The sequence below is a fragment of the Nonomuraea sp. NPDC050783 genome, assembly GCF_040802095.1.
Taxonomy (GTDB): Bacteria; Actinomycetota; Actinomycetes; order Streptosporangiales; family Streptosporangiaceae; genus Nonomuraea.
Genome location: NZ_JBFAHK010000001.1, coordinates 504,818 through 559,350, shown reverse-complemented (window position 1 = coordinate 559,350; position 54,533 = coordinate 504,818). Strand labels below are relative to the sequence as shown.

Sequence of the window (54,533 nt, the reverse complement as noted above, 5' to 3'; positions counted from 1 at the left end):
GCGGGTGGACGAAGAACGCCCTGGCCTCGCTGTCGGCCACGATGTAGGCGATCTCCGGGCCGGTGAGGTGCCAGTTGACGGGGGTGTAGTACCAGCCGGCCTGCAACGCGGCCAGGTAGAGCACCAGGCCGTCCGCGCCGTTCGGAGCCAGGCCGCAGACGCCGTCGCCGGCCCGCAGCCCGAGGTCGTCGCGCAGGCCGTGGACGAGGCGGTTGGCCCGGGCCAGGAGATCGCCCGCGCGGTGTTCGGTGCCGTCGGGGTCCACCGCCGCGATCCACCCGGGATCCGCCTGCGCGAGCCTCCAGAAGCCGAGCGTGCCCATGTGCGCTCCCTGTGTCTGATCTGCCGCACTTCGTGCGGCGGCTCGGTCGCCCGATGCCGTCGCCTTCCCCCGCTCTGGTCGCTTCGCTCCCGCCTCTCCTCCAGGCGGCGGCGCTCCCTCGCGCCGGCGAAAAAAACAGGAACCTGTTCTCGTTTGCTGCTCGGAGCGTATCCTGGGGCCCATCGCGTAGCAAGCGCTTGATCTAGACTTCGGAGGCGTACGTGGAGCTCCTGCCGATCAGCACCCCCCACTGCCGGATCGAACGCGACGGCCACGTCCTCATCGTCACCATGAACCGGCCGGAGGCCCGCAACGCGCTCTCCTCCGACATGCTGATCGGCCTGGCCTCGGCCTGGGCGTACACGTCGGCGGAGCCCGGGATCCGGGTGGCGATCCTGACCGGCGCGGAGGGCACGTTCTGCGCCGGCGCCGACCTCAAGGCCATGGGCCTGCCCTCGACCGACCCGGAGGTCCAGGCCAGGGCCGCCCAGATCCCCAACTTCCACTGGAAGGGCCTGCTGCGCGAGGACCTGCCGACCAAACCGGTCATCTGCGCGGTGGAGGGCTACGCGGTGGCCGGCGGCACCGAGCTGCTGGTGGGCACGGACCTGCGGGTGGTGGCCGAGTCGGCCACGCTGGGCCTGTTCGAGGCCAAGCGCGCGCTGTTCCCGATGGGCGGCAGCGCCGTCCGGCTGCCGCGCCAGATCCCGTACTGCCACGCGATGGACCTGCTGCTGACCGGCCGCGCCGTCACGGCCGCCGAGGCCCTGGCGATGGGCCTGGTCAACCGGGTGGTCCCGGACAGCCAGGCACTCGCCGCCGCCCGCGAGCTGGCCGACGACGTGGCCGCCTCCGGCCCGCTCGCCGTCCAGGCCATCCTGCGTACCTACCGCGACACGCTGGGCCTGCCCGAACCCGAGGCGTTGAAGGTCTCCGACGACCTGGGCTGGCCGGTGATCGGCTCCGAGGACGCCAAGGAGGGCACCCGCGCCTTCCGCGACAAACGCCCCGCCTACTACCAGGGCCACTGACCGCGGCGTCAGAGGACTACCTCGGGTTTCCCGGGCGCACGCCGTAAACTCGACAACATGACGGCACCGCAGGAAGAGTACGAAGATCTTCACCGCCTGGTCGACCGGCTCCGCCCCGACCAGGTGCACGAAGAGCGTGCGCGACTCCTTCGGCTCGTCCGCTCACACCCCGAGGAGCCCGAGCTCGGCCCCGACGGCGTGCCCGCCCTCTTCGGCGCCTACCAGGCCGGCCGGAACGACGCCTCAGAACAGGTAGAGGAATTCCTTGAGGAGGGCTACGGTCACGAAGCGTGATCGTGGTCGACACCGGCCCGATCGTGGCCGCGACCTTCCGGGACGACAAGAACCACGAGCGTTGCGTACAGGAGTTCATGCGCCTCCGCAACGCCGACCGGCAACTACTCGTCCCCAGCTTCGTCGCCGGTGAGAGCTGCTACATGATCGGCAGGCTCGGCGGCGCGAAGGCGGAGTCCGCGTTCCTGCGGCTGCTCGAATCCGGCTGGTTCCGGCTCGTCGATCTCACGGAGTCGGATCTTTCGCGAATCGCGGTCCTCGTCGAGCGGTATCACGACCTTCCCCTGGGCGCCGCCGACGCCTCGGTCGTAGTGGTGGCGGAGCGGATGCGGGTCACCGAAGTGATGACGATCGACGTCCGCGACTTCTCCGTGGTCCGTCCGGCCCATGTCCCCGCCCTCACGTTGTTCCCCAGGTAGGCCATCCCGCCTCGGGGGCCGCTGGTTCACGGGCTGAGGCGGCGCAGGGGCGCGAAATGCTCGGCGACCCAGCGGAGGGGGCCTCTGAGCTCGCCGTTCAGCAACTCGATGACGGGATCCCCGCGCAGCGGGTCCTCCTCGCCGGTGTCCAGCCACACCCGGCCCCGGCCGTCCGTCCAGACGAGGATGACGGGACCGGTCATACGCCCGGCTCCGGACCGGCCCACGACCGCTCCCACCTCCAGACCGTCACCTGGTTACGTACGGCCACCCGGATCAGGTCCTGGGGCGTCCCGGCCCGCACCTCCTGGGCGCAGCCGTAGCCGATGGCGGACGCGGACAGGGTCTCTCGGAGGCGGGCGTGGTAGCCCTGCTCGTCCTGCCACGTGTCGTACAACGGCAGGCGGGGAGCCGGTGGCGGCTCGGTGGGCAGCTCGGCCCAGATACGGCAGGCGCCCTTGCCCGCGTCGGCCCCGAACCTCGTCGTAAGGGCGGAGATCGCGGCCCACTCCCGACAGCCCGGGCCGAGACGGCGGAAGCACACCTCGACCCGTAGCGCCGTTCTCGATGGCGTGGCGATCACGGTGATCAGCTCCCCAGGACGGGCAAGGCGGATCGAAGCACTCACGAGGTGGCGGACGAGGCATTCGGCTCGGTCGCCGAGCTGCGGAAAAGCGGCTTCGGCGATGGCGTGGATCCAGGCTCCCGCACTCCCGATCGAGCCCGGTACGGCGAAAAGGCACTGTTCGTACATGAGCTTCCAGGCGCCCTAGCCTTGAACACAGGTCACCTGCTTAGGACAAAGCTGGTGGCTTATGAACACAGCCTGTCAAGCTGTTCGCCGTGACTCAGGACCGGCCGCTCTGGCAGGTGATCGCCACAGAACTCCGCGAGAAGATCGCCAGCGGCGAGCTCCCGCCCGGTGCGAGGTTGCCGTCGCGTCCGGAGATCAAACGCCGGTACAACGTCTCCGACGGCGTGGCCAACCGGGTCGCGCAGGCGCTTATCCACGAGGGCCTGGCCGAGGCACGCTCCGGGTCCGGCACATACGTGCGCGGACACCGCGAACCGCAGCAGATGATGCGAGCGTGGTACCGGTCAACGCCTTTCAGCGTCCCGGCGGAGCCCAAGCGGCATGAGACCTCGTGGGAGTACAGCTCGCACACCCTCCAGGCTCCGGACGACGTCCGCCGGCGCCTGCTGATGCCGGAGCCGCACGGCGACGAGGAGGATGCGGTCCGCACCGAGTACGTCATCAAGGCGGACGGCGTACCGGTCGAGCTGCGCACCTCCTACGAGCCGCTGTGCCTGACATGCGGCACCCCGATCGTCCTGCCCGAGGACGGCCTGCTCGCCGGGCGCGGCCTGGCGGAGCGGATGTTGTCCATCGGGATCGTGATCGACAACTGGACCGAGAAGGTCAGCGCCCGCATCGGAACCACCGAGGAGTGCCAGGCACTTCAGCAGCCTCCCGGTTCGGTCATGATGACGATCCGCCGCACCCACTACGCGCAGGAACGGCCGGTCGAGACGTCCGACATCGTGTTGCCGGCGGAACGGTTCCTTCTGGTGTACGGCGGCAGGATGCCCTCGCCTGACGGTGACGAGCATCATGGGGATCACTGAGCGGAAGGAGCAGAGCAAGTGGTACGAGCCCTGAGCTCAATCAGGTTTCCTGAGATGCGGAACGAGGTAGTGGGCGCGGTGCGCGCTCTCGGGGATGCGGGCCACCAGGAAGCCGTCTGGGTGAGGCGGGAGTTACCGCACCCTGGATACCATGACGACTTCAGCCTGAACGCTCACATCCTCGTATCTTCAGTCACCTCGTTGGCGCGCGGTGGTCGAGGCGGCGGCCATCGCGTATCGGGTTCTGACCGCCGATCCGCCGGATGAACCCGGCGCTTGACGCCGCGCGAGGACCAAGACTGTTGCGTTTGCCGCTCTGCTGGAGAAGCTGGAGGTCGTGGTAACCGTCGCGCCTGTGCCTCCGGGATCACCAACTACCGGCAAATCGGCTGGGTGACCTTCCCCCCATAAGGGACACCGAGATTTAGAATCGATAGCACGGTGGGTTACGAGAGGCTACGGTAGGTGCGTGTTGAAGGTCATCACTCAGCGTGAGCTTGGAAACAACTCAGCCGCCGTCATGAATGAGGTCGAGGCGGGCGAAATCTTTCGCATCACCCGCGACGGGATCGAGGTCGCGGAGCTCCGACGGCTGCCGCGCAAACGCCGCCTGAGCGCTGAGGAGTTGGTCGCCAAGCATCGGCGCCTTCCGCGCGTCGATTACGCGGCGATGCGTCGCGAGGGGGACGAGGTGTTCGGCGAGGACCACATTGACGACGGGCCGTGGCTGCGGCATGGCTGATCGCCCTAACTCAGGGGTCATCGACACGTGCGTCTACATCGATCTCGCCGAGATCTCACCCGTCGAGCTACCCGCCGTTCCTGAACTCACCGCCATCACCCTTGCCGAACTTCAGCAAGGCGTGGCCTTGGCCAAGGACCCGGCTACCCGAGCCGTTCGGATGGAGAAGTTGGGGGTCGCCGTTGCCGACTTCGAGCCACTCCCCTTCGACGCGGAGGCAGCAGCTCGTTATGGCAGTTTGGTCACCCTGACGCTCGCCGCCAAGCGCGATCCTCGACCCAGGCGCCTGGATCTCATGATCGCCGCGATCGCTTCAAGTCGGGGACTTCCGCTCTACACCCGCAATACCGACGATTTTGTGGGGCTTGAAAGCCTGATCGCTGTCGTACCTGTGTGACGGCGATGACCAGTCCTCGCTGCGGCCGGTCGAGAGTCCGGCATCGTGTTGCCGGCGGAACGGTTCCTTCTGGTATACGGCGGCAGGATGCCCTCGCCTGACGGTGACGAGCGCCATAGGGATCGCTGACGGTCGAGGGGATTGAGGGTTTTCCCTAGTCCCGGCCCGGACGCGGGGGTGGGGGGTGGTCTTCTAGCCTGCGTTCTGAGTGGCGGGTTGAGGAGGGGACATGGATGCCGAGGTCGTGACGCGCAAGAGTCTTATGCCGACGCGCAAGTGGTGGGCGATGCTGGTGGTGGCTCTGGGGGCCATCGCGGTGAGCTGGGTCAGCGCGGGGCAGCTCACGAAGGAGACCGCCATCGCGCTCATCGGTGTGGTGGTGCAGGCCGTGGCCACCTACCTGGTGCCGAACGACGACACGCCGGGGGGCGTGCCGGCCCGGCACTGACGGGCGACGGCCCCGGGCGGGCCGGGTGCGCCGGCCGGCTCGGGGATCGCGGTCGCCGTCGTGCCCGGTGACGACGCCTGCGGTCAGTCGTCGGTGATGCTGGTGAGGCGGTCCAGGGCTTCGGCGTACTCCTCCATCAGGCTGAAGATGACGTCCTTGGTGGAGCGGACCTGGTTGGTGATGCCGATGATCTGGCCGGCCGGGAAGGTGGCCAGTTCGGTGGCGTCGCTGCGGCCGATGCGGCGCAAAGCGTCCGAGACCAGCATGAACTGCAGCGGCATCGGCAGGGTGCCCGGCGACTCGGTGGACTCCCACGCCTCGGTCCACTCGTTCCTGAGCAGGCGGGCCGGCTTGCCGGTCCAGCTCCGGGAGCGGACGGTGTCGCGGGAGGTGGCCTCCAGGATGCGGCGCTTGGCGACCTCCGGGGTGTCGGCCTCCTCGACGGTGAGCCACAGGGAGCCGGTCCAGACGCCCTCCGCGCCCAGCGCCATGCCGGCGGCCATCTGGCGGCCGTTGCCGATGCCGCCCGCGGCCAGCACCGGGACGTCCACGGCGTCCACCACCTGCGGGATGAGGACCATCGTGGAGATCTCGCCGGTGTGCCCGCCGGCCTCGGTGCCCTGGGCGACGACCACGTCCACGCCGACCTCGACCTGCTTGAGCGCGTGCCGGGGCGTGGAGGCGAGGGCGGCGACCTTGACGCCGTGGGAGTGGGCCAGCTCGACGACGTCGGCCGGGGGCGGGCCGAGGGCGTTGGCGAGCAGCGCGATCGGGTGGCGGAGGGCGACCTCGACCTGCGGGCGGGCGGTGGCGTCGGTCCAGCCGAGCAGGACGCGGCCGGCGTCGGCGTCCGCGGACAGCGGCGGCACCCCGTGCCGGGCCAGCAGGTTCTCCACGAACGCGCGATGCCCCTCGGGGATCATCGCCTGGAGGCGGCCGACCAGCTCGTCGGGGGCGAAGTCGGCCCCCTCGTACGAGGCCGGCATGACGACGTCCACCCCGTACGGCTTGCCGCCCACGTGGTCGTCGATCCATTTGAGCTCCAGTTCGAGCTCCTCGGGGGTGAAGTAGAGCGCTCCGAGCACGCCCATGCCGCCCGCGCGGCTGACGGCGGCGACCACGTCCCTGCAGTGGCTGAACGCGAAGATCGGGAGCTCGATACCGAACATGTCCGTGACACGTGTCCGCATGGCCCGACAATACGTCCGGCACAACGCGAACTGCAACGTGTTCTACACTAGAACCTTTCGTCGGTACCGGCGAGTAACCTTAAGCCGATAACCGGTTCTACCGGAAGCTCCACATAAACGAAAAAAGGCCCGCCTCGCGGCGGGCCGTGAAATGTCGCTCTATTTCACTGGGTCGTCCGGCGCCGGCCGAGCACCACGCCGGCCAGCACGAGCACCACGCCCACGACGAGCAGCACCAGCGGGATGACGGTCCGCAGCAGGTTGATCTGGCTCTTGCCGTTCTCGGCGTTCTTGACCAGGTCCGCGACGGTCTGCTCGGTCATCTTGGCGGTGCCGACGAAGGCCGCCGCGCGCTCCACGCCGTCCTGCGTCTTCAGCACCTCGTGCCGCTGCACCTCCTGCTTGACCGGCGAGCCGGTGACCGGCTCGACCCAGAAGGTGGTCTTGCCGTCGTACCAGCGGTCCACCTGCACGTCGCCGGTGGTGCCGGTGATGCCGAGCACGTTGGCGGGGGCGGTGCGGGTCTCGGTCTTGGTCGGCGGGACGGCCTGCTCGAAGACGTAGACCGGCAGCCCGTTGACCTTGTCCTCGCGGACGAAGGTGGCGTCGAAGGACTTGCCCGCCTGGGCGTTGAACACCTTGTACGTCTTCTTCTCCACGTCGAACGGGAACTTGTAGATCTGCCCGTCGAGCTGGACCGGCGTCTTGTCGATGTTGGCGCCGCAGCAGTTGACGCCGACGCCGGTGTAGCGGTTGAAGGCGCTGCGCCGCTCGGACAGGTCGATCTGCGGGCGGCTGTTGGTGACGTCGTTGACGACCGTGGCCTCGTCCCAGACGACCCGGTCGGAGGTGGCCTCCTTCACGTCGCCCCGGGTGGTGACGATGATGTCGAGGTCGCCGGTGAGGACCTTGAGGTCCTGGAGGGAGAAGTACTGCGCCTGCTTGGCCTCCAGCCGGGAGATGCCGAACTGGTTCGCCGGGGCGGAGATGATCTTCTCGGCCGCCCAGAATCTCAGCAACGGGGCCAGTGCGATGAAGAAAGCGCCGAACCCGATGAGGACGAGCGTGGAGATACGACCCATCGAGGCCTCCGCATTTGTAGAACGTGTTGTCATCAGGTGCGATCGTCGAGCAACAAAGTATGACAGGGGGTGATCGTCGTCACCGCCGTGCCTGCCTCCGCAACCAAATCGATAGAAACAAGTTCTATCGTGGTTTGGCCGGTCGATCCACGGAGGCGGGAGCAGGCATGAGGAGCAGGGACGCGGCCCTCGACGGCATCCGCGCGCTCGCCGCGCTCGGCGTGTGGCTGCTGCACGTCGGGAGCAACACGGGCGTGATGTACCGGGAGGGGATGTACGCCTGGCTGATGGCGCGACTGGGCATCGCCGTCCCCATCTTCTTCCTCCTGTCGGGCCTGCTGCTCTACCGCCCGTGGGCGCGCGCGGTGATCGAGGATACGGCACGGCCCCGGCCCGGGATCTACCTGTGGCGCCGGGTGCTGCGCGTCATGCCCGTCTACTGGCTGGTGACCGCGCTGGCGCTGTGGGCCTGGAGCGGCCTCGACTGGACCGGCTGGCTGAAGTGGCTGCTCCTGCTCCAGAACTACTTCCCCGGCGACCCCACCCCCGACGGCCTCTACCAGATGTGGACGCTGCCCATCGAGATGGCCTTCTACGTGGTGCTGCCGCTGCTGGCCTGGGCGCTGGACCGGTGGGCGCGACGCGGCCCCGCGCCGGCGGTGCGGCTGCTGGCCGGCATCGCCCTGCTGCCGCTGGTGTCGGTGGTGAGCGTCGTCGTGGCGCGGCTGAGCGACCGGCCGGAGATCGGGCTCTGGCTGCCGTACCATCTGGTCTTCTTCGCCTGCGGCATGGCGATGGCCGTGCTGTCGGTGTGGATCAGGGAGAGCCGGCTGATCGACGCGCTCGCGCCGCAGCTCCTGGTGCTGGCCTTCCTGCTGTACGCGCTGCTGAGCACCGGCCTGGCCGGGCCGCGCACGCTCACCCTGCCCACCCTCGGCCAGTCGCTGCTCAGGATGAGCCTGGAGGCGGCGGTCGCGGTGCTGCTGGTGGCGCCGTTCGCGCTGGCGCCGCGGGCCGGCTCGCTGCGGCACCGGGTGCTCGGCAACCCGGTCACCGCCTATTTCGGCCGCATCTCCTACAGCTTCTTCCTGTGGCACGCGCCGGTGATCACGCTCCAGCTCAAGCTCACCGGCGCGCAGCCGTTCCAGGGCGACTTCCCGAGCGTCGCCGTGGTGTCGTTCGTCGTGACGCTGCTGCTCAGCGTGGGGAGCTACCATCTCGTCGAGTCCACCGCCCTCAGGCTGAGCGGGCGCCGGCCAGCACCGGCTTTTCCGCCGGCGGCTCAGCGGGCGGCTCCGGCCGGGCGGGCCGGGTGACGTGCTGCCCGAGCAGCGCGCCCACCGCCGCCGATGACAGGAGCTGCGGCACGTGGTCGGTCAGCGCCACCAGGTCGATCCCGCGCTCGCGCAGCATCAGGTACGCCGCCAGCGACACCGCCGCCGCCATGAACAGCCCCGCGGGCAGCCAGTGGGCCGGCAGCCGCCTGGACCGCAGCGCGAGCGCCGCCACCATCGCCGCCAGCACCGCCAGCGCCCCCGGCCAGCTCGCCACCCAGCCGCCGAGCGCCAGCCCCAGCACGACCGCGTACGGCGCCCGCAGCCGCGACAGCCGCGCCGCCGCGGCCGGGGCGGTCTCCCGCACGTGCTCGGGACGCGGCCCGCGCAGCACCAGGGCGGCCAGCGCGAGCAGCGCGATCCCGGCCATCCCGTACGCCAGCGCCAGCCAGTAGGCCCGGTCCGGCACGTACTCCAGCTTCGCGGTGCCCGAGGTGCCCGCGGGCAGCTCCCACGCCTGCTTCCAGCCGTCCACGCGGACCGGCCGCAGCGCCCGGCCGTCGATCGTGGCCCGCCAGCCGGTGTTGAAGTTCTCGTTGACGACGAGGAAGGCGTCCTTGGGCGCGCTGACCCTGACCTCGCGCTCGGCGGGCGTCCACGTCCCGCGCACCGCGGCCCCTTCGACGCCGCGCGGCTCGTCGGGCAGCCGGCCGACCACGAGGTCGTCGACGGCGAAGGGCTCCCACCCGGCCACCCGCACCCGGTTGTCACCGGCCGCGAGCCTGGCCCGCGCGCAGCCGAGGATCTCCACCGGCCGCCCTTCCAGCAGGTCGGCGTGGGTGCCTGCGACCTTGGTGGCCACGAGCTTGCCGTTCACCTCGATGTTCGGGCCGAGGCCGCAGGGCAGCCGCAGCGGGATGTCGGCGGGCCTGGTCACCGGGTCGAGGCCGGGCACGACCAGCTCGGTGAGCTGCAGCCGCTTGCTGAAGGGGGTGAAGCGCAGCTTGAGCGTGGAGGTCCGCAGCGGCCGGAACGACAGGTTGCCCTGCTCGTCCACCCGCCCGGCGCGGGCGATGCCGCGGTCGCCGGTGACGATCACGTCGAGGGGTTGCAGCCGGTCGCTGGACGGGCGGCCGAGCTTGATCCGCGAGATCGTCCTGTCGCCCTTCCAGGCGAGCGTGAGCGTGGGCTCGGTGTCCTCGGCGGCCGGGATCCAGGTGGTGGTCGCGTCGCCGTCGAAGGCCGAGCGGGGCGCGACCACCGGGTCCTTGGTGAGCTGGGACGAGCCGGTCACGGCGGTCAGCGAGCCGCTGACCCGGGTGAAGCGGTCGGCCAGCGCGGCGTCCTTGAGCACCGCCGTGCCGCGCACGTTGGCGCTCCCGGCGGCCGGCGCCGTGAACGTGCGGTCGAACCCGGTCTCCTCGCCGTGCCGGGCCAGCACCGGCTCGTTGCACACCCAGCGCTGCGGGGTACGCACGCAGGCGGGCCGCTCGTCCAGCCCGCGGTCCATGACGTAGGCGTCGCCGGTCGCGGCGGGCAGCCGGATCGTGCGCTCGGCCGTGACGCCGGGGATCGCCAGCTCCACGATGCCGACGCGCTGGCCGTAGCTCCACCGCTCGGAGCGGGTGGCGAGCACCTTCAGCCGCACCCAGCTCGCCGGGCCCGCGGGCACCCGCAGCGACTGGGGATCGGTGGTGTACTGGACGTCCTGGGTCAGGCTGCCGGAGTCGGTCTCGACGGCCACCCGGGCGATCGACTGGCCGAGCAGCAGGTCGGGGGCGAACATGACCTGGATGTTCGGGATCGCCCTGGCCGTGGGCAGGTCCACGCGCAGCCACTGGCCCTCGGGCGGGGTGGTGCCGCTGCTCTGCCAGCCGGTGGCGACGTTGCCGTCCATGGCCGCCCAGGGGCTGCCGGCGGGGTCGCTGCTGCCGGCGATGGCGTCCGGGTCGGCCACCGAGGTGGAGGCCGTGATGCCGGCGATGCCGTGGTACTCGGCGGTGGCGGTGTCGTCCAGCCAGCCGTCCTCCAGCAGGTCCAGCTCGCGGACGCCGCCGAAGTCGGCCTTCCGGTCGGCGGTGAGCGTGGGCGAGCGGTTGGAGCGCAGCTCGCCGAACGAGCGCTCGGTCAGGCGCAGCGCGTCGCTGACGACCGTGGGCAGCTCCAGCTTGCCGGCGTCGCCGTCCACCAGCACCGGGCCGTCGCCGAGCAGCCCGAGGTCGCCCATCGCCAGCAGCGAGTCCGGCCCGCCGCGCACGGCCAGGGCGTCGGCCGCCGACTGCACGGAGACCAGGTCGGCCGCGTCGGACACCTCGTACAGGCCGAGGGCGGGGAAGGCCGGGTCCAGCGAGTGCTGGGCGTCGTCGGTCTGGCGGTCGCCGACCGGCTCGCCGAAGGAGCGTACGTACCTCAGGCCGGGCGTCTCGCGCAGCGCCTCGTAGACCCGCGACGGCCAGGCGCCCTGGAGGTTCTGCCTGATGAGGTCGTTGCGGACGAGCAGGTAACGCACGCCGAGGCGGCGCAGCACGGCCGTCACGCCGGCCGAGCCGTGCCCGGCGGCCAGGCGCTGGTCGATGGCGTCCAGCAGCCGGGTCAGGCCGACCGAGCCCGGGGGCGTGATGCCCCGCGTGGTCCAGCGGGCGGTGGTCAGCGCCTGCAGGGGCTCGTCGATGGGGCGGCCCCAGACGTACTCGCCGAACTTGGCGCCCGGCACCAGCAGCACGCCGTCGTCGCCGGCGTTCTCGTCCAGCCAGGCCGCGGCCTCGCGCCAGTGGGACGGGATCTGCTCGAAGTCGCCGGGCGAGGCCAGGCCCTGGTTGAAGACCGGCAGCACGAGCGCGGCGGCGGCCACGGAGGCCAGCGAGCGCAGCGGCAGCCGCGCCCGTACCAGCAGGTGGGCCAGGCCGAACGCGAGCGCGAGGCGCACCAGCGGGTCAAACTTGCGCAGGTTGCGCAGCGGCGCGAGCGGCCCGTCCAGCAGCCAGCGCACCGGCTCGGCGGTGATCGGCTCCAGCGCGCTGATGTGCCCGGCCACCAGCGCGGCCACGCCCACCACGAACAGCGCCAGCACGAACCCCTTGGCCGGCAGGTCGCGGCGGGCCAGCCCGGCCAGGCCGAGCGCGGCCAGCGCGCCGGTGACCACGACCATCGTGGCCGAGGTGGCGATCGCGAAGCCGGGCGGCTGCTCGAAGACGCCGTTGAGCGGCAGGTAACGCACCCAGTCGGAGGCGCCGCGCAGGACGTTGGTGAGCGAGGTGACCGAGGTGGTGGTCGCGGCGGTCTCGGTGTACGGCAGGAACGAGAACGCGTACCTGCCGACCAGCAGCAGCGGCAGCCACCAGAAGAGGGTGGCCACCCCGACCGCGCCGCCCCACCAGGCGAGCAGCCGCCAGCGCGGCACCGGCCGCGGGCGGGTGAGGATGTACAGGACGGGCGCGACCAGCACGGCCAGCACCGCCACCGCGTTCACGCCGCCGCACAGCGCCACGGCCAGCGCCGACCTGATCGCGCCGCGCGCCCGCTGGCCGGTCTCCGAGGCGGTCAGCAGCGGGACGAGGATCCACGGCATCATCGCGGCGGGCAGCCACTCGATGGAGATCTCGCCGAGGATCGACAACGTGCGCGGGGCCAGCGCGTACGCCAGCGCCCCGGCGATCCTGGTGCCCGGCGTGCCGATGCCAAGTTGCCCGGACAGCCGCTCGACGCCGAGGAAGGCCACGCACATGAGCAGCGTCAGCCACAGCCGCTGCGTCACCCACGGCTGCACCCCGGCCAGGTCGCCGAGCGCGAAGAACGGGCCCATCGGGAAGACGTAGCCCGCGACCTGGTTCTGGAGCTGGCCGAAGTGTTGCAGGTCCCACAGGTGGGCGGCGCGCTCCAGCCAGCCGACCGGGTTGAGCGCGAGGTCCATCTTGGTGTCGGAGATGAGGTGGCCCGGCTTGGTGGTGAACGCCAGCAGGCCGAAGCCGAAGCAGCACAGCAGCAGCCACCAGCGCCGCCGCGCCTGCTCACTCACCGGGCGGGCCGGGACGGGCGGCCGCGTGGACGCCTTTCCCGTTCCGGGGCGGCCCCAGACCAGCTTGTCGGTGGACGGCGGGCGGCTCACCACTCCTCCCCGGCGGGCTCGCCCCGAGGGTGCCCGTTCAGGAGGGCCAGGAGGCGTTCGGCACTGCGGTCCCAGGAGAATCGGTCAGCCCATTCCCGACATTTCACGGTATAAGTGTGGTCCACTTCGCCGAGTGCGGCGGCGATGCCCTTCGCCAGGCCCGCGCCGCCGCCCCCCTCGGGCAGCAGCCAGCCGGTCTCGCCGGGCCGCACCGCGTCGCGCAGCCCGTCCACGTCGAAGGCCACGGTCGGCACGCCGAGCGCCGCCGCCTCCAGCACGCTCAGCCCCCACCCCTCGCCCTGCGAGGCGTTGACGTGCAGCCACGCCCGCGCCACGAGCCGGCTCTTGTCCCGCTCGGGCAGGTACCCGTGCAGGGTGACACCCTCGGGCAGCCGCGCGCGCAGCCGCTCCTCCTCCGGCCCCCTGCCGATCACGTCCACCTCCAGGTCCGGCCAGCGCCGCCGCAGCTCGGGGACGGCGTCGAGGAGCAGGTGGACGCGCTTGTGCGCGACCAGCCGGCCCAGGCAGACCAGCCGCGGGGCCGGGCTCCTGGTGACCTCGCCGGGGTCGGCGACGCTCACGCCGTTCGGGACGAGGTGGATCGGCCCCCGCCAGCCCAGCCGCTCGCGCATGGCCAGCTCCGTGGACGGCGACACGGCCACGCTCGGGTGCCGCCGGTAGCTCCACCGCGACACCGGCCCCTCCAGGAACCGCCCGAACGCGGCCAGCCACCCCGGCAGGTGCACCCCGAACTGCCGGTCGTGGACGTGGTGCACGACGCACACCACCCTGGTGCGCCGCCCCACCACCCACGGGGTGAAGAACGGGATGCCGTTCTGGCAGTCCAGCACGGCGTCGAAGCGCCCGCGCCGGGCCAGCAGCCAGGCCAGCACCAGCGGGTAGACGGTGAACGTCGCGCCCATGCGGGCGAAGTGCACGCCCTGGACGACCTCGCCGCGGCGCTGCCCGGGGGCCCGCGCGGTGACGAAGCTGACCTGGTGGCCCGCCCCGGCGAGGCGGCGGGCCAGCTCCCAGGCGAAGGTCTCGGCGCCACCGGCCTGGGGGTGCCAGGGGTCGCGCCAGTTGACGAAGGCGATCTTCACGGATATCCGACGGGGTCGGGCGCGGCCGGCGGGTCCCAGGCCGGGCGCGCGGCGGGGCGCGGCCTGGCCCGCAGGCGCAACCAGATGCGTCCCAGCTCCAGCACGATGCCGAAGGTGTGGCGGGCCGGCGAGAACCGGGACCCCGGCACGTCCTGCCAGCGCACCGGGATCTCGTGCACCTGCGAGCCCTCGGCCGCGCAGCGGGCGAGCAACTCGACGTCGAAGGCGAAGCCGGGCGTGCGCAGCAGCGCGGCGACCTCGCGGGCGAGCACGCCGTCGAAGAACTTGAAGCCGCACTGGGTGTCGCTCACGCCGGGCACGAGCGCGCCGGCCAGCGCCCGGAACCAGGCGGCGCCCAGCTCGCGGACCCTGCTGTGCCGGTTCTCCACGATCGAGCCCGCGTGGCCCCTGGAGCCGACCACCACGCGCTCACCGGACAGCAGCAGGCCGAGCGCCGCGTCCACGGCGTCGAGGTCGGTCGCCATGTCGGCGTCGCAGAACCCGACGAACGGGGCGGTGGTGTCCATCAGCCCGGTGCGCACGGCGGCGCCCTTCCCCGGGGTCGGGCACCGGACGAGGCGGACCGGTACGGGCCCGGCCGGCCACCCCCTGACGACCTCGGCGGTGCGGTCGGTGCTGTTGTTGTCGACGACGATGACGGCAGCCGGGAACGGCATGCGGGCAAGCTTCGCGCACAGCTGCAGGAGCCCCCCAGGAAGCCGCCGTTCCTCGTTGTAGGCGGGAACGACGATCTCGAGCAGTGGTGGCCGGCTCGTCCCGCCGTCCCCTTGCGGAGAGGGCGGCATGATGATCCGGGCTTACCGGTCGCCGTAGTTGTAGAGCGGCTGGTTGACCGGCGTCGCGGTGGAGCCGGTGAAGGAGACCGTGGTGACCGTCGCCACGAGGGCCGCTACGGCGACGCCGATGATCGCTGCTAAGAGGGCCTTGATCACGGGAGGTTCCTCCTCGAGCGGGCTGTGAGACCGGGCCGGACCCAACTTAGAACCAATTCTTGCTACTCGGAAGTAGCTCCACCAAATCTTAACAAAATGCCTGATCAGCGGCTTACTGGTTCGTCAAATCGGTACAACCGCAGGTCACGGTCATCGACTAGAACATGTGCTCTCCGTAGCCATAGGGCAAACCGCGCCCGCTCTTCACCTGTCCCCGCGTCGACTATCACGTAGCGGATCCCGGCTCCCGGCAGGTCCGGTGAAGGTCCTTCTAGTACGTGTTCTATCTCGCGGGCCCGCGGGTCCTCGCTCGCCACGACCAGGCTCCCCACGCGCACGGCGTCGTTCGACACCACCCGCCGCCCCGGCACGGCGAAGAAGCGCTGCGCCGGGTCCAGCACCGGCCGCCCGCCGTTCCAGGGGAAGCGCCGGTAGGACTCGAAGGGCAGCACCAGCACGTCGCCGGGCGCCGGGTCGCGCTCGATGACCGCGCGGGCGGCGCTCCAGCTCCCCGGGTACGGCACCGCGTCCAGCGTCCCCAGCGCGCCCCAGGCCAGCGTGGGCAGCACGGCCACCGGCACCAGGGCCATCGCGCCCACCCACGTCCGGCGCCCCGCCACGCGCCCGGTCAGCGCGCCGAGCCCCAGGGCCGCCGCGAGGGCCAGCGGCGCGACGAACTGCTGCGCGTCCCGGAACACCGCGAACCCGCCCCACCAGCCCACCACCTGCTGGTACGCCACCCGCCCCGGCTCGCTCACCCCGGCGCACGCCACGAGCACCCCCGTGACCGCCGCCGCGCCCAGCCCCCGGCGGAACGGCAGGTCCGAGCGCAGGAAGGCGGCCACCCCCGCCAGCACCAGCAGCAGCCGGGCGAGCGCGCCGGCCCAGGTCCCGTACCCGGGCGGCACGGCATGGGCGTTCCAGATGCCGCCGAGCGACAGCAGGCTGCCCACCGTCCCGAACGGCGTGTCGGCCCGCGCCGCGAACGCCGCCACGCCGACCGGGTCCGCGGCCAGCCCCTCGGGCCGCAACGCGGTCACCACCAGCCACGGCAGGCTGAACGCCACCAGCACCCCGGCCGTCACCAGCACCGGCCGCGCCGCGATCACCACCACCGACCGCACCGCCGACCGCGGCACCGGCCGGGCCGCCGCCCCCCGCTCCCGGCCCAGCCCGCGCGCCAGGGCGACCGGCAGGGCCGTGAGGGCGGTGACCGTCATGGCCGCGAACCCGCCGGCCGCCGCCGGCAGCACGGCGAGCGCCCGCCGCCGCCCGGACCATACGGCCCGCACCACCCACGGCAGCCCCGCGTAGCCGAGCAGCAGCGCCCACTGCCCGATGAGCAGCCGCTCGGCCACGTACGGGTTCCACACGTAGAACGCCCCGGCCACCAGCCGCGGCCCGAGCGACCCCGAGGGCGCCAGCACGGCCGCCCCTGAGCAGCCCAGCACGAAGATCCCGAGCAGGATCAGCTTCTGCACCAGCTCGGCGGGCAGCACCTGCGCCAGCGCGGTCACCAGGGCGTCGCTGGGCACCATCCGGGCCGCCCCGCCGGCCAGCCCGAACGTCCAGGCCGAGAAGCGCGGGTCCGGCACGAACACCATGTCGTGCAGCAACGCGAACCCCCGGCCCAGGCCGGGGCCGAGGGCCAGGCAGCCGAGCGCCAGCCCGAGGAGGGCGGCGGCGAGCCCGGCTCGGGTCGTGTGCGGCATCCCGCTATGACATCACAGCACTTCCACCGTCATGTCCGGACGTGGTTGAGTTACCGGGTTACCGCGGGAGGACGGGGCGATGGGGAGCGTGGCGACGACCGGGGGCCGCACCTGGCTGCGCGGCGGCGACGCCGTGCTGGCCGCCGGGCTGGTGATGCTGGCGGCGCAGCTCGTGTGGAAGTTCGAGATCGTCCGGCGCACGTACTTCCGCCAGGACGACTTCATGTTCCTCGCCAGGAGCCTGGAGAGCGGGTTCACCTGGGACTACCTCATGCGCGTGGACTTCGGCCACCTGATGCCGGGCGCGTTCGCGATCCACTGGGCGCTCGGGCGGCTCGGCGGGCACGACGACGCCCTCGCCCACGCGCTCACCATCGGCCTCCAGGCGGCGGCCGGGCTGGCGCTGCTGCGACTGCTGTGGGTGCTGTTCGGGCCCCGGCCTGCCGTCCTCGTGCCGTTCGGGTTCGCCCTGGTCACGCCGATGACGATCCCCGGCCTGTCGTGGTGGGCGGTGGTGGCCGAGACGCTGCCGTTCCAGGTCGCGCTGCCGATGGCGCTCGCCTCGCACGTGCTGCACGTACGCACCGGGCGCTTCCGGCACGCGGTCGCCGCGGCGGCGTGGACGGTGCTCGGGATGGTCTTCTTCGTCAAGGCGCCGTTCATCCCGGTGCTGGCCTTCGTGCTCACGGCGGGCTGGCTGGGCGGGGTGCGGCGGTGGTGGCGGGCGTGGTTGCTGTACCTGGCCGTGCTGGTGCCGTACGCGGTGTTGTTCCTGCACCAGCTCTTCACCTCCGTGCAGCTCACCCGGCAGACCTTCGAGCCCTCGCTGCCGAGCGCCGAGGTGGCCGTGAAGTCGGTCTGGACGCTGCTGACCGGCTCGCTGGTGCCCACCTCGCTGGGCGGGCCCTGGCGCTGGCAGCCGATCGGCGAGGACTACGCGCTGGCCGCCACGCCCGCCCCGCTGATGTGGGCGAGCCTCGCCGTGGCCGCCGTCGCGGTGGCGGTGTCGGTGTCGTGGCGGCGGCGGGCCTGGCTGGCGTGGGTGACGGTGCTGGGCTACTTCCTGCTGGCGGACTTCGCGCCGATCCTGCTGGGGCGGATCGAGCTGCTCGGCCCCGATCTGAGCGGGTTCGAGCTGCGGTACATCTCCTCCACGGCCATGGTCGTGGCGCTCGTCCTCGGGCTGGCGTTCATCCCGGTGCGCGGCGAGGAGCGGCCCTGGCGGCGGCCGGCGGTCCGGCTGCGCCTGGTGTGGGTGCCGCTCGCCGCCGCGGTCGTGGCCGGCTCCGTCTGGTCGGTCGCCGCCTACGCCGACCGGCCGCTCGGCCGCAACGTCAGGAGCTACGTGGAGACCGCCGAGGCCGCCCTGGCCCGGGTCCCGGCGGGCACGGTGGTGCTGGACACGTTCGTGCCGGAGAAGGTCGCCTTCCCGCTGTTCTTCTACGACTACGCCCGCCACTCCAAGGTCGTGGACCCGGCCGGGACGCACCGGGTCACCTGGACGCGCCGCCTGTCGGGGCCGGTGCCCGGCCCGCTGGTCTTCGACGCCCAGGGCCGCCTGCGCCCGGTGCGCATCGACGGCGTGACGATCCCGCCGGGCGGGGCGTGCGCCTCCGTCGGGCAGCGCGAGGTCAGGCTCCCGCTCCCCCGCCGGCTCGGGGACGCCGAGTACACCGTCCAGATCTCCTACCTGAACGGCGCTCCCACCGAGCTGTCCGTCCGGCTCGGCCTCGCCGGCGCCGTCGTGCCCGCCGGCGCGGACCTGGGCACGACCTATGCCACGCTCCACGGTGGCGGCACCGAGCTGTACCTGCGGACGGTGGGCGGCGGCACGACCTGCGTCGGCGAGATCAGGATCGGCGTCCCGGCCGCGGACGGGACGGCCGTCGCCGTCCCGCCGCAGCCGGTGGAGCGTTAGCCGGCGCGGCGCCGGCCGGTGTGACGCCGGCCGGTGTGACGTCGGCCGGTCACTTGCCGGGCTCGGGGTCCCTGGGCAGGCCGAGCATGCGCTCGCCGATGATGTTGAGCTGCACCTCCGTGGTGCCGCCGTAGATCGTCATGGCGCGGGTGGCGAGCACCGCCCGGTTCCAGTAGCCCGCGTCGCCCAGCTTCATGTCGGCCGCCGTGGTCGCGGCCGCGCCGAGCAGCTCGACCGCCGTCTCCGAGACGTGCTGGGCGTGCGAGGTGGACAGCAGCTTGCGCACGGAGGCGTCCGCGCCCGGCTCGGTGCCGGCGAGCTGCTTGAGCGTGACCCGCAGCGACAGCGCGTTGATGGAGTGACCCTCGCAGACGACCTCGGCCACCTTCTGCGCCTCGACCGGGCTCAGCTCGCGGCCGAGCCTGCCGGCCAGGCCGAGCAGGTCGGGCACCGACGCGCCGGTGCCGCCCGAGCCGGACGACAGCGACACGCGCTCGTTGGACAGCGTGTTGCGGGCGACCTTCCAGCCCTCGCCGACCTCGCCCACGACCAGGTCGTCCGGTACGAACACGTCGTCGAGGAAGACCTCGTTGAACAGGTTCTCGCCGGTCATCTCGGTCAGCGGGCGGACGGTCACGCCGGGGGCCTTCATGTCCACCAGGAAGTACGTGATGCCCTCGTGCTTGGAACCCTCGCTGGAGTTGCGGGCGATGCAGATGCCCCACTCCGCCACGTGGGCCACCGAGGTCCAGATCTTCTGGCCGTTGAGCTTCCAGCCGCCCTCGACCTTCTCCGCCTTCATCTGCAGCGAGGCCAGGTCGGAGCCAGCGCCGGGCTCGGAGAAGAGCTGGCACCAGATCATCTCGCCGCTGAGCGTCTTGGGCAGGAAGCGCTCCTGCTGCTCCGGCGTGCCGTAGACGGCGATGGACGGCACCACCCAGGCGCCGATGATGAGGGCGGGCAGGCGTACCTTGGCGGCCTTCAGCTCCTGCGCGATGAGCACCTGCTCCAGCGGCTTGGCGGCGCGGCCCCACGGGCGCGGCAGGTGGGGCATGACGAAGCCGCGCTCGGCCAGCGCCCGCTTCTGCTCCTTGCCCTCCAGCCGGGCGATCTCCGCGATCTCGGCGCGGATCGACTCGCGCAGGTCCTCGGCGTCCTCGGGCAGGTCGAGCTCCATCTCGCGGCTGACGCCCCGCAACGCCAGCGCGGCCACCTCGGCGGCCCACTCGGCCGACGAGCCGAGCAGGGCGCGCAGGGTGAGCGCGCGGCGGTAGTAGAGGTGCACGTCGTGCTCGAAGGTGTAGCCGATGCCGCCGAAGGTCTGGATGGCGTCCTTGGCGCACTGCACGGCGGCGTCGGGGGCCATCACGCCGGCGATGGCGGCGGCGTAGGCCAGCTCCTGGCCGTCGGCGCGGGTGGCGTCCCAGACGGTGGCGCGGGCCTGCTCCAGCGCGACCAGCATGCGCGACAGCTTGTGCTTGATGCCCTGGAACTGGCCGATCGGGCGGCCGAACTGCACGCGGACCTTGGCGTACTCGGCGGCGGCGGTGACGCACCAGGAGGCCAGGCCGACGGCCTCCGCGCCGAGCAGGATGGCGGCGAGGTGGCGTACCTCGGCGCTCTCGACGCCCTCCAGCACCCGGTCGGCGGGCACGGCGACCTCGGACAGCTCGACCTTGGCCACGGAGCGGGTCAGGTCGAGCGACTTCAGCTCGGTGACGGTCGCGGCGGCGGCGTCCAGCGCGATCCACCGCTCGCCGTCGGGGGTGGTCACCGGCAGCACCAGCACGTCGGCCAGCGCGCCGCCGAGCACCGGCTCGGCCGTGCCGGAGACGGTCAGCGAGCCGTCGGCGGCGGCGCTGCCGGTCAGCGCGCCGGTGAGCGCGACGGCGCCGGTGAGCGTGCCGTCGGCGAGCGAGCCCAGCAGCTCGTGGCGCTTGGAGGCGTGGATGACCGCGCCGGCCAGCACGGTCGGCACGTACGGCCCCGGAGCCATGCGCTCGGCGAGGGCCTCGACGGCGACGGCCGCCTCCAGCAGGCCGTAGCCGGAGCCGCCGGACTCCTCAGGCAGGTGCAGCCCGAGCAGCCCCTGCTCGGCCAGCCCCGACCAGAACGGAGGACGTCCCTCCGTGCCGGCGCGCAGCAGCTCGCTGGGGATGTTCCGCTCGGCCCAGCCGCTCACCGACTCGTGGAGCGCCTCGTGCTCCTCGCTCAACCCGATAGCCATCGCTCATCCTCCAGCAGGTACGCGTGCAATGCCAGAACCATATTCTAGAGGATGCTTCTGGCCAACGCCTTACAACGGGCGAACCTGCTGGGCCAGCGTGACCAGATCCGGCCAGCGCGCCTTGTGCCCGTCGGGGATCGAGGCCAGGAGCATGCCGGGCTCGGCCTTGCCGACGTCGACCAGCGTCACCAGGGCCTGGGCGACGTGCTTCCCGCCGCCGTCGAGGTAGGTGACCCGGTAGCCGAGCGTCCAGCCCTTGCCGCCGGTCGCGAGCTTCTGGGAGGCGGTCCACTGGACCGTAGCGCCCCCGGGGTACTGGGTGCGGATCGTCCAGCGGACGACCTCGGCGGCCAGCGCGCGGTAGTCGGCGTTCGTGGCGGGCTTCCTCGCCGGGGTCGCGCCCGGGTACATCCCCGAGGCGATCAGCGTGTACGGCTTCTGGATCCTGCCGATGCGCTGCGCGATCGAGTACGGCGCGTACGACCTGGCCCGCCACGGGACGGCCAGGCGCGGATAGGAGATCCCCGTCGCCCGGTCGGCGATCGTACCGATGACCACCGAGGCGGTGCCGGGCAGCGGCGTGAGCGCCTTGCTCGCCGGCACCGGGGGCAGCGCGACCGGGCTCGCCGACGCGGGGGCGGAGGGCGACGCCGAGGCCGTCGGACCGGCCGCGGACCGCGCGGCCTGCCCGGAGGGACCGCCCGCCCCGGACGGCACCGGCGCGACCGGGACGACGCTCTCTCCCTGGCCTTGGCCCTGCCCCTGCCCCTGCTGCCGGTTGGCCGGCACGTCGCCGGAGAAGAGCGTGAAGACCAGCACGACCGCGACCACGGTGGCGATGATCGCGCCGATCAGGTAGACGACCCTGATCGGGATGTCACCGATACCGCGCCGCGGCGGCGTCGGCGGCAACGGCGGCAACGCCGAGACCACACTCTTCCGCACGGGCTCCGGCGCGGGTTGGACGGGCTCCGGCGCAGGCTGGACGGGCTCCGGCGCGGGTTGGGCGATCTCCGGCGCGACCTCCGATGCGGGCTGCGTGGCCTCCGGCGCGGGCTCCTGCACAGTCTCCTGCGCGGCCTCCTGGGCGGCCTCCTGGGCGGCCTCCTGCGCGGGCTTCTGCGCGGGCTCCTGGGCGGGCTGCCGCTGCGGCGCCGGCGGGAGGGGCGCGTACGGCGGCTGCCGGCGCGGCGGGGCCGGGCTCGGGGTGGGGCGATCCTGGGCGGGGGGCCGCTGGATCCGCGTGGTCTCCTCGGCCGGAGGCAGAACGATCTTGCGGAACGGGGTGGTGGGTGAGTCCGAGGTAGGGCTCTGGTCGCCGACGTCCGCCATGACCTTGAGATTACGTCACGACAGGATCGGTTATTTCCTCTATAGCCGCAGCAGAATCTAATTCTGTAAGGTCTGGCGTCATGAGGGGTTTCTACGAGATCGCCACCGACGACCCGGAACGCCCCGCCCTCCTCGGCGCGGAGAGCATGACCTACGGCGCGTTGTTGTCGCGGGTGAACCAGGTGTCCAACGGCCTGGCCTCCCGCGGCGTGCGCCGGGGCGACTGCGTGGTGACCGTGCTGAAGAACGGCCCGGACGCGCTCACCATGATGCTGGCGACCTACCAGACAGGCGCCTACCTGGTCCCTGTCAACTGGCACTACACACCCGAGGAGATCGACTACATCATCGCCGACTGCGGCGCGAAGGTCGTGGTCGGCCCCGGCTCGCTCACCGTCGCCGAACTCGCCGCCGGGCAGCCGGACACGGCACCCGCCGAGCGCTGGGCCGGCTCGATGATGCTCTACACCTCCGGCACCACCGGCCACCCCAAGGGCGTGCGGCGGCGGCTGCTGGAGCTGACGCCCGAGGAGCTGTACCCGATCCTCATGCGCAAGAGCTGGCGGCACTTCGGGCTGCCCATGAACGGCGTCCACCTGGTGTGCTCGCAGCTCTACCACTCGGCCCCCTACGGGCAGGCGATGATGGCGCTGCAGTTCGGGCACGCCATCGTGGCGCCCGAGCGGTTCGACGCGGCCGAGACGCTGCGGCTGATCGAGCGGTACCGGGTGACGAACGCGTTCATGGTGCCCACGATGTTCCACAGGCTCCTGGCGGTGCCGGACCGGACGTCGTACGACCTGTCGTCCCTCACCCACCTCTACCACGGCGCCGCCTTCTGCCCGCCCGCCACCAAGCAGGCGATGATCGACTGGCTCGGGCCGGTGTTGTGGGAGTACTACGGCTCGACCGAGGCGGCCGTGGCCACGATGGTCTCGTCCGAGGAGTGGCTGGCCCGGCCGGGGACAGTCGGCAGGGCGCTGGACGGCATGAGGTTCATCATCGTCGACGAGGACGGCCGGGAGCTGCCGCCCGGCGAGCCCGGCCTCGTCTACATCGGCGGCATCAACCGCTTCGAGTACCACGGCGACCCGGACAAGACGGCCGCCGCCATGCGCGGGCGCGACTACACGCCCGGCGACATCGGCTACCTCGACGAGGACGGCTACCTGTTCCTGCTCGACCGCCGCACCGACCTGATCATCTCCGGCGGCGTGAACATCTACCCGGCCGAGGTCGAGGCGGTGCTGATGGAGCACCCGGCGGTGGCGGACGTGGCCGTGATCGGCGTCCCGGACCCGGAGTGGGGGCACAAGGTCGTGGCGCTCGTCCAGCCGGTGCCCGGGGTGGCGGGCGGCGAGGAGCTGACCGCCGAGCTGCTGCGGCACTGCGCGCCCCGGCTGGCCAGGATGAAGCACCCCCGGCTGATCGAGTACCGCGAGTCGCTGCCGCGTACCCCCACGGGCAAGCTCAGCAGGCGAAATGTTCGGGAGGCGTATCTTTCGCGTTGAGGCGGGCACACCTCTGCCATGAGGCAGCCCATGAGGAAGATCGCCACGGGGCTCGCCGCCGTGCTGCTGCTCACGGGCTGCGGGCCCTTCGCCTCCGTCGGCGCGCAGTCCCCGACCGGCGCGCCGGCGGCGACGCCCCCGACCGCGACCACGGGTGCGGCCACGGGTGCGACTCCGGTCACCCCCGTCGCGCCGAGCGGTCCCGCGCAGGCCCTGGAGTCGGCGTACGAGCAGGTCATCTCGAACGTCCTGCCGTCCATCGTGCAGATCAACACGAAGGTGGGCCTCGGCTCCGGCATCGTCTTCGACAACGCCGGCCACATCGTCACCAACGCCCACGTGGTCGGCGAGGCCACCCAGATGACGGTGGCGTTCGCCACCGGCGGCGCGGAGCGCTCCGCGCGGCTGGTGCGCTCCTTCCCCGCCGGCGACCTGGCCGTGATCAAGGTGGACGACCCGAGCGGGCTGCGGCCGGCCACGTTCGGGGACTCCTCGAAGGTGCGGGTCGGGCAGATCGTGCTCGCCATGGGCAACCCGCTCGGCCTGTCGGGCAGCGTGACCGAGGGCATCGTCTCGGCGGTCGGGCGGACGATCAGCGAGCCGCAGGAGAGCGGCTCCCCCGGCGCCACCATCGCCAACGCCGTCCAGACCTCGGCCGCGATCAACCCCGGCAACAGCGGCGGCGCGCTGGTGAACCTGTCCGGCCACGTCATCGGCATCCCCACGCTCGCGGCCACCAACCCCGACCTCGGCGGCGGCGCCGCCCCCGGCATCGGCTTCGCCATCCCCGGCAACACCGCCGTGGACATCGCCAACCAGATCATCAAGGACGGCAAGGTCACCAACAGCCGCCGGGCCGCGCTCGGCATCCGCGGCAGCACGGTCGTCGGCTCGGACGGCGAGCCCAGCGGCGTCGGGGTGGCCCGGGTGGAGCAGGGCGGCGGCGCGGCCAAGGCGGGCATCCGGGCCGGGGACGTGATCGTCTCCGTCAACGACAAGCCGACGCCCACCATCGCCGACCTGACCGAGACGATCGCCGCCCTGCAGCCCGGCACGCGGGTGAAGGTGGGCCTGATCCGCGCCGGCGGCTCCAGGACGACGATCGACGTGACGTTGGGGCAGCTCCCCGGCGAGTGAGCGGGCCCGGGCCTACCGCCCGGCGGTGAAGACGATCTCCACCCGGCGGTTCTTGGCGCGGTTCTTCCCGACCGGCCCGCCCTGGACCACATTGGGCAGCTTGGGTCGGTGACAGCAGGATGGGCAGGGCCGCGCTAAGAGAGCGGAACGTCGGTGATCATGCCGAACGTCGGCATCTCGACGTCGACCTTCGTGACGCCGGCGGGCGGGGCGGCGAAGACCGCGTACAGGGTGGACGCCTCGCCCTTCTCCAGGAACTGGCCCTGGGTGCCGGAGCACACGCACGCGGCGTCCTGGCCGGTGCCGTTGCCCGGGCCGTTGTGCAGGTTGACCTTGCCGTCGAGGGCGGTGACCGTCCGGGTGAGGCCGGCCGTCCTGCCCTGGCGCCGGAGGTCGGTGATCTCGACGCGGGCCTCGCCGTGCTGCCGGGCGCCCCGGCCGAGCAGGCGCCGCAGCGCGTACCCGCCGATCACCCGGTCGCCGTTCGCCGGTGCCGGATCAGCCAGATCCGCGGATCACCCGGTGGCCGAGCTCTGCGTCAGGCGGTAGCGGGAGGGCGAGACCCCGTACCGGTCGAGGAACGCCTGCCGCAGCGTCTCGGCCGTCCCGAAGCCGCAGCGCGCCGCGACCGCGGACATCGGCAGCGACGTGGAGGCCAGCAGGTGAGCGGCGGCCTCGGCGCGGGCCTGGCGGACGTACCGGCCGGGCGTCAGCCCCAGGTGGCGCAGGAACAGCCGGGTGAGGTGCCGCTCGCTGACCCCGGCCGCGGCGGCCAGGGCGGCGGTGGACAGGTCGTCGGCGAGGTGCCCGCCGATGAAGTCGACGGTCCGCCTGACCAGGCTGTCGGCGGGCGGTGGCGGGGCCACGAACATGCTCATCTGCGCCTGGTTGCCGGGCCGCTGGAGGTAGGTGACGAGGTTACGGGCGACGGTGCGGGCCAGCTCGGCGCCGTTGTCCTCCTCGACGAAGGCCAGCGTGAGGTCGAGGGCGGCGGTGACGCCCGCGGAGGTGGCGACGTCGCCGTCCCGCAGGAAGATCGGGTCGGGATCGACGGCGACCCGGGGGTGGCGCTCGGCCAGCTCGCGGGCGAGCTGCCAGTGGGTGGTGGCGCGCCGCCCGTCGAGCAGCCCGGCCGCCGCCAGCACGAACGCCCCGGTGCACACGGACGCGACCCGCCGGCTCTCCCTGGCCAGCCTGCGGACGTGGGCCACGACGAACGGGTTGGCCGCCGCGTCGTCGTGGCCGATGCCGCCGGAGACGACGAGCGTGTCGAGCGGCCCGGTGATCCGTTCCAGCGCGAGCTGCGCCTGGACGGTCAGCCCGGTGCCGCAGGTGACCGGCCGGCCGCCGGGGGTGGCGACGCGCACCTCGTAGCAGGGGGCCGCGCCGTGCCAGTTGGCCTCCTCCAGGGTGGAGGTGACGCAGGCGATGTCGAGCAGCGAGGCCGCCTCGTACGCCACCACGACCGTCCGCCTGGTCTCCATGCCCCCGACTGTAGGGCCGAAGGACCTGGAACCCAAGTTTTCGGACCTGTCCGGCCGCCTGCCTTGGCCCGCCCCCGCCCGCCCCGGGACAGTCGTGGACATGACGACGACAAGCACGACGACAAGCACCACGACGAGCACCACGAGCACCGCGAGCACGACGGGCAAGGGGACCGGCCGCCGCCGCTGGGGCAGGTTCGCCCTCCACTACGTGGAGATGATCATCGCGATGTTCGCGGGGATGTTCGCGCTCGGCGCGCTCCTCGACGTCCTCGGCCTCGGCGTCTCCCACGAGACCCATCCCGAGCTGGGCTACCTGGTGATGGCGGTGAACATGTCGATCGGGATGGCCGCGTGGATGCGGTTCAGAGGGCACGGCTGGGCGGCCACGCTGGAGATGTGCGCCGCGATGTTCGTCCCGGTCGTGCCGCTCTTCCCGATGTTGTGGCTCGGCTGGATCGACGCGCACGGCCTGATGACGGCCGCGCACGTGGCCATGTTCCCGCTCATGCTGGCGGCGATGGTGCGCCGGCTCGACGAGTACGCCGGCTGCGCCCACTGAGCGGGGCCCGCCCCGCAGGCCCGCCCCGCAGGCCCGCCGAGGAGCGGGACCGCTCAGGCGAGCCGTTCCAGCAGCGGGACGGTCTCCGCCGGCGAGGGCAGCGCGCCGATCTCGGCTCGCACCTCGGCCGCCGCCAGCCTCATCCGGTCGTCGCCGGTCAGCCGCTCCAGCGCCTCGCGGGCCGTGTCGGCCGACACCTCGTGCGGTTCGAGCACCGCGGCCAGCCCCCGGCGCGCCAGCAGCGGCGCGTGCATGTACTGGTCGCCGCCGTGCGGCAGCACGAGCTGCGGCACCCCGGCCGCGCAGGCGGTCAGCATCGTCGCCGCGCCCCCGTGGTGGACGATGCCCGAGCAGGTCGCGATCACGTCGGCGATCGGCAGCCAGGTGGCGGCACGCACGTTGTCGGGCAGCTCGGGCAGGTCGGCGGGGTCCGCGCCGCCGAGCGCCAGGACCAGCTCGACCTCCAGCTTCCCCGCCGCGGTGACGAAGTCCTCCAGCACCGCGATCCCCGCCCAGCGCGGAATCTCGGTGCCCAGCGTCACGCAGACGCGCGGGCGCCCGGGCCGGGCGACCATCCACGCGGGACGGGCCGCGTCACCCCCGCTGTACGGCACGAACCGGACGGGCCGGTCGAGCCGGACACCGGGGTCGAGCAGGCTCGCCGGCATCGGGTCGAGCACGAGGGCGGGCTCGACCGGCCACGTGCCGGCCCCGTTGCGCCCGGCCGCGGGCGCGACGGCCGCGCGCACGGCGTCCCGGATCTCCTCGGGGACGGGCAGCCCCAGGTGGTAGCAGACGGCGGGCACGCCGCGGGCCGCCGCGATGATCGGGCCCGCGTACTCCAGGGACGAGTGCACCACCAGGTCGGGTCGCCACCCGTCCGCCACGGCCGCCAGCCGGTCCACCACCCGGTCGGTGAAGTCGCCGAACAGCCCGCCGAGGAAGCCGGTCAGCTCGAACCCCGACTCGGCGGCCCGCCGCTCGTGCTCCCCGAAGGCGGCCATGATGTCGCCCTCGGGGTAGCCGTCCACGGCGGGCAGCCCGGCCTTGCCCATCGCGTGCAGCGAGTGCCCGCTGGTGCCCACCAGGACCTCGTGGCCCGCGGCGCGCGCGGCCCAGATCAGCGGCACCAGGCTCAGCGAGTGCCCGAGCCCCGGTGACGTCGTGAAGAGAATCCTCATCTCGCCTCCTCCTGAGTACGGCTGAGTACGCGGTCCAGCACCCGGCCGAGGGTGTCCTGCCGGTCGGTCCCGGGCGCGGGGCCGCCCCCGGCGCGCCAGGCGATGAACCCGTCCGGCCGCACGAGCACGGCGCCCCCGCTGCCGACCCCGTACGCCTTGGCCCAGGGCTCGTCGGCGATGAGGTGCGCGTCGAGGGGGACGCCTCGGGCGCGGGCGGCGCCGGCGGCGGCCCGCGCCCAGCCGGCCCCGTCCGCGCCGGCCAGCAGCGTGAAGTCCCTGCCCAGCAGGTCGATCGTGGAGCCGCCGGTGTCGAGCGGCACGTGCGGCGCCCTGGTCCCCGGGCGGCCCGAGGGGGCGTTCACGTCGTCGTAGTCGGCGGGGTCGTAGTCGGAGGGATCGTGGTCGCCGGGGCCGGGGGCGCCGGGGCCGGGGGCGGGGCCGGCCGGGTCGCCCGCTTCCGGGACCGTCGCGGACGAGCGGTACCGGTAGCCCATCATCACCGTCAGGTCGTCCACGATCGGCACGGCCGCCACGTCGCCGACGGCGGGGTTCTTGAACCGGTCGAGCGAGCGCGCCACGGCCTGGTCCACGGTGAAGCGGCCCACCGGCAGCCGCTCGTCCTCGTAGGTGTCGAGCAGGGCCGCGCCTGCCCTGCCCGACAGCACGTACGCCAGCTTCCAGGCCAGGTTGTGCGCGTCCTGGACCCCGGTGTTGGCGCCGAACCCGCCCGTGGGCGGATGCACGCGCGCCGCGTCGCCGGCGAGGAACACCCGCCCGGCCCGGACGCGGGCCGCCACCCGCGCGGCCAGCTCCCACGGCAGCCGGCCGAGGATGCGTACCTCCAGCTCGGGCAGGCCGGTCGCGGCCCGGACGAGCCGCACGCAGCGCTCCTCGCCGAACTCCTCCTCGGCGCCGGCGCCGGGGAAGTACATGGCGTCGAGCTGCCAGCGCTCGCCGTCGGTGCCGAGCACGCCCATGACGTCCTCGTTCATGACCTGGCAGTGCATGAACGCCCGCCCGCGCACCGCCTCGGTGAGGTCGGCCTCGAACAGGATCGCCATGTTGTGCACCATCGTGCCGAGCCCGTCGGTGGGGATGCCGAGCCGCCGGCGCACCGGGCTGGCGTTGCCGTCGCAGGCGAGGAGGTAGCCGGCGCGCACGGTCCGGCGCCCGCCGGTGCTCCGGTCCTCCAGCACCGCCGTGACGCCCTCGCCGTCCTGCTCGAACTCCGCCAGCCGCACGCCGAAGCGCACGTCGGCGCCGAGCTCCACCGCCCTGGCGCGCAGCAGCGGCTCCAGCCTGTCCTGCGGGCACGGGGCCCAGCCGGTGGGGCTCACCGGGCTGGAGTCCTCGAACACGCCGTGCAGGTAGGGCACCTCGAACCACTCGTGCTCCTCGCCCGCCAGGCTCTCGGCCCGCAGGATGCCGCTGGCCCGGTCCTTGCCCTCCAGGCGGCGCTGCGCCCGGCGGATCGCCGGCTCCAGGCCCACGGACCTGTAGAGCTCCATCGTGCGGGGGTTCACGCCCCAGGCGCGGGCGTAGATCGAGGTGTCGGGGTGCCGCTCCACCAGCAGCGGCCGGACGCCGTGCCAGGCGAGGAACACCGCCGCCGACAGCCCCACCAGGCTGCCGCCCGAGATCAGGACTGGAACGTGCTCGTCGTGCATGGTCTCGTCTCCCTCGGAGGTGTCAGCGCAGTACGGTGCGCAGGTGCGCGTCGAGCACGCCCACCCTGTCGAGCGTGCTGTGGGCCGCGAGGTAGCCGTCCGGGCGCACCAGGCAGGCCAGCGGCCGGTCCCGCGCGCCGTACGCCTCGTGCAGCCGGCCGCTGACGTCGTGCAGCGCGTCCCCGCCGCCCGCGGACCTGGTGACCAGCCGGACGGCCAGGCCCGAGCGGGCGTAGCCGCGCAGCCGGCCGGCGACGTCCGGGTCCAGGCCCGGCCCTGCGAGCACGAGCAGCGTCCACTCGGGGCCGCTCAGCAGCCGGAACAGCCGGGTCGTGCCGCCGTCGCCGGTCGCCACCGGGGCGTCGGGCGCGCGTTCCCCGGCCGCCGGGCTCACCCCCGGCACGGACGGGCCGCTCAGCGCCCCCTCGGCGTAGTCGACGGGCGGCTCCGTACGCACCAGCGGCCGGCCGCCCCGCCGCCGGTGCCCCTCGCGAAACAGCGCCTCGGCGTCGGGGTCGAGGCTGCCGGTCAGCAGCCAGCCGGTCCTGTGGAGCTGCTCGCGGGCCACGGCCCGCCGCTCGGTCCCGTACGTGTCCAGCAGCCGCGGCGAAGCCGTGCCCGCCACGACCGACGCCAGCTTCCACGCCAGGTTGGCCGCGTCCTGGATGCCGGTGTTCATCGACTGCACGGGCAGCGGGAACGTGCGGGCCGCCTCGCCCAGCAGCAGGCAGCGCCCGGCGCGGAAGGCTCCGGCCAGGGCGCCCGCCGGGCGTACCCGCCAGGGCCAGGCGGGGGCGGACAGCGTGAGGTCCGTCCCCGCGAGGTCCCGCAGGACGGCCTCCACCTCGCGGACGTCGCCCAGGCCGCCCAGCTCGTCCGGCCTGCTCATGAACAGCCGGTGCCGGCCGCCCGGCAGCGGCACCAGCCCGGCGTGGGTGCGCGGGCCGTGGAAGATGTACTCGGTGTGCGGGTCCAGCGGGTGCGGGGTGCTCACGGTCACGTCGAGCTGCAGCCAGGTCACGCCCGGGTAGGCGGTGACCTCGCGGTCGAGGCCGAGCGCGGCGCGGGCCGTGCTGTCCGCGCCGTCCGCGGCGACCAGCCAGCCGGCCCGCGCGCGCTCCGTCCGGGTCCGCTCCGGCCGGGTCCGCTCCGGCCGCGCATGCTCCGCCCGGGTCCGCTCCGGCCGCGCATGCTCCGGCCGTCCTTCGCCCGTGCCGGACAGCTCCGCGGTCACCCCCGCGTCGTCCTGGTCGAGGCGCAGCAGCTCCGTTCCCCATTCCACCTCGACGCCGAGCGCGCGCAGCCGCTCGACCAGCAGCGCCACCGTGACCTCCTGCGGCACCAGCAGCGGCACCGGCCACGGGCCGTGCTCCTCGCGCAGGTCGATGGTGATCGGATCGCCGCCGAACGGCTGCCAGACCTTCGTGGTGAAGTCCACGCCGGCCGCCCGGTAGCGCCGCATCGGCAGGCCGAGCGCGTCGAGGGCCTCCAGCGTGCGCGGCCAGACGTTCGGGCAGCCGGTGCCGGGGGCGGGGCCCGGAGCCCGGTCCACGACCCGGCAGGCGACGCCGCGGCGGGCCAGCTCGGCGGCGGCCGCCAGCCCGGCCGGGCCCGCGCCCACGATCAGGACGTCCATGTCAGCAGGCCAGCAGGTAGTGGCGGAGCTCCCAGTCGGTGACCTGGGAGTGGTAGGCGGCGAACTCCTCCCGCTTGACCCGGGCGTAGTAGTCGCAGTACTCGCCGCCCGGCACCTTGCCCAGCGCGGCCCGCAGCACCGCGTCGGCGGACAGCTCGTCCACGGCGTGCAGCAGCGTCGCCGGCAGCGCCCTGCCGGGGGCCGCGTCCCGCTCCAGGTCCCGGCCGTCCGGCGGGCCGGGGTCGAGCGAGCGGTCGAGGCCGTCGAGCCCGGCGGCCAGCAGCCCGGTCAGCGCCAGGTAGGGGTTGGCGGCCCCGTCCACGCAGCGGGCCTCGACCCGGCCGGGGGCGGGCACGCGCAACATCTGGGTGCGGTTGTTGCCGCCGTACGTGGCGAACCCCGGCGCCCAGCTCGACCCGGACGCGGTGCCGGAGCCGGCGCCCAGCCGCTTGTAGGAGTTGACGGTCGGGCAGGTCAGCGCCATCAGGCCGGGCGCGTGGTCGAGCACGCCCGCCAGGAACGCGTACCCGGTCGCCGACAGGCCGAGCCCGCGGGCGTCGTCGGCGGCGGCGAACAGCTCGCGGTCGTCGCCGCTCCACAGGCTGAAGTGGATGTGCAGGCCGTTGCCGGTCAGCCCGGTGAACGGCTTCGGCATGAAGGTGGCGATCTTCCCGGCCCGCTGCGCCAGCGTGTGCACCATGTACCGCAGGAAGATCACCCGGTCGGCGGTGGTCAGCGCGTCGGCGTAGCCGAAGTTGTGCTCGAACTGGCCGTTGGCGTCCTCGTGGTCGTTGGAGTAGTTCTCCCAGCCCAGCCGGTTCATGGCCCGGCTCACGGCGGCCAGGTGGTCGAGGTTGCGGGTCGCGGCGCGCGCGTCGTAGCAGGGCGAGGCGGCGTCGTCGAGGGCGTCGGCGACCTTGAGCCGGCCGTCCGCGTCCCGGTCGAGCAGGAAGTACTCGGGCTCGGCCCCGGCCTTGAACACCATGTCCCTGGCGGCCAGGCGCTCCAGCTGCCGCTTGAGCACGACCCGCGGCGCGTACGGCCACGGCTCGCCCTCGACGTGCAGGTCGCACTGGACGACGGCCAGCCCGTCCTGCCAGGGGGCCGGCATGTAGGAGCGCGGGTCGGGGATCGCCACCACGTCCGGGTCGGCCGGGCTCTGGCCCAGCCCGCCGGCGGCGTGCCCGGCGAAGCCGATGCCCTCGGCGGCGAGCCGGGCGGCGGTGCTCGCGGGCACGAGCTTGGCGCACGGCTTGCCGTGCAGGTTGACGAACATCACGAGCAGGAACTCGACGCCGTCGCGGGCGATCGCGTCCACGAGCTCGCCCGCGCCGGCGGGCGGGGTGTAGGTCATCGCGGCCTCCTAGGGGCGACGGGCGGGCTAGAGCGACAGGCGGACGTCGTAGTCGCGCAGCCAGGTGTCGAACTGCAGGACCATTTCGAGGTTGGCCCGCTGGACCCAGGCGCCCATGCCGGTGACCAGCCCGTCGGGGTCGTCCAGCACCTCGCGCGCGGCGGCGGCGTCGTAGAAGGGGGCGGCGGGCGCCGCCGGGTCCGCGGCGAAGCGGGCGAACTCGGCGCACAACCCGTGCGCGTACGCCGGGTCCTGCGTCACCGGGTACGGGCTCTTGCGCCGCTCCAGGACGGAGGCGGGCAGCAGGTCGCGCGAGGCGGCCCGCAGCAGGCTCTTCTCCCTGCCGTCGAAGCTCTTCAGCGCCCACGGCACGTTGAAGACGTACTCCACCAGGCGGTGGTCGCAGAACGGCACCCGGATCTCCAGCGCGCCCGCCATCGCCAGCCGGTCGGTGCGGTCGAACAGGACCGGCAGCCAGCGGGTGATGTGCAGGTGCAGCAGCTCGCGCATGCGCCGCTCGTGCCCCTCCTCGCCCGGCAGGCGGGGCACCTCGGCCAGCGCCTCCTGGTAGCGCTGCGCGGTGACGCCGGGGATGTCGAGCTTCTCCAGCAGCCCGGGCTCCAGCAGCCCCGCGCCGAGGCCGGGCCAGGTCGGGTCCACGAGCTGGCCGATCGCCACCCAGGGGAAGGTCTCGGCGTAGACGAGCTGGGGGGCGTGCACCCAGTTGAACCCGCCGAAGATCTCGTCGGCGGTCTCGCCCGACAGGACCACCACGGTCTCGTCGCGGACCTGGCGGGCCAGCAGGTAGATCGAGGCGTCCCCGTCGCCCATCGGGGTGGGCAGGTCCTGGGCGTGCAGGGTCGCCCGCCGCACCTCGGGGCTCATCATCTGCTCGGGGGTGAGCAGGATCTCCTTGTGGGCGGCGCCGATGTGGGCGGCCATCTCGCGGGCGTACGGCGCGTCGGGGGTGTCGCGCACCTCGTCCGGCTCGAAGTTCTCGGTGTAGCCGGCGAAGGTCAGCGCGTAGGTGGGCATCGCGTCCACGCCCTGGCGGCGCAGCTCGCGGGCGGCGATGGCGGCGATGACGCTGGAGTCCAGCCCGCCGGACAGCAGCACGCCGAGCGGCACGTCGGAGACGAGCTGGGCGCGTACCGACTCCTCCAGCAGGCCGCGTACCGTGTCCACGGTGGCGGCCTGGCCGTCGGTGTGCGGCCGCGACTCCAGCCGCCAGTAACACTCGTGGTGCGCGCCGCTCTCCCGCAGCACCAGGACGTGGCCCGGCTCGACCTCGCGCATGCCCTTGTAGACCGACTCCCCGGGCGTCTTGGCCTGGACGAGCAGCTCGCGCATGCCGTCGAGGTCCACCTCGGGGGCGAGCCGGCCGGAGGCGAAGATCGCCTTGGGCTCGCTGCCGAACACGATGCCCTCGGGGGTGCGCGCGTAGTGCAGCGGCTTGATCCCGAGGTGGTCGCGGACCAGGACGAGCTGGTCGTGCCGCAGGTCCCACACGCCGAAGGCGAACATGCCGTTCAGGTGCTCGCCGCACCGCGTGCCCCACTGCAGGTAGGCCCGCAGCGCCACCTCGGTGTCGCAGTTGGAGCGGAACCGGTGGCCGTGCGACTCCAGCTCGGCCTTCAGCTCGCGGTAGTTGTAGATCTCGCCGTTGTAGGTGATCGCGGCGATGGGCCGGCCGTCCTCCTCGGCCACCATCGGCTGCCCGCCGCCCGGGATGTCGATGACCGCGTTGCGGGTGTGGCCGAGCAGCGCGTGCCTGCCGACCCAGATGCCCCTGCCGTCGGGGCCGCGGCAGGCGATGGCGTCGGTCATCGTCTCGGCGAGCCCGTGCTCCCGCGTCAGGTCGCGATCGAAGTCCACCAGGCCGGCTATTCCACACATGTGCCCATCCCTTTCGTCTCACCGGTGACAGTCGAGGTGCTGGAAGACGATCCATTTGCCGACCACGTAGCCCTGGCCGGAGATGCTGAAGGAGGCGCCGCCCGTCCTCCTGATGACGTCCTTGTAGGGCGCCTCGAACCCGGGGCCGAGGATGCGGCCCTCGAACAGCAGGCCGCCGTCGCGCCAGCCGGGCGCGTACTGCTCGGTGCGGTTGCCGATGCTGTCGAAGAAGAAGCCGCTGTACCTGTTGTCGGAGCTCTCGAACCCCCACATCCAGGTGCCCGACGCCGGTCGCGGGTTCTGCGGGGTACGCAGCTCGCGCAGGTCGAACACCAGCCAGCTCCCGTCGTGCCGGGGCTCGACCCTGGCGCTCGCCCGCACCGGGAACGACGTGCCCTCCGGCGAGGAGTTGCGGCCCTCGCACGTCCAGGCGCCGTGGAAGAACGCCATGTCCCGCAGGGCCGCCGCGGGGGCGGGGCCCTTGGCCGCGCTCGCCGGCGCGGGGCCGGCGGCCCGCGGCCCGCCCCCGCCGTCCCCGCCGTTGGCCAGGACGAACCCGGCCGTGCCGATCAGCGCCGCGCCGGCGATCGAGGCGACGATCGCCGTGCGGATCCGGGTCGATGCCATCATCGAACCTCCTTGGGGCCGGGGCCTTCGCATCGTCGCAACCCCCGGTAGGGGTCGCCTAAAGGCCGCCTGGAGCCGCGGCGGCGGCTCAGCGGGCGGGCTCGACCTCCGCGAGCTCCGCCAGGCGCGGCAGGAAGACCCATTTCTTGTAGGACCAGAAGCGGAACACCGTGCCGAGGACGACGCCGACGACGTTGGCGGCCACGTTCTTGGCCAGCAGGCTGTCCAGGTGCAGCACGTAGACGGTGAAGGCCAGGCAGAGCAGGGAGATGCCGGCCGCGACGAGGTTGAGCGCGGCGAAGACGGCGTACTCGCGGGCCAGGCCGCCGCGCCCGCGGTGGCGGAACGTCCAGTGCCGGTTGCCGAAGTAGGCGAACGTGGTGGCCGCGGCGGCCGCCAGCGCCTTGCCGGTCAGGTGGCCGTGGTCCTCGCCGAGCACCATCCACAGCAGGTTGGAGCCGCCGACGTCGATGACGTACGCCACCGCCCCCACCACGCCGAACCGGGCGACCTCCTGCGCCAGCCGGGACAGCCGGCGGCGGTAGGCGGGCGGCTCGGCCGCCGCCGGAGTGCCGCCCCGGTCGCGGCGGCGGCAGCGCACCCCGGCCGCCACCAGCAGGCAGAGCCAGCCGATCGCGAACACCGCGGCCAGCAGGTGCCCCGCCACGGTGGACGGGTACATCACCGGGTACGGGCTGGCCAGGTAGAACAGGCCGCCGGTGTAGAGCAGGGTGATCAGGCCGGTGAACGCCCACATGAGGGCCGAGCGGGCCCGGCGGGCGAGCGTCCACAGCAGCACCAGCACCGGCACGATCCACGACCAGTGGTGGTGCCAGCCGATCGGCGTGACCAGCGGGGCGGTCATCCCGACGGCCATCAGGGCCTCGGCGGCGAAGCCCCGCCGGTGCAGCCGCACCGCCGTCCACAGGCCGGCGGCCAGGGCGAGCGCGGCCACGACCAGGCCCGCCGTGCCCGCCTGCGGCGCGTGCAGCAGCCGCGCCACGACGCCGTGCACCGACTGGTTGAACGTGACGTGCATCTCGCCGACGCGCCCGGCGTCCCACAGCAGCCGGGTCCAGTAGGCCCAGGAGTCGGCGCCGAACACCGCGAAGCCGGCGGCCACCGTGCCGGCGAAGGTGGCCGTCGCGGTGAGCGCGGCCCTGCGCTGCCCGGTGAGGAACAGGTGCACGATGAAGACGGCGGGCACGATCTTGATGCCCGCGGCCAGCCCGACGCCGACGCCGCGCCACCTGGCGTCCGGCGGCCGCATGAGGTCGGCCGCGACGGCCAGCACCAGCAGGACGCTGATCTGGCCGAGCATCAGCGTCTCGGCGACCGGGCTGAGGAAGATCAGCAGCGGGGCGAGCCCGACCAGCAGCCGCAGCCGCCGCCGTCCGGGGGCGAGGGCGCCGTGGACCAGCCACACCAGAGCCAGCACGCTCGCCACCGTGGCCACCTGCAACAGCGCGCCGAAGACCGGCAGGGGCAGCAGGGCGAGCGGCGCGAAGAGCAGCGCGGCGAACGGCGGGTAGGTGAACCACAGGGCGATCTCCAGCTGGTCGGCGCTCGCCTGCTCGGCCACCAGCGGCGCGGCGTACAGCGGCCGCCCGGCCCTGGCCAGGTCGCCGCCGTAGTCGTAGACCTTCAGGTCGCCCAGCCACCACGGCACCTGGCCGATCAGCGCCCACAGCAGCGCGACGACCGCGCCCGCGGTCAGCAGCACGACGCCGGCGCACATCGCCCGGCGGGTCCTGTCGTTCATCGGAGCCCTTCCTTCAGTTCGCGTACGTACCGGCGACGAGCAGCCCGACCAGGACGAGGCCGGTGATGAGGAGCTGGCGGTCGCGGAAGAGCAGCTCCTCCGGCGCCTCGCCGTGGCCGTTGTCGACGAGCAGCGCGTAGCGCAGGACGACGGCGATGAACGGCACGATGCTGAGCGAGAGCAGGGCCAGCCCGACGCCGTCGTGGAGCTGGAACACCCACAGGCTGTAGGTGACGATCATGGCCCCCGACGACATCGCCTGGACGTGCCCGAGGTAGCCCGCCGAGTAGGCCGTCAGGGTCGCCCGGCTCCCGGTCCCGGCGTGCCGCAGCTCGCCCGCGCGCTTGCCCGCCACGACGAACAGCGAGCCCAGGGAGACCACCACGTAGAACCAGATGGAGATGGGCACGCCGACCGCCACCGCGCCGGCCACCGCCCTGATGACGAAACCGGCGGCGACCCCGAGCAGGTCGAGCACCGCCAGGTGCTTGAGCCTGAAGGTGTACGCCGTGGTCAGCGCGACGTACCCGCCGACCACCGCCGCCGGCCCCGGCCCGGCGAGCAGCCCCGCGGCGATTCCACCGAGGACCAGCAGGACGCCCAGCGCCGCCGCCGCCCGCACGGGCACCAGGCCCGCCGCGACGGGCCGCAGGCGCTTGACCGGATGGGCCCGGTCCGCCTCGGCGTCGGCCGCGTCGTTGATGAGGTACGTACCGCTCGCGGCCAGGCAGAGGGCGGCGAACGCGACGGCCGTCAGCAGCCCGCCGCGCGGGGTGAGCAGCACCCCCGCGGCTCCCGGGGCGGCCACCACGAGCACGTTCTTGACCCACTGCTTCGGCCGGCAGGCCCGTACCAGGCCGCCCAGCAGGGCGGCGGCCTGGCTCCGGCGGGCGACCGGCGCGGGGCGCAGCCCGTCAACGGAGGTCATCACGCCCGCCCGCGTCCCGCCCCTGCGCGGTCAGCCGGGGCAGGGGCCCGCGCCGCCGGTACACCTCGGCCAGCGCCACCAGCAGCACGCCGGTGATCACGAAGGTCGCGGCGAGCAGTTGCGCCCCCGGGCTCAGCCCGTACCCCTGGAGCGGGTTGAACGAGGCGAACATGTACGGCCGCAGCAGGAAGACCAGCAGCACGAACACCGTCAGGGCCCACAACCACCGGGACCGCGTCCGCCGGGCCATCGTCCACAGCAGCACCAGCACGGGGACGATCCACACCCAGTGGGCGATCCACGAGAACGGCGAGATCAGCAGCATCGCGATCGCCACCACGAGCACGCCCTCGAAGTTCATGCCCCTGCGGTGCAGCCCGGCGCCGATGGCCAGCGCGGCCACGAAGGTGACCGCGGCCAGGGCCAGCCAGAGCAGGTTGTTGTCGTCGTTGCCGAGCAGGCGCACCACGACCCCGCGCAACGACTGGTTGTAGGTGAACTCGGGGATGAACACCCGGTCCGGCTCCCACATGGCCGAGCTCCAGTAGCGCAGGGAGTCGGCGGGCAGTACCGCGAACGCCACCGCGACCGTGCCCAGGAACGTGACCGTCGCCGTCGCGGCCGCCCTGAACTGGCGGGTGAGCAGCAGGTAGACGATGAAGATGCCCGGCGTGATCTTCACCCCGGCGGCCAGGCCGACCAGGACGCCCTTGCCCCTCGCCCCCTGCGGCCGCATCAGGTCGAGGAAGGCCAGCAGGATGAAGACGTTGATGTTGCCCACCTGCACGTCCTGCAGCACGGGGTCGAGGAACTGGACCAGGGTGACCACCACGGCGGTCAGCACCAGCCGCCGCCGGCCGCGCGGCACGGCGACCGCGCCCAGCGACACCCAGACCACACCGCCGAGCGCCAGCATCTTCAGCGTGTTCCACACCAGGCTCAGCGCGTCCACCCCGAGGAGGCTGAACGGGGTGAGCAGCAGCGCGGCGAAGGGCGGATAGTTGAAGGGCGCGTTGAACTGCAGGTCGGGGCCGAGCGGCGGCGCCACGACGTCATACAGGTCACCGCCGCCGCGCAGGACGACCTCGCTGGACATGTAGTAGACGTTCCAGTCGGCCATCCACCAGATGATCGTGCGCTGGGCGGCCCAGAGCAGGACGGACAGCGCCACCGCCACGCCGACGGCGAAGGCCGCCGGCCTGATCCATCGGGCCCACGTCGCCGCGGGCGCGCCCGCCGGCGTGGCGGGCTTGGTCGATACGGTCATGGGATCTCCTCGGACGGGGGGCGGGATCGGGGACGGGGGCGGGAGGACGGGGGCGGGGCCCGCTCAGCGGGACAGGCGCCGCCAGAGCGGCCGGGGGACCAGGCGGAGCGCGGCGAACAGCACCCTCAGCCCGCCGGGCACCCAGACCGTGCGCCGGTCCAGGCGCAGGCCCTCGGCGACCGCGTCGGCCACCTGGGCGGGCGTGGCGGGAAAGGGCGCGGGGGCCAGGCCCTCGGTCATGCGGGTGCGCACGAAACCGGGCCGCACCACCATGACGTGGGCGCCGCTGCCGGTCAGGGCGTCGGCCAGGCCGTGCGCGAAGGCGTCGAGGCCGGCCTTGGCGGCGCCGTACACGAGGTTGGACCCGCGTACCCGCACGCCGGCCACCGACGACAGGACGACCAGGGTGCCGTGGCCCTGCTCGCGCAGCAGGCGGGCCGCGTGCAGCCCGGCCGACACGTGGCCGGCGAAGTTCACGGTGGCGCTGCGGAAGGCGGCGCGCGGGTCCCGCTCGCAGGCGGCCTGGCTGCCCAGCACGCCGAACGCGGCGATCACCACGTCCACGTCGCCGAGCCGGTCGCGCGCGGCGCGGAAGGCGGCCGCGTGCCCGTCCGGATCGGCGGCGTCGAACGGGACGACGTGCACGGCGTCGGCGCCCGCCTCCTTGAGCGCGGCCACGGCGGCGTGCGGGAAGGCGGGCGGGGAGGCGAACGGGAAGGCGGACGGGGAGGCGGACGGCGGCTCGTCCGCGCGGACCGCGAGCACGACCCGGCGGGCGCCGTCGCGGACCAGGCGGGCCGTGACCGCCAGGCCGATCTCGCTGCGTCCGCCCAGGAGGAGCACGGTCCCGACCGTGCCGAGCGCGTTCTTCATGGCTTCCGGCCTTCCTGCGAGAGCGACAACCGGCGCGCCAGGTCGGAGCCGAGCAGGCCGGTGGGGTCGGCGGCCCGCCTGGCGGCGTCCCACTCGGCCAGCCGGGGGTACATCCGGGCGAGCATGGACGCCGGCAGGCGCGCGTCCTTGGCGAGGTAGACCCGCCCGCCCGCGCCGGCCACCCGCTCGTCCAGCTCGGTGAGCAGGGCGGCCAGCCCGCCGAGGCCGGCCGGCAGGTCCAGCGCGAGCGTCCAGCCGGGCATGGGGAACGACAGCGGCGCCGGGTTGCCCGGCCCGAACCGCTTGAGCACGGCCAGGAAGGACACCGCTCCCGCCGCCGCCAGCCGGCCGGCGACGGCGCGCAGCACGGGCTCGGCGCCGAACGGCACCACGAACTGGTACTGGACCAGGCCGCGCGGGCCGTACAGCGCGTTCCACCCGCGCACGCCGTCCAGGGGGTGGAAGAAGGGCGCGATGCCCTGGATCTCGTTCCTGCGCAGGGCGGGCGCCCTGCGGTACCACGCCTCGTTGAAGGCGCGGACGGTGTGCCGGTTGAGCAGGCCGGGCGGCGCCCAGCCGGGAGCGCGCAGCCGGGTGGCCGGCGCGAAGGCCAGCGGCGTGCCGCGGCGGCGGGCCGGCAGCTCGTCGCGGCGCGCGTGCCGGCCGCGCGTGAGCACGCCGCGGCCGGTGGCCCCCTTGCCCGCCGCGAGGTCGATCCAGGCCACCGAGTAGTGGTGGTGGTCGTCGGTGGCCGCCATCAGCTCCAGGGTGTGGTCGAGGTCGCGGGTGCGCTCGGTGTCGACGCGCAGGAAGGCGGTCTCCACGGGGACGCACTGGACGACGGCCTCGGTGATCACCCCGGTGAGCCCCATCCCGCCGACCGTCGCCCAGAACAGGGCGGGGTCGGACTCCGGCGTGACGGTGCGGACCTCGCCGCCGGGCAGCACCAGGGTGAGGCTCCTGACGTGGTGGCCCAGGGAGCCGTCCACGTGGTGGTTCTTGCCGTGGATGTCGGCCGCGACCGCCCCGCCGACGGTGACCTGGCGGGTGCCCGGCGTCACCGGCACGAACCAGCCGCGCGGCAGCAGCGCCCGCATCAGGGCGTCCAGGCTGACGCCCGCGCCCACCGCGCACCGGCCCGTCTCCGGGTCCAGACGCGGGCGGCCGGGCAGTCCCGTGCAGTCCACGACCAGGCCGCCCGCGCACTGGGCGGCGTCTCCGTAGGAGCTGCCGAGCCCGCGGGCGATCAGGCCGCGCGGCGCGGCGGCGGCCAGCAGCCCGGCCACCTCCTCCACCGAGCGCGGCCTGGCGACGGAGGCGCGGGTGGGCGCGGTGCGGCCGAACCCGGTGAGCAGCCTCTGGGGAAGTTCCATGATCGTCCTTTGCTCCCGTGTCGCGTTGCGCGCATCGTCGCAACGGGGCTTAGGAGCCGGGTCGAGAAACCCTGGAGGCCGGGGACGGGCCGGTCCAGCGCCGCCCTAGGTGGGCCCTAGGCGTTGCTGTGACGCTGCGACCAGGACAGGCCACGGAAGGAGCATCATGAGCGAGGCACGTACCCGTTTCGAAGACCTGCGCCCCGTCATCGACGACAGCCCCAAGGAGGAGCTGCTCACCGCCGTCAAGGAGCAGCCCGGCGGCATCGACGGCGTGCTCGGGCTGGTCTTCGAGCTGACGCCGGACAGCTTCAAGGCGGACAAGGCGCGCAAGGGCGAGGGCACCTTCCAGTACGAGATCGACACGCCCGAGGGCCCGAAGTTCTACCACGTCTCGGTGGACCACGGCACGTGCGCGGTGGGCCGGGGGCGGCTGGACTCGCCCAAGGTGACGATCGGCGTCGAGCTGGGCGACTTCCTCAAGATGACCACGGGCAAGCTGGCCGGCCCGCAGGCGTTCATGACCGGCAAGCTGAAGGTCTCGGGGAACACCTTCTTCGCCATGAAGTGGCGGGACTGGTTCGGCACCCTGTAGTCCGGCACCCTGTAGTCCGGCACCCTGTAGCGGCGAAAGGCGCTCCCGGAGCCTCCGGGAGCGCCTTTCCGCGTGGGCGGGCGGGCTCAGGCGGCGGGCTGCTCACGGGCGGCCTCGGCCAGCATCCGGTCCACCAGCGACGTCGTGTGCTCCCCCGCCGCGAACTGCGGGTCGGCGAGAATGCGCCGCAGGAACCCGATCGTGGTGCGCACGCCCCTGCCGGTCACCGTGAACTCCTGCAACGCGCGGTCCATCCTGGCGATGGCCCGCGCCCGGTCCGGAGCCCAGACCACCAGCTTGGCCAGCAGCGAGTCGTAGTGGGGCGTGACCCGGAAGCCGGGCCGGGCGTGGGTGTCCACCCGGACGAACGGCCCGGCGGGCGGCTGGAACTCCTCCAGCACGCCCGGGGTCGGGATGAAGCCCCGCTCCGGGTCCTCGGTGATCACCCGGCACTCGATCGACACGCCGCGCGGGGCCACGTCCGCCTGCCGGATGGACAGCGGCTCGCCCGCGGCCGCGCGGAGCTGCTCGGCCACGATGTCGATGCCCGTGACCATCTCGGTCACCGGGTGCTCGACCTGGATCCGGCAGTTGATCTCCATGAGGTAGAAGGCGCCGTCGGTGTCCACCAGGAACTCGAAGGTGCCGGCGCCCGTGTAGCCGACGGCCCGGCAGCCGCGCACGGCCATCTCGCCCATGCGCCCGGCCAGCCCGGCCGGCAGCCCAGGGCCGGGGGTCTCCTCGACCAGCTTCTGGTGGCGGCGCTGCACCGAGCAGTCCCGCTCGCCGAGGTGCACGGCGTTGCCGTGCCCGTCGCACAACACCTGGACCTCGATGTGCCGCGCCTTGTCCAGGTACTTCTCGACGTAGACCCGGCCGTCGCCGAAGACCGCCTGCGCGTCCGCCCGGGTGCGCTGGTAGGCGGCGCGGAAGTCGCGGGGGTCGTGGACCACCCGCATGCCCCTGCCTCCGCCGCCCGCCGCGGCCTTGATGATCACCGGGTAGCCGATCTCGTCCGCCAGCTCCGCGGCGGCCACGCCGTCGCCGATCGTGTGGTTGCTGCCGGGCAGCACGGGCAGCCCGGCGGCGGCCATGACGGCCCGGGTCTCCGCCTTGTCGGCCAGCCGGGCCATCACCTCCGGCGGCGGCCCGATGAACGTGATGCCGTTGTCGGCGCAGATCTCCGAGATGTACGGGTCCTCCGACAGGAAGCCGTACCCCGGGTGGATGGCGTCCGCCCCGGTGCGCAGCGCGGCCTCGATGACGGCGGGCACGTTCAGGTAGCTGCCCTTGGGCTGCGGCGGGCCGATGTGGACGGTCTCGTCGGCGAAGCGCGTCACGGCCGAGTCGCGGTCGGCGGTGGAGTAGACCGCGACGGTGCGGATGCCGAGCTCCCGGCAGGTCCGCGCGACGCGCAGGGCGATCTCTCCGCGGTTGGCGATGAGGACGGTGCTGAACATGGGCTTCCAATCACGCGCGGTTCGTCATCATGGGGTGTCGGCCGTCCTGACGGCGATGAGGCGCTGGTCGAACTCGACGGGCGTGCCGTCGGCGGCCAGCACCTCGACGACCTCGCCCGAGCAGTCGGCCTCGATCGGGTTCATCATCTTCAGCGCCTCGACGATGCCGATCTGCTGGCCCTTCTCGACCCGGCCGCCCGCGGCGACGAAGGGCTTGGCCCCCGGTTCCGGAGCCCGGTAGAAGGTCCCGACGATGGGCGAGCGGACGTAGTGCAGCCCCTCGTCCAGCACCGCCTCCACGGCCACCGGCGCCTGGACGGCCGCCGCCCTGGCGGGCTCGCCCGCCAGGGCGGTCCACTCCAGCTCGATGTCGGCCGCCCCGGAGCGGACCCTGATGCGCCGGAGCCCGGGTGCGGCGTTCCTGATGAGCTCGATGGCGCTCGACCGGACGACGTCCATCTCGGAGCCGTCGTCCGGCCGGTTGTCATTCTCGGCCACGGCACTCCCCTGCCTTCACTCTGCGTTTCGTCCGAAGTTCCGGAAACGTCGCCGGCGGTCGCGTACGAGTTGCCCGGGCGACATCGGTAGCAGCTCGTTCAGCGCCGTGGTGAGGGCCCGGCGCAGGGTGTCGGCCGCGTCCACGGGGCCGGCCTGCGTGCCGCCCTCGGGCTCGGGCAGCACCCCGTCCACGATGCCGAGGCGCAGCAGCTCCCGCGCCTGCACCCGCAGGGCCGCGGCGGCGGCCGGCGCGGCGGAGGCGTCGCGCCAGAGGATCGACGCGCAGCCCTCGGGGCTGATGACCGAGTAGACCGCGTTGGAGAAGGCCAGCACCCGGTTGGCGACGCCGAGCGCGAGCGCGCCGCCGCTGCCGCCCTCGCCGATGACCACCGACACGACCGGCACGGGCAGGCCCGACATCAGGCGCAGGTTCTCCGCGATGGCGCCGGCCTGGCCGCGCTCCTCGGCCTCCATGCCCGGGTACGCCCCCGGCGTGTCGATGAGCGTGACGACCGGCAGCCCGAGCTTGGCCGCGAGCCGCATCAGCCGGGCCGCCTTGCGGTAGCCCTCCGGGCTCGGCATGCCGAAGTTGCGGGCCACCAGCTCGTGCGTGGTGTGCCCCTTCTGGTGGCCGACGACCACGACGGGCCGCCCGGCGAAGGCGCCGAGCCCGCCGACCACCGCGGGGCAGTCGCGCCCCATCCGGTCGCCGTGCAGCTCGACGAACCAGTCGAGGACGTGGCTGAGGTACTCCAGCGTCGTCGGGCGCTCGGCGTTCCTGGCCAGCCGGACGCACTCCCAGGCCGGGACCTCGGGCAGCAGCCGGTGGTCGCGGATCAGGGCGGCGCCGTGCTCGCTCCCCTCCTCGGCGAGCAGGCGCCCGCCCGCCCCGCCGGCCGGCCCGCCCCGCTGGACGGACAGCAGCCTGGACAGCACGCCGCGCAGCGCCGGGCGCGGCTGCACGTCGTCGATCAGCCCGTGCTCCAGCAGGAACTCCGCGGTCTGGAAGCCCTCGGGCAGCTGCTGCCCGATGGTCTGCTCGATCACCCGCGGCCCGGCGAAGCCCATGCGGGCCCCCGGCTCGGCGATGATCACGTCACCGAGCGAGGCGTAGGAGGCGGCGACGCCGCCGTAGGTCGGGTCGGTCGTCAGCGACAGGTGCAGCACGCCCGCCTCGTCGAGGGCGGCCAGCGCCTGGCTCGTCTTGGCCATCTGCATGAGGGCCAGCGCGCCCTCCTGCATGCGGGCGCCGCCCGAGGACGACACGACGAGCAGCGGCGTGCGCTCGCGCAGCGCGACCTCGGCCGCGCCCGCGATCCGCTCGCCGACCGCGACGCCGAGGCTGCCGCCCATGAACCGGAAGTCCATCGCCGCGACGACCACGGGCCGGCCGTCGATGGCGCCGCGCACGCACTCGACGGCGTCCTCCAGGCCGGTGCGGGCGCGGCCGTCCAGCAGCCGCGCGGTGTAGGGCTTGCCGTCGGTGAACTCCAGCGGGTCCACGACCACGGCCGCGCCGTGGACGGGCACCGCCGTGCCGGGGTCGAGGAGCTGACCGATCCGCTCCCTCGCGGTCAGCCGCGCGTGGTGCCCGCACTCGGGGCACACCCGCAGCCGCTCCTCCAGCCGCCGGTTGTAGACCAGGGCGCGGCAGCCGGGGCAGGCCGACCAGCCGGTCGCCGGCCCCGCGGTGAACAGGTCGGTCATGACCCTCCTCGTCTCGTGAAGATCTCCTCCAGTTGCGCCCACAACGCCGCCTCGGCCGCCGTCGGCCGGGCCGGGGAGGCCAGCCGCTCCGGGTGCCGGGGTGGCGGCTCGCCGGTCCCCGCCGTTCCCGCCGCCTCCGCCGTTCCCGCGCGGCCGGTCGCGCGGGTCTCCCCCGGCCCGCGCCAGTCGGCGGGGTCGAGCGGGTACGCGCACGTCCAGTAGGCGCCGGACACGGCCAGGGCCCGGCCGAGCAGGCGCAGCGCGGCCAGCACGCCGCGCCAGGCCCGGTCCGCCCGGCGCCGGTTGCGCTCGTTCATCGGCCCTCGCTCCCCTGCTGGTGACCGTGTGCCGGCCGTCAGTACGCCGCCACGACCTCGTAGATGCCGTAGTGGCGGGCCCCGCTCGCGCGGTCCTGGAAGGGGCGCAGCGGCGACGTGGCCGAACGGTGCTCGGCCCCCTCCTCCCACGCCTTGAAGTCCGCCATGCTCTCCCACTCCGACAGCACCGCGAACCCGGCCGGGTTCAGCGCCGAGCGCAGCAGCTCGTTGCGCACCAGGCCCGGCGTGTCGGCGAGGCGGGCGCTGATGTCGTGATAGGCCGCCTCGATCGCCCCGGGGCCGGTCTCCGGCACCGTGAGGTAGACGATCACCCGGGCGCGGCCCTTCACCGGGTCACCGCCTGGACGCCGACGAGGCTGTACAGCGCGGTCATCGTGGTCATGGAGCCGCCGCTGCGGTACGGGTGCAGCTTCATCCGGTGCTGGACGTGCTGGTCGCTGCGCTCGAACTCGCGGAAGCTGGGCTCGTCGGTCCAGTCGCTGACGATGTAGTAGACGTGCTCGTCCGACTCGTCGCGGTAGAGCCACTGCCCCAGGTTGGCGGGGTGCCCGGTGACGCCGGCGCCGACCGACAGCCAGGCCTCCTCGAACTCCCGCTCCATGCCCGGCTTGATCTCCGCGCGCAACATGACGCGGAAGGTGCGCTCGCTCATGCTCAGATGCCTCCGTCGACGTTGATGTTCTCGCCGGTGATGTACGCGGACTGCTCGCTGAGCAGGAAGAGCACCGCGCCGGCGATGTCCTCGGGCCGGCCGAACCGGCGCATGGCGATGATGTCGGCGTAGCGCTCCTCGTACGCGCGGCGCTGCTCGGGCGAGAGCTTGGCGGCGGCCTCGGGCGTCTCGATCATGCCCGGGGAGACGAGGTTGACGCGGATGCCGGACGGGCTGAGCTCCTTGGTCAGCCCGCGTACCAGCCCGATGAGGCCGGACTTGGCGGCGGTGTAGTGGGCGCGCAGCGGGATGCCCACGGTCGCCACGCGGGAGCCGATCGCCACCACCGAGGCGCCCTCGGACAGCAGCGGCAGCGCCCGGTTCACGACGAGGTAGGCCGCGGTCAGCGAGGTGTCCACGACCCGGTTCCACTCGTCGAGGGTGAGCGCCCCGAAGGGCACGTGGCTGATCACGCCGGCGTTGTGGACGATGCCGTGCAGCCGGCCGTGCCGCTCGCGCACGCCCTCGACCAGCGCGTCCACCTCGCCGGGGACGGTGACGTCGGCCTTGACGAGCTGGTGGTCGCCGGGGACGTTCTTGAGCTCGCCGGCGAGCGCGTCGATGTGCTCGCCGTCCTGGCGGTAGCAGGAGACGACGTTCGCCCCCGCGCGCGCCACGGCCAGGGTGATCGCCCGGCCGATGCCGCGGCTGCCCCCGGTGACGAGCACCGTCTTGTCTGACAGTTGCTGGTTCATGCTGATTCCTTCACGGGAAACGGTCCTTCACGAGACGGTGGCGGCCACGATGTTCAGCGCGAACCCGGCGCACGACAGGACCGTGCGCAGCAGGTTCCAGTTGCGCCATCGCGGCCTCGGGTCGAGCCGGTCGAAGTCCGCCGGCAGGGCCTCGGGGTCCATGGACTTGACCCAGCGGTTGATGGGCACCTGCTTGGTGATCGAGATGCCCATCACGCAGCAGAGGACGACGGCCGCGGCGGCGAACAGCGGCCGGGCCGCGCCGCCCGGCGTCACCACGGCGAGGACGGCGTCCGCCACGACGGTCAGGCCGAAACAGATCGGCATGAACGGGTCGTAACGTCCCCACAGGTACCGGTGCGAGTAGACGTACCGGTCGGCGGGGAACGTCTCCATCAGGGGAATGATCCCGAGCGTGGTGGACAACAGGATTCCGGCCGCGAGCCCGCTGCCGAGCAGGGTCAGCGGCGCCAGGACGTCGAGCATCCGCCATCACTCCCCTTCGTCGTTCTCGGGTTCTCGGGTTCTCGGGTCCCGGCTCTCAGGCGGCCGGGTCCGCGGCGGCGGCGGCCCGCCGCTCGATGGCCTCTTTGATGTGCCGCATCTCGGTCCGGGTCTGCCGGTTGAGGTGCTCGGCGGCGCCCTCGTTGTCCACGGGGGCGTCCGGCCTCATCTCGAACTGCTGGATCCAGCGCATCCGGGTGCCGCCGCCGTCGGCCTCGTGGAACTCCCAGAAGATGTGCATGAACTCCAGCAGCAGCCCGGTCTCCACCCGCTTGGCGTGCACGGTGCGCGTCACCGGGTCCACCCGGCGCTCGCTGACCCAGCTCCACACCGTGCCGTCCGGCTCGGGGTGCATGGTCAGCCGGAAGCGCACCCGGTCGCCGTCGCGCTCCAGGATCTCGACCCGCTCGTACTCGGTGAACAGCTCGGGCCAGGACTCCAGGTCGTTGGCCAGCTCCCAGACCACGTCCGGCGGGGCGGCGATGACGATCTCGTTGTCCGTCCTGCCGGGCATGTCAGGCCGCCAGCCGGGCGTTGACGTAGTCCAGGATGTTCCTGGGGGTGGTCATCTCGGCGATCGCCTCGTCCGGGATCGGCAGCCGGTGCGTCTGCTGGATCCTGGTGGCGATCTCCAGCACGGCCAGCGAGTCGAGGCCGAGGTGGTCCAGCACGGTGTCCAGGATGTCGCCGTCCAGGTCCTTGGCGACGTCGGCGTCCACCTGGATCATGATGGTCTTGAGCTCGTCCAGAGTGAGCTGACTCATCTCATCCTCCTGTAGGGGTCGGTGCGAGGGGTGTTCAGAGGGCGCTGACGACCGCCGCGGCGTTGAACCCGCCGTAGCCGCGGGCCACCACCAGGGCGTGCCGCAGCGGGGCCTCCCGCGGCTCGCCCACCACGAGGTCGAGCTCGTAGGCGGGCAGCGGCTCGGCGACGTTGACGGTCGGGGGGATGACCTGGTCGCGGATCGCCAGCAGCGCCGTGGCCAGGTCGAGGGCGGCACCGCCGGCGTACAGGCGGCCCGTCATGGTCTTCGGGGCGGTGACGGGGACCCCGCGCGGCCCGAAGACCTCGCGCAGCGCGTCGGCCTCGGCGCGGTCCAGCTCCGGCACGCCGTAGGCGTCGGCGAAGACCACGTCCACCCCGTCCGGCGTCACCATCGCGTCGGCCAGCGCCGACTCGATGGCCCGGCGCAGGGTGGGCGGCCGGCCCGAGCCCGGCGGCGGGTCGAAGGTGGCCGCGTAGCCGGCGATCCGGCCGTACGGCCGCCGCCGCGCCGCCGCGGCCTCCTCCACGATCATGATCGCGCCGCCCTCGCCCGGCACGTAGCCCCGCGCGCCGGCCGAGAACGGCTGGTACGCCGTGCCCGGGTCGTCGCCGCGGCTCAGCAGCCGGGTGCTGATCTGCGCCGTGAGACCGGCGGGCGACAACGAGGCGTCCGTGCCGCCGGTGACCACCAGCCGGGTGCCGGCGCGGATCTGCCGGCGCGCGTGGCCCACCGCGTCGAGGCCGCCCGCCTGCTCGGTCGCGATCACCCCGCAGGGGCCGCGCATGCCGTGCCGGATGGAGAGCTGGCCGGTCGTGGCCGCGTAGAACCAGGCCACCGACATGTAGGCGCCGACGTACAGCGGGCCCTGCGCCCAGAGCTTCTGCAGCTCCCGCTGGCCGAACACGGTGCCGCCCGAGGAGTTCGCGGTGATCACCGACATCGTGTACTCGGGCAGCTCCGCCGGGTCGGCGCCGGCGTCGGCCAGCGCCTCGTCGGTGGCGGCGAGCGCCAGGTGGGTCATGTGGTCGGTCTGCGCGCGCAGCCGCTTGGGCACGCGCTCGGCCGGGTCGAAGCCCTTGACCTCGCCGGCCAGCCGGACCGGGTAGGAGCCGACGTCGTACGCCGTGATCACGTCGATGCCGCTCTTGCCGGCGAGGGTGGCGGCCCAGTAGTCCGCCACGCCCAGGCCGTTCGGCGCCGCCACGCCGATGCCGGTCACCACCGCCGCGCTCATGCCGCCACCCGATCCGGCGTCGTGACCGTCACGGCGGTCTGGAACCCGCCGAAGCCGCTGCCGATGCTCAGCACCACGTCGGTGCGGTGCTCGCGGGCCTCCACGGGCACGTAGTCCAGGTCGCACTCCGCGTCGCGGTTGCGCAGGTTCGCGGTCGGGGGCACCACGTCGTTCTCGATGGCGAGGACGCTGGCGGCGATCTCGATGGCGCCGATCGCGCCGAGCGAATGGCCGATCATCGACTTGATCGAGCTCATCGGCACCTGGTACGCCCGCTCCCCGAAGCTCTCCTTGACCGCGGCCGTCTCGTGCCGGTCGTTCTGCTTGGTGCCCGAGCCGTGGGCGTTGACGTAGTCCACGTCCCGCGGCGTGAGCCCCGCGTTGCCGAGCGCGACGCGGATGGCCTCGGCCATCTCCCTGCCGTCGTCCTTGAGCCCGGTCATGTGGAAGGCGTTGGCCCGGCTGGCGTAGGAGGCCACGGCCGCCCGCGGCGTCGCGCCGCGGCGCCTGGCGTGGCCGGCCTCCTCCAGCACGAACACCGCCGCGCCCTCGCCGAGGACGATGCCGTTGCGCTCCCGGTCGAAGGGCCGGCAGGCGGTGGCGGGGTCGTCGTTGCGCGGGGTGGTGGCCTTCAGCGCGTCGAAGCAGGCCACGGTGATGGGCGAGACCGGCGCCTCCGCCGCGCCGGTGATCACCACGTCCGCGGTGCCCTCCTCGATGAGCTGCAGGGCGTAGCCGACGGCGTCCAGGCCGGAGGTGCAGCCGGTCGAGACCAGCGAGGTCGGGCCCTCCGCGCCGGCGGTCCAGGCCACCTCGGTGGCGATCGAGCTGGGGACCATGAAGGTGTAGCTGTGCGGGACGGCGTAGGACCAGTCGGTCAGCCAGCGCCGGCCGCCGTCGCTGACGACGACGTACTCCTGCTCCATCATGGTCGTGTTGCCGACCGCGTTGCCGATGCTCACGGCCACCCGGCCGGGGTCCAGCCCGGCGCGGCAGAGCCCGCTGTCGGCCAGGGCGTCGCGCGTGGCGACCACGCCGAGCTGGGCGGCCCGGTCCATGCGCCGGGCCTCCTGCGGGGTCAGGCCGCGGGCCGCCGGGTCGAAGTCGCACTCCGCGGCGACCTGGCAGCGGAAACCGGTCGCGTCGAAGAGGGAGATCCGCCTGGTGGCGGTCCGGCCGGCGGCGAGCAGGTCCCAGAAGGAGGCGGTGTCGCCGCCGCCGGGGGCGATCACGCCCATCCCGGTGATGACGGCCCGGCGGCGGCTCATGGCATGCCACCCGTCGAGGCGCCGGCCGGGCCGGCCGTGCTGACCGGGCCGACTGGGCTGACCGTGCTGACCGGGCCGACCGTGCTGACCGGGCCGGCCGGGCCGCCGACGTCGGGGGGCGGGCCCTCCTCCAGCAGGGGCTCGGTGTCGACGTGGCCCAGCTCCGGGCGGGGCGCGAGCGGGCCGTTGTGGAAGACCACCTTGGCCGGCTCGGCGCCGTTGTTCTCGAAGCGGTGCGGGGTGCCCTTGGGGATCAGCAGCCCGTCGTCCGGGCGCAGCTCGACGTGACGGTCGCCGTCGATGCGGGCGGTGAGCGTGCCGCTGACGACGTAGATGAACTCCTCGGAGTAGGGGTGGTGGTGCTCGATGACGAACTCCCCCGGCTGCAGCACGCCCACGCCCATGAACCCGGACGTGGCGCCCGCCGAGCGCGGGCTGAGCAGCAGCTGGATCGCGCCGCCCCGTCGGTGGTCCACCGGGACGTCGCACAGCGACACCTTCGTGGCCGTCGCGTTTCCGGCCGTCGCGTTTCCGGCCGTCGCGTTTCCGGCCGTCGAAGCGGACATCGGGCTCACTTCCGTTCCCACACGTAGAACTGCTCGGCCATCGAGTCCTTCGGCTCGCGCCACGACGGCAGGTACGGGCTCATGTACTTGGCGAGCCTGGTGTTGACCTCCTGGAACAGCGGGTGCTCCCGGTGGGCGTAGAGCCGCGCGGTCGGATCCTCGTCCGCCTCGGTGAGGTGGAAGTAGAGGCCGTTGAACCGGAACAGCGACCGGGCCCGCACGCCGATCAGGTCCGGCAGGTCGGTGGCGTCGGAATCGCGGAAGATGTCCGCCACCGCGTCCGCGTCCGACGGATCCATTCGCGCCACGATGAGCGTTCGGTGCATTGCGACTCCTGTCCTAAGGGCTGAGTGCGGCCATGCAGGGGATGCTGACAAGCCCTCCTCGCGGGCTCATCGAGAACCGCTCGACGCCCGATGGACCGCCGCGCCGTCCAGCGGGACGTCAGCGACCTTCGAGCCGCCCACGAGGCGGAGGTGTCACGGTCGAGCGGCCTCGCGATTTCGGCGCCGAGCGGAAGGTGGAGCCGCCGTGTACGAGTTCCTGCGCCTGTTCGCCCTGCTGGGCAGCGGTACGACGGCGGGCGTGATGTTCGCCGTGGCGCTCAGCGTGGTCCCCGCCCTGGCGGCGATGCCGCCCGCCCGGTACGTCGAGGCACACCGGCTGCTCGGCCGCAACTGGGACCCGACGATGCCGGTCATCGTGCTCTCGACCGCCCTCGCCGACCTCGTGCTGGCGCTGCTGGCGCCCGGCGTGGCGGCCCGGTCGCTGCACGCGGCGGCCGTCGTGCTGGTCCTGGGCGTGGCCGGCGTGTCCCACCTGCTGAACGTGCCGCTGAACCGCGCCGTGAAGGCGCTCGGCCCGGCGAGCGCGATCCCGCGCGACTGGGCGGACCCCCGGCCGGCCTGGCGCGGCTACCACCTGGTCCGCACGGCCCTGGCCGGGCTGGCCTTCCTGGTGAACGCCGCCGCGGCCGTCCTCGCATGACGCCGGCGCACCGGCCGCCGGCGACCAGCCACCAGCCCGGAGGGGGCATCCCGTGAACCTCACCCTGAACGATCGCAAGGTCCTGGTGACCGGCGGCGGCCGCGGCATCGGCCGGGCCGTCTGCCTGGCCCTGGCGGGCGCGGGCGCGGACGTGACCGCCTGCTACCGCTCCGACGAGGAGTCCGCCGCCGAGCTGGCCCGGCAGCTCAAGCGGCTCGGCGGCGACCACCACGTCATGCGGGCCGACGTCACCGTGCCCGCCGACGTGGCGGCGCTGGCCGAGCACGTCCGCGTGCGCCACGGCCGGCTGGACGCCGTGGTCAACAACGCCGGCGTCGACGCGATGGCCCCGCTCGCCGTGGTCGGGGAGGAGGAGTGGCGGCACGTCGTGGACACCGACCTCACCTCGGTCTTCCAGGTCACCCAGGCCGTGCTGCCGCTGCTCGCCGAGGGCGCGTCGATCATCACGGTGGGCAGCGCCGCCGCCGAGCGCGGGGTGGCCATGCGGGCGCACTACGGCGCCGCCAAGGCCGCCCTCACGGGGCTGACCCGCTCGCTCGCCAAGGAGCTGGGCGGGCGCCGGATCCGGGTGAACCTGGTCGCCCCCGGCATCGTCGAGACCGAGCCCGGCGCCGGGCTGCCGGAGGAGCTGTTCGAGCGGTTCACCGCGCTGACCCCCCTCGGCCGCCTGGCACGGCCGGAGGACGTGGCCGGCGCCGTGGTGTTCCTCGCCTCGGACCTGTCGCGCTTCGTCAACGGCGTCACCATCACCGTGGACGGCGGAATCTGAACCCCCAAGGAAGGTAATGACCATGACATTCGCCGCGATCAGCTACAAGATCAAGCCCGGCTACGAGGACGAGATCGCGCAGATCTTCGCCGAGTTCCAGCGGCCCGACTCGCCCATCCTGCACGACGAGGAGGGCGAGGAGACCGGCGTCATCCTCGCCACCGGCCTGTTCATCGCCGGTGACCGCATGTTCCGCGTCATCCAGTACGAGGGCGACCTGAACGACGTCGCCCGGCACATGGCGGTGCAGGCGGGCGTGCGCGAGGCCGAGCGGCGGCTCCAGCCGTACCTGGCCGAGCCGCGCGACACCGAGACGGTCGAGGGCTTCCTGCGGTACTTCCGCAACAGCACGATGCGCTGCATCCAGCAGCTCGGCGTCCCCACCGAGATGCTCAGGGACATCCCCGAGCACCTGCTGGCGAGGCAGCCGTGAGCGAGGCGGCGGGCCTGGCCTTCCTCGGGCTCGGCGGCATGGGCTCCGGCATGGCCCTGCGCCTGCTCGACTGCGACTTCGACGTGGTCGTGCACAACAGGACCGCGGCGAAGGCCGCGCCCCTCGTGGCGGCGGGCGCGCGGGCGGCCGGCAGCGCCGCCGCGGCCGTGGCCGGCCGGGACGTCGTCGTGGTGAGCCTCGCCGACGAGGCGGCCGAGGAGCAGGTCGTCTTCGGCGAGGCGCTGGCCGCGTTCAGGCGCGGGGCCTACCTCGTGGACACCTCCACGCTCTCGCCGGCGTACTCGCGGGCCGCCACCGAGCGGCTGGCCGCGGTGGGCGTGCGGCGGGTGGAGGCGTGCGTGCTGGGCAACCCGCTCCAGGCCAGGGAGGGGCTGCTGCGGGTGCTGGCCGCGGGCCCGCCCGCCGACGTGGACGCCGTCGCGCCCGTGCTCGAAGCTCTCGGCCACCAGCTCGTCCGCGTGGGCGGCACCGGCTCGGCCGCCGTCATGAAGCTGGTGTTCAACCTGCTGATCGGCGCGCAGGTGG

At 73.3% G+C, this 54,533-nt stretch carries 56 protein-coding genes (2 of these 56 running past the window's edge); 17 read left to right on the top strand and 39 right to left on the bottom strand.

Annotation, left to right across the window (positions count from 1 at the left end):
• Window positions 1-322: the start of an acyl-CoA synthetase gene (locus AB0H75_RS02620; protein WP_367789091.1), read on the bottom strand. 1,235 nt of this gene lie to the left of the window's left edge; 322 of the gene's 1,557 nt are visible here — the first part of the coding sequence; the start codon lies at window positions 320-322; its stop codon lies beyond the left edge, outside the window.
• Window positions 323-543: 221 nt separating this feature from the next.
• Here AB0H75_RS02620 and AB0H75_RS02615 point away from each other — a divergent pair, with 221 nt between their 5' ends.
• From AB0H75_RS02615 to AB0H75_RS02605, 3 genes are read left to right on the top strand one after another with little or no spacing between them, the layout of a single operon-like run.
• Window positions 544-1,353 (top strand): crotonase/enoyl-CoA hydratase family protein, encoded by an 810-nt coding sequence (locus AB0H75_RS02615; protein WP_367789088.1) that lies wholly within the window; start codon window positions 544-546, stop codon window positions 1,351-1,353.
• Window positions 1,354-1,410: 57 nt separating this feature from the next.
• Complete coding sequence (locus AB0H75_RS02610; RefSeq protein WP_367789086.1) at window positions 1,411-1,647, top strand: hypothetical protein; 237 nt, start codon at window positions 1,411-1,413, stop codon at window positions 1,645-1,647.
• Complete coding sequence (locus AB0H75_RS02605; protein WP_367789082.1) at window positions 1,644-2,066, top strand: type II toxin-antitoxin system VapC family toxin; 423 nt, start codon at window positions 1,644-1,646, stop codon at window positions 2,064-2,066. Before AB0H75_RS02610 ends, AB0H75_RS02605 begins: the two co-directional genes overlap by 4 nt.
• 26 nt (window positions 2,067-2,092) lie before the next feature.
• Here AB0H75_RS02605 and AB0H75_RS02600 read toward each other — a convergent pair whose 3' ends face one another.
• Both AB0H75_RS02600 and AB0H75_RS02595 read right to left on the bottom strand, forming a co-directional pair.
• Window positions 2,093-2,269: a hypothetical protein gene (locus AB0H75_RS02600; protein WP_367789079.1), complete on the bottom strand. Its 177-nt coding sequence runs from the start codon at window positions 2,267-2,269 to the stop codon at window positions 2,093-2,095.
• Window positions 2,266-2,649 (bottom strand): hypothetical protein, encoded by a 384-nt coding sequence (locus AB0H75_RS02595; RefSeq protein ID WP_367789076.1) that lies wholly within the window; start codon window positions 2,647-2,649, stop codon window positions 2,266-2,268. The genes AB0H75_RS02600 and AB0H75_RS02595 overlap by 4 nt, the downstream gene beginning before the upstream one ends.
• A gap of 260 nt (window positions 2,650-2,909) precedes the next feature.
• Here AB0H75_RS02595 and AB0H75_RS02590 point away from each other — a divergent pair, with 260 nt between their 5' ends.
• From AB0H75_RS02590 to AB0H75_RS02575, 4 genes are all read left to right on the top strand, one after another.
• Window positions 2,910-3,692, top strand: coding sequence for a GntR family transcriptional regulator (locus AB0H75_RS02590; protein WP_367789072.1), 783 nt, complete (start codon window positions 2,910-2,912; stop codon window positions 3,690-3,692).
• A gap of 469 nt (window positions 3,693-4,161) precedes the next feature.
• Window positions 4,162-4,434: a PhdYeFM domain-containing protein gene (locus AB0H75_RS02585; protein WP_367789069.1), complete on the top strand. Its 273-nt coding sequence runs from the start codon at window positions 4,162-4,164 to the stop codon at window positions 4,432-4,434.
• Window positions 4,427-4,831 carry a type II toxin-antitoxin system VapC family toxin gene (locus AB0H75_RS02580; RefSeq protein WP_367789066.1) on the top strand — a complete coding sequence of 135 codons (405 nt, stop codon included), beginning with the start codon at window positions 4,427-4,429 and terminating at the stop codon, window positions 4,829-4,831. Before AB0H75_RS02585 ends, AB0H75_RS02580 begins: the two co-directional genes overlap by 8 nt.
• Before the next feature lie 229 nt (window positions 4,832-5,060).
• On the top strand, window positions 5,061-5,279 hold the full coding sequence (locus tag AB0H75_RS02575) for a hypothetical protein (protein WP_367789063.1): 219 nt from the start codon (window positions 5,061-5,063) through the stop codon (window positions 5,277-5,279).
• Between the two features lie 83 nt (window positions 5,280-5,362).
• Here AB0H75_RS02575 and AB0H75_RS02570 read toward each other — a convergent pair whose 3' ends face one another.
• The gene (locus AB0H75_RS02570; RefSeq protein ID WP_367789060.1) at window positions 5,363-6,469 is read right to left on the bottom strand and encodes an NAD(P)H-dependent flavin oxidoreductase; all 1,107 of its coding nucleotides are present in this window, start codon (window positions 6,467-6,469) and stop codon (window positions 5,363-5,365) included.
• A 164-nt stretch (window positions 6,470-6,633) separates the two neighbouring features.
• Complete coding sequence (locus tag AB0H75_RS02565; protein ID WP_367789057.1) at window positions 6,634-7,551, bottom strand: DUF3068 domain-containing protein; 918 nt, start codon at window positions 7,549-7,551, stop codon at window positions 6,634-6,636.
• A gap of 167 nt (window positions 7,552-7,718) precedes the next feature.
• On the opposite strand from AB0H75_RS02565, the gene AB0H75_RS02560 reads away from it, so the two are divergent.
• A complete protein-coding gene (locus tag AB0H75_RS02560) occupies window positions 7,719-8,867 on the top strand; it encodes an acyltransferase family protein (RefSeq protein ID WP_367789055.1) in 1,149 nt (382 codons plus the stop codon).
• Here AB0H75_RS02560 and AB0H75_RS02555 read toward each other — a convergent pair.
• The 5 genes from AB0H75_RS02555 to AB0H75_RS02535 all read right to left on the bottom strand — a co-directional run bounded on the left by AB0H75_RS02555 (window position 8,788) and on the right by AB0H75_RS02535 (window position 16,698).
• Complete coding sequence (locus AB0H75_RS02555) at window positions 8,788-12,930, bottom strand: alpha-(1->3)-arabinofuranosyltransferase family protein (RefSeq protein ID WP_367789053.1); 4,143 nt, start codon at window positions 12,928-12,930, stop codon at window positions 8,788-8,790. The genes AB0H75_RS02560 and AB0H75_RS02555 overlap by 80 nt on opposite strands.
• Window positions 12,927-14,033, bottom strand: coding sequence for a glycosyltransferase family 4 protein (locus AB0H75_RS02550; RefSeq protein WP_367789050.1), 1,107 nt, complete (start codon window positions 14,031-14,033; stop codon window positions 12,927-12,929). The genes AB0H75_RS02555 and AB0H75_RS02550 overlap by 4 nt, the downstream gene beginning before the upstream one ends.
• The gene (locus AB0H75_RS02545; RefSeq protein WP_367788543.1) at window positions 14,030-14,839 is read right to left on the bottom strand and encodes a glycosyltransferase; all 810 of its coding nucleotides are present in this window, start codon (window positions 14,837-14,839) and stop codon (window positions 14,030-14,032) included. The genes AB0H75_RS02550 and AB0H75_RS02545 overlap by 4 nt, the downstream gene beginning before the upstream one ends.
• Window positions 14,840-14,851: 12 nt before the next feature.
• Entirely contained in the window at window positions 14,852-14,986 is a 135-nt protein-coding gene (locus tag AB0H75_RS02540; RefSeq protein WP_020541447.1) for a hypothetical protein, read from the bottom strand.
• A 104-nt stretch (window positions 14,987-15,090) separates the two neighbouring features.
• Entirely contained in the window at window positions 15,091-16,698 is a 1,608-nt protein-coding gene (locus AB0H75_RS02535; RefSeq protein WP_367788540.1) for a hypothetical protein, read from the bottom strand.
• 79 nt (window positions 16,699-16,777) lie between these two features.
• On the opposite strand from AB0H75_RS02535, the gene AB0H75_RS02530 reads away from it, so the two are divergent.
• The gene (locus AB0H75_RS02530; protein WP_367788538.1) at window positions 16,778-18,616 is read left to right on the top strand and encodes a hypothetical protein; all 1,839 of its coding nucleotides are present in this window, start codon (window positions 16,778-16,780) and stop codon (window positions 18,614-18,616) included.
• A 49-nt stretch (window positions 18,617-18,665) separates the two neighbouring features.
• Here the strand turns inward: AB0H75_RS02530 and AB0H75_RS02525 are convergent, their stop codons facing one another.
• Window positions 18,666-20,843, bottom strand: coding sequence for an acyl-CoA dehydrogenase (locus AB0H75_RS02525; protein ID WP_367788536.1), 2,178 nt, complete (start codon window positions 20,841-20,843; stop codon window positions 18,666-18,668).
• A 69-nt stretch (window positions 20,844-20,912) separates the two neighbouring features.
• A complete protein-coding gene (locus tag AB0H75_RS02520; RefSeq protein WP_367788534.1) occupies window positions 20,913-22,175 on the bottom strand; it encodes a hypothetical protein in 1,263 nt (420 codons plus the stop codon).
• Between the two features lie 80 nt (window positions 22,176-22,255).
• Here AB0H75_RS02520 and AB0H75_RS02515 point away from each other — a divergent pair, with 80 nt between their 5' ends.
• Both AB0H75_RS02515 and AB0H75_RS02510 read left to right on the top strand, forming a co-directional pair.
• Window positions 22,256-23,686, top strand: coding sequence for an AMP-binding protein (locus AB0H75_RS02515; RefSeq protein ID WP_367788532.1), 1,431 nt, complete (start codon window positions 22,256-22,258; stop codon window positions 23,684-23,686).
• A gap of 18 nt (window positions 23,687-23,704) precedes the next feature.
• On the top strand, window positions 23,705-24,823 hold the full coding sequence (locus AB0H75_RS02510; RefSeq protein WP_367788530.1) for a S1C family serine protease: 1,119 nt from the start codon (window positions 23,705-23,707) through the stop codon (window positions 24,821-24,823).
• A gap of 134 nt (window positions 24,824-24,957) precedes the next feature.
• Here AB0H75_RS02510 and AB0H75_RS02505 read toward each other — a convergent pair whose 3' ends face one another.
• Both AB0H75_RS02505 and AB0H75_RS02500 read right to left on the bottom strand, forming a co-directional pair.
• Window positions 24,958-25,296, bottom strand: a complete 339-nt coding sequence (locus AB0H75_RS02505; protein WP_367788528.1) for a hypothetical protein — start codon at window positions 25,294-25,296, stop codon at window positions 24,958-24,960.
• Window positions 25,297-25,338: 42 nt separating this feature from the next.
• On the bottom strand, window positions 25,339-26,307 hold the full coding sequence (locus AB0H75_RS02500; RefSeq protein ID WP_367788526.1) for a GlxA family transcriptional regulator: 969 nt from the start codon (window positions 26,305-26,307) through the stop codon (window positions 25,339-25,341).
• Between the two features lie 100 nt (window positions 26,308-26,407).
• On the opposite strand from AB0H75_RS02500, the gene AB0H75_RS02495 reads away from it, so the two are divergent.
• Entirely contained in the window at window positions 26,408-26,869 is a 462-nt protein-coding gene (locus AB0H75_RS02495) for a hypothetical protein (protein WP_367788524.1), read from the top strand.
• Between the two features lie 53 nt (window positions 26,870-26,922).
• Here AB0H75_RS02495 and AB0H75_RS02490 read toward each other — a convergent pair whose 3' ends face one another.
• The 11 genes from AB0H75_RS02490 to AB0H75_RS02440 form a co-directional block, all read right to left on the bottom strand.
• The gene (locus AB0H75_RS02490; RefSeq protein WP_367788522.1) at window positions 26,923-28,050 is read right to left on the bottom strand and encodes a glycosyltransferase; all 1,128 of its coding nucleotides are present in this window, start codon (window positions 28,048-28,050) and stop codon (window positions 26,923-26,925) included.
• Window positions 28,047-29,717 (bottom strand): FAD-dependent monooxygenase, encoded by a 1,671-nt coding sequence (locus tag AB0H75_RS02485; RefSeq protein ID WP_367788520.1) that lies wholly within the window; start codon window positions 29,715-29,717, stop codon window positions 28,047-28,049. Before AB0H75_RS02485 ends, AB0H75_RS02490 begins: the two co-directional genes overlap by 4 nt.
• Before the next feature lie 22 nt (window positions 29,718-29,739).
• Window positions 29,740-31,353, bottom strand: coding sequence for an FAD-dependent monooxygenase (locus AB0H75_RS02480; protein WP_367788518.1), 1,614 nt, complete (start codon window positions 31,351-31,353; stop codon window positions 29,740-29,742).
• Window position 31,354: 1 nt separating this feature from the next.
• A complete protein-coding gene (gene glnT, locus AB0H75_RS02475; RefSeq protein ID WP_367788516.1) occupies window positions 31,355-32,707 on the bottom strand; it encodes a type III glutamate--ammonia ligase in 1,353 nt (450 codons plus the stop codon).
• A 27-nt stretch (window positions 32,708-32,734) separates the two neighbouring features.
• Window positions 32,735-34,603 (bottom strand): asparagine synthase (glutamine-hydrolyzing), encoded by a 1,869-nt coding sequence (asnB, locus tag AB0H75_RS02470; RefSeq protein WP_367788514.1) that lies wholly within the window; start codon window positions 34,601-34,603, stop codon window positions 32,735-32,737.
• 18 nt (window positions 34,604-34,621) lie between these two features.
• The gene (locus AB0H75_RS02465; RefSeq protein ID WP_367788512.1) at window positions 34,622-35,233 is read right to left on the bottom strand and encodes a hypothetical protein; all 612 of its coding nucleotides are present in this window, start codon (window positions 35,231-35,233) and stop codon (window positions 34,622-34,624) included.
• Window positions 35,234-35,318: 85 nt separating this feature from the next.
• Window positions 35,319-36,992: a glycosyltransferase 87 family protein gene (locus tag AB0H75_RS02460; RefSeq protein WP_367788510.1), complete on the bottom strand. Its 1,674-nt coding sequence runs from the start codon at window positions 36,990-36,992 to the stop codon at window positions 35,319-35,321.
• 13 nt (window positions 36,993-37,005) lie between these two features.
• Complete coding sequence (locus AB0H75_RS02455; RefSeq protein ID WP_367788508.1) at window positions 37,006-37,920, bottom strand: decaprenyl-phosphate phosphoribosyltransferase; 915 nt, start codon at window positions 37,918-37,920, stop codon at window positions 37,006-37,008.
• Window positions 37,907-39,187 carry a glycosyltransferase 87 family protein gene (locus tag AB0H75_RS02450; protein WP_367788506.1) on the bottom strand — a complete coding sequence of 427 codons (1,281 nt, stop codon included), beginning with the start codon at window positions 39,185-39,187 and terminating at the stop codon, window positions 37,907-37,909. The genes AB0H75_RS02455 and AB0H75_RS02450 overlap by 14 nt, the downstream gene beginning before the upstream one ends.
• A 63-nt stretch (window positions 39,188-39,250) precedes the next feature.
• Window positions 39,251-40,060, bottom strand: coding sequence for an SDR family NAD(P)-dependent oxidoreductase (locus AB0H75_RS02445; RefSeq protein ID WP_367788504.1), 810 nt, complete (start codon window positions 40,058-40,060; stop codon window positions 39,251-39,253).
• Window positions 40,057-41,433 (bottom strand): FAD-binding protein, encoded by a 1,377-nt coding sequence (locus AB0H75_RS02440; RefSeq protein WP_367788502.1) that lies wholly within the window; start codon window positions 41,431-41,433, stop codon window positions 40,057-40,059. The genes AB0H75_RS02445 and AB0H75_RS02440 overlap by 4 nt, the downstream gene beginning before the upstream one ends.
• A gap of 166 nt (window positions 41,434-41,599) precedes the next feature.
• Between AB0H75_RS02440 and AB0H75_RS02435 the strand changes: the two genes are divergently transcribed.
• Window positions 41,600-42,028 carry an SCP2 sterol-binding domain-containing protein gene (locus AB0H75_RS02435; protein ID WP_367788500.1) on the top strand — a complete coding sequence of 143 codons (429 nt, stop codon included), beginning with the start codon at window positions 41,600-41,602 and terminating at the stop codon, window positions 42,026-42,028.
• A gap of 86 nt (window positions 42,029-42,114) precedes the next feature.
• Here AB0H75_RS02435 and AB0H75_RS02430 read toward each other — a convergent pair whose 3' ends face one another.
• The 14 genes from AB0H75_RS02430 to AB0H75_RS02365 are packed head-to-tail and all read right to left on the bottom strand — an operon-like array spanning window position 42,115 to window position 52,103.
• Window positions 42,115-43,488 (bottom strand): acetyl/propionyl/methylcrotonyl-CoA carboxylase subunit alpha, encoded by a 1,374-nt coding sequence (locus tag AB0H75_RS02430; RefSeq protein ID WP_367788498.1) that lies wholly within the window; start codon window positions 43,486-43,488, stop codon window positions 42,115-42,117.
• A gap of 27 nt (window positions 43,489-43,515) precedes the next feature.
• On the bottom strand, window positions 43,516-43,986 hold the full coding sequence (gene accB / locus AB0H75_RS02425; protein ID WP_367788496.1) for an acetyl-CoA carboxylase biotin carboxyl carrier protein: 471 nt from the start codon (window positions 43,984-43,986) through the stop codon (window positions 43,516-43,518).
• Window positions 43,987-44,001: 15 nt separating this feature from the next.
• Entirely contained in the window at window positions 44,002-45,693 is a 1,692-nt protein-coding gene (locus AB0H75_RS02420) for an acetyl-CoA carboxylase carboxyltransferase subunit alpha (RefSeq protein WP_367788494.1), read from the bottom strand.
• Window positions 45,690-46,010: a DUF6059 family protein gene (locus AB0H75_RS02415; protein WP_367788492.1), complete on the bottom strand. Its 321-nt coding sequence runs from the start codon at window positions 46,008-46,010 to the stop codon at window positions 45,690-45,692. The genes AB0H75_RS02420 and AB0H75_RS02415 overlap by 4 nt, the downstream gene beginning before the upstream one ends.
• Window positions 46,011-46,048: 38 nt before the next feature.
• Window positions 46,049-46,360 carry an antibiotic biosynthesis monooxygenase gene (locus AB0H75_RS02410; RefSeq protein ID WP_367788490.1) on the bottom strand — a complete coding sequence of 104 codons (312 nt, stop codon included), beginning with the start codon at window positions 46,358-46,360 and terminating at the stop codon, window positions 46,049-46,051.
• Window positions 46,357-46,683 (bottom strand): antibiotic biosynthesis monooxygenase, encoded by a 327-nt coding sequence (locus AB0H75_RS02405; protein ID WP_367788488.1) that lies wholly within the window; start codon window positions 46,681-46,683, stop codon window positions 46,357-46,359. Before AB0H75_RS02405 ends, AB0H75_RS02410 begins: the two co-directional genes overlap by 4 nt.
• Before the next feature lie 2 nt (window positions 46,684-46,685).
• Window positions 46,686-47,438 carry an SDR family NAD(P)-dependent oxidoreductase gene (locus AB0H75_RS02400; RefSeq protein WP_367788486.1) on the bottom strand — a complete coding sequence of 251 codons (753 nt, stop codon included), beginning with the start codon at window positions 47,436-47,438 and terminating at the stop codon, window positions 46,686-46,688.
• Window positions 47,439-47,465: 27 nt separating this feature from the next.
• Complete coding sequence (locus AB0H75_RS02395; RefSeq protein WP_367788484.1) at window positions 47,466-47,924, bottom strand: anthrone oxygenase family protein; 459 nt, start codon at window positions 47,922-47,924, stop codon at window positions 47,466-47,468.
• 55 nt (window positions 47,925-47,979) lie between these two features.
• Entirely contained in the window at window positions 47,980-48,456 is a 477-nt protein-coding gene (locus AB0H75_RS02390) for an SRPBCC family protein (RefSeq protein ID WP_367788482.1), read from the bottom strand.
• A 1-nt stretch (window position 48,457) separates the two neighbouring features.
• On the bottom strand, window positions 48,458-48,706 hold the full coding sequence (locus AB0H75_RS02385; RefSeq protein WP_367788480.1) for an acyl carrier protein: 249 nt from the start codon (window positions 48,704-48,706) through the stop codon (window positions 48,458-48,460).
• Between the two features lie 34 nt (window positions 48,707-48,740).
• Window positions 48,741-49,943: a ketosynthase chain-length factor gene (locus tag AB0H75_RS02380; protein ID WP_367788478.1), complete on the bottom strand. Its 1,203-nt coding sequence runs from the start codon at window positions 49,941-49,943 to the stop codon at window positions 48,741-48,743.
• Window positions 49,940-51,211: a beta-ketoacyl synthase gene (locus AB0H75_RS02375; RefSeq protein WP_367788476.1), complete on the bottom strand. Its 1,272-nt coding sequence runs from the start codon at window positions 51,209-51,211 to the stop codon at window positions 49,940-49,942. Before AB0H75_RS02375 ends, AB0H75_RS02380 begins: the two co-directional genes overlap by 4 nt.
• Entirely contained in the window at window positions 51,208-51,777 is a 570-nt protein-coding gene (locus tag AB0H75_RS02370) for a cupin domain-containing protein (RefSeq protein WP_367788474.1), read from the bottom strand. Before AB0H75_RS02370 ends, AB0H75_RS02375 begins: the two co-directional genes overlap by 4 nt.
• Window positions 51,778-51,782: 5 nt before the next feature.
• On the bottom strand, window positions 51,783-52,103 hold the full coding sequence (locus AB0H75_RS02365; RefSeq protein ID WP_367788472.1) for a TcmI family type II polyketide cyclase: 321 nt from the start codon (window positions 52,101-52,103) through the stop codon (window positions 51,783-51,785).
• Window positions 52,104-52,308: 205 nt separating this feature from the next.
• On the opposite strand from AB0H75_RS02365, the gene AB0H75_RS02360 reads away from it, so the two are divergent.
• The 4 genes in view from AB0H75_RS02360 to AB0H75_RS02345 are tightly spaced (at most 52 nt apart) and all read left to right on the top strand, a layout consistent with a single transcriptional unit that may run on beyond the window.
• Entirely contained in the window at window positions 52,309-52,764 is a 456-nt protein-coding gene (locus tag AB0H75_RS02360) for an anthrone oxygenase family protein (RefSeq protein ID WP_367788470.1), read from the top strand.
• A gap of 52 nt (window positions 52,765-52,816) precedes the next feature.
• Window positions 52,817-53,554, top strand: coding sequence for an SDR family NAD(P)-dependent oxidoreductase (locus AB0H75_RS02355; RefSeq protein WP_367788468.1), 738 nt, complete (start codon window positions 52,817-52,819; stop codon window positions 53,552-53,554).
• A gap of 16 nt (window positions 53,555-53,570) precedes the next feature.
• Window positions 53,571-53,987, top strand: coding sequence for a SchA/CurD-like domain-containing protein (locus AB0H75_RS02350; RefSeq protein WP_367788466.1), 417 nt, complete (start codon window positions 53,571-53,573; stop codon window positions 53,985-53,987).
• Window positions 53,984-54,533, top strand: partial view of an NAD(P)-dependent oxidoreductase gene (locus AB0H75_RS02345; RefSeq protein ID WP_367788464.1) — the 5' portion only. The gene runs 326 nt beyond the window's last position; only the first 550 of its 876 coding nucleotides appear in the window; the start codon lies at window positions 53,984-53,986; its stop codon lies off the right edge, out of view. Before AB0H75_RS02350 ends, AB0H75_RS02345 begins: the two co-directional genes overlap by 4 nt.

What these genes read in the sequence shown, in the direction of transcription:
- AB0H75_RS02610 (WP_367789086.1), top strand. Translation starts at nt 1,411, where the DNA reads ATGACGGCACCGCAGGAAGAGTACGAAGATCTTCACCGCCTGGTCGAC.
- AB0H75_RS02600 (WP_367789079.1), bottom strand. Translation starts at nt 2,269, where the DNA reads ATGACCGGTCCCGTCATCCTCGTCTGGACGGACGGCCGGGGCCGGGTG.
- AB0H75_RS02580 (WP_367789066.1), top strand. Translation starts at nt 4,427, where the DNA reads ATGGCTGATCGCCCTAACTCAGGGGTCATCGACACGTGCGTCTACATC.
- AB0H75_RS02575 (WP_367789063.1), top strand. Translation starts at nt 5,061, where the DNA reads ATGGATGCCGAGGTCGTGACGCGCAAGAGTCTTATGCCGACGCGCAAG.
- AB0H75_RS02570 (WP_367789060.1), bottom strand. Translation starts at nt 6,469, where the DNA reads ATGCGGACACGTGTCACGGACATGTTCGGTATCGAGCTCCCGATCTTC.
- AB0H75_RS02565 (WP_367789057.1), bottom strand. Translation starts at nt 7,551, where the DNA reads ATGGGTCGTATCTCCACGCTCGTCCTCATCGGGTTCGGCGCTTTCTTC.
- AB0H75_RS02560 (WP_367789055.1), top strand. Translation starts at nt 7,719, where the DNA reads ATGAGGAGCAGGGACGCGGCCCTCGACGGCATCCGCGCGCTCGCCGCG.
- AB0H75_RS02545 (WP_367788543.1), bottom strand. Translation starts at nt 14,839, where the DNA reads ATGCCGCCCTCTCCGCAAGGGGACGGCGGGACGAGCCGGCCACCACTG.
- AB0H75_RS02535 (WP_367788540.1), bottom strand. Translation starts at nt 16,698, where the DNA reads ATGCCGCACACGACCCGAGCCGGGCTCGCCGCCGCCCTCCTCGGGCTG.
- AB0H75_RS02530 (WP_367788538.1), top strand. Translation starts at nt 16,778, where the DNA reads ATGGGGAGCGTGGCGACGACCGGGGGCCGCACCTGGCTGCGCGGCGGC.
- AB0H75_RS02525 (WP_367788536.1), bottom strand. Translation starts at nt 20,843, where the DNA reads ATGGCTATCGGGTTGAGCGAGGAGCACGAGGCGCTCCACGAGTCGGTG.
- AB0H75_RS02520 (WP_367788534.1), bottom strand. Translation starts at nt 22,175, where the DNA reads ATGGCGGACGTCGGCGACCAGAGCCCTACCTCGGACTCACCCACCACC.
- AB0H75_RS02515 (WP_367788532.1), top strand. Translation starts at nt 22,256, where the DNA reads ATGAGGGGTTTCTACGAGATCGCCACCGACGACCCGGAACGCCCCGCC.
- AB0H75_RS02510 (WP_367788530.1), top strand. Translation starts at nt 23,705, where the DNA reads ATGAGGCAGCCCATGAGGAAGATCGCCACGGGGCTCGCCGCCGTGCTG.
- AB0H75_RS02500 (WP_367788526.1), bottom strand. Translation starts at nt 26,307, where the DNA reads ATGGAGACCAGGCGGACGGTCGTGGTGGCGTACGAGGCGGCCTCGCTG.
- AB0H75_RS02495 (WP_367788524.1), top strand. Translation starts at nt 26,408, where the DNA reads ATGACGACGACAAGCACGACGACAAGCACCACGACGAGCACCACGAGC.
- AB0H75_RS02490 (WP_367788522.1), bottom strand. Translation starts at nt 28,050, where the DNA reads ATGAGGATTCTCTTCACGACGTCACCGGGGCTCGGGCACTCGCTGAGC.
- AB0H75_RS02485 (WP_367788520.1), bottom strand. Translation starts at nt 29,717, where the DNA reads ATGCACGACGAGCACGTTCCAGTCCTGATCTCGGGCGGCAGCCTGGTG.
- AB0H75_RS02480 (WP_367788518.1), bottom strand. Translation starts at nt 31,353, where the DNA reads ATGGACGTCCTGATCGTGGGCGCGGGCCCGGCCGGGCTGGCGGCCGCC.
- glnT (WP_367788516.1), bottom strand. Translation starts at nt 32,707, where the DNA reads ATGACCTACACCCCGCCCGCCGGCGCGGGCGAGCTCGTGGACGCGATC.
- asnB (WP_367788514.1), bottom strand. Translation starts at nt 34,603, where the DNA reads ATGTGTGGAATAGCCGGCCTGGTGGACTTCGATCGCGACCTGACGCGG.
- AB0H75_RS02465 (WP_367788512.1), bottom strand. Translation starts at nt 35,233, where the DNA reads ATGATGGCATCGACCCGGATCCGCACGGCGATCGTCGCCTCGATCGCC.
- AB0H75_RS02460 (WP_367788510.1), bottom strand. Translation starts at nt 36,992, where the DNA reads ATGAACGACAGGACCCGCCGGGCGATGTGCGCCGGCGTCGTGCTGCTG.
- AB0H75_RS02455 (WP_367788508.1), bottom strand. Translation starts at nt 37,920, where the DNA reads ATGACCTCCGTTGACGGGCTGCGCCCCGCGCCGGTCGCCCGCCGGAGC.
- AB0H75_RS02450 (WP_367788506.1), bottom strand. Translation starts at nt 39,187, where the DNA reads ATGACCGTATCGACCAAGCCCGCCACGCCGGCGGGCGCGCCCGCGGCG.
- AB0H75_RS02445 (WP_367788504.1), bottom strand. Translation starts at nt 40,060, where the DNA reads ATGAAGAACGCGCTCGGCACGGTCGGGACCGTGCTCCTCCTGGGCGGA.
- AB0H75_RS02440 (WP_367788502.1), bottom strand. Translation starts at nt 41,433, where the DNA reads ATGGAACTTCCCCAGAGGCTGCTCACCGGGTTCGGCCGCACCGCGCCC.
- AB0H75_RS02435 (WP_367788500.1), top strand. Translation starts at nt 41,600, where the DNA reads ATGAGCGAGGCACGTACCCGTTTCGAAGACCTGCGCCCCGTCATCGAC.
- AB0H75_RS02430 (WP_367788498.1), bottom strand. Translation starts at nt 43,488, where the DNA reads ATGTTCAGCACCGTCCTCATCGCCAACCGCGGAGAGATCGCCCTGCGC.
- AB0H75_RS02420 (WP_367788494.1), bottom strand. Translation starts at nt 45,693, where the DNA reads ATGACCGACCTGTTCACCGCGGGGCCGGCGACCGGCTGGTCGGCCTGC.
- AB0H75_RS02415 (WP_367788492.1), bottom strand. Translation starts at nt 46,010, where the DNA reads ATGAACGAGCGCAACCGGCGCCGGGCGGACCGGGCCTGGCGCGGCGTG.
- AB0H75_RS02405 (WP_367788488.1), bottom strand. Translation starts at nt 46,683, where the DNA reads ATGAGCGAGCGCACCTTCCGCGTCATGTTGCGCGCGGAGATCAAGCCG.
- AB0H75_RS02400 (WP_367788486.1), bottom strand. Translation starts at nt 47,438, where the DNA reads ATGAACCAGCAACTGTCAGACAAGACGGTGCTCGTCACCGGGGGCAGC.
- AB0H75_RS02395 (WP_367788484.1), bottom strand. Translation starts at nt 47,924, where the DNA reads ATGCTCGACGTCCTGGCGCCGCTGACCCTGCTCGGCAGCGGGCTCGCG.
- AB0H75_RS02390 (WP_367788482.1), bottom strand. Translation starts at nt 48,456, where the DNA reads ATGCCCGGCAGGACGGACAACGAGATCGTCATCGCCGCCCCGCCGGAC.
- AB0H75_RS02385 (WP_367788480.1), bottom strand. Translation starts at nt 48,706, where the DNA reads ATGAGTCAGCTCACTCTGGACGAGCTCAAGACCATCATGATCCAGGTG.
- AB0H75_RS02380 (WP_367788478.1), bottom strand. Translation starts at nt 49,943, where the DNA reads ATGAGCGCGGCGGTGGTGACCGGCATCGGCGTGGCGGCGCCGAACGGC.
- AB0H75_RS02375 (WP_367788476.1), bottom strand. Translation starts at nt 51,211, where the DNA reads ATGAGCCGCCGCCGGGCCGTCATCACCGGGATGGGCGTGATCGCCCCC.
- AB0H75_RS02370 (WP_367788474.1), bottom strand. Translation starts at nt 51,777, where the DNA reads ATGTCCGCTTCGACGGCCGGAAACGCGACGGCCGGAAACGCGACGGCC.
- AB0H75_RS02365 (WP_367788472.1), bottom strand. Translation starts at nt 52,103, where the DNA reads ATGCACCGAACGCTCATCGTGGCGCGAATGGATCCGTCGGACGCGGAC.
- AB0H75_RS02350 (WP_367788466.1), top strand. Translation starts at nt 53,571, where the DNA reads ATGACCATGACATTCGCCGCGATCAGCTACAAGATCAAGCCCGGCTAC.